Source organism: Duganella phyllosphaerae, from assembly GCF_001758785.1.
In the GTDB taxonomy this organism is placed as follows: domain Bacteria; phylum Pseudomonadota; class Gammaproteobacteria; order Burkholderiales; family Burkholderiaceae_D; genus Rugamonas; species Rugamonas phyllosphaerae.
In genome coordinates this window covers 1-57,671 of record NZ_LROM01000082.1, presented here as the reverse complement: position 1 = coordinate 57,671, position 57,671 = coordinate 1, and the positions used below count along the sequence as shown (strand labels likewise).

Sequence of the window (57,671 nt, the reverse complement as noted above, 5' to 3'; positions counted from 1 at the left end):
CAAGCTCGACTTCTTCATCGAATTCAACCATCCGGCGGTCGATGGCACGCAGCAGCGCGCAGTGGTCGATTTCGGCGACGTTTCGTACGTGCACGACGTGGCGCGCGCGCGCACTTTCGGCTTCATGCAGGACGTGGAAATGTTGCGCGGCATCGGCCTGGCGCGCGGCGGTTCGCTGGAAAACGCCATCGTGATGGACGAGTACCGCATCCTCAATTCCGACGGGCTGCGCTACGACGACGAATTCGTCCGTCACAAGATTCTCGATGCCATTGGCGACCTGTACCTGGTGGGTCACCCGCTGATCGCCGGTTACGAGGCGCACAAGTCGGGCCATGCATTGAACAACCAGCTGCTGCTGGAGTTGCTCAAGCATCCCGATGCTTACGAGATCGTCACGTTTGACAAGGTCGAGTCCGCACCGCAGTCATACGCCCGGCAAATGGCCAGCGAGTGGGCGCAGACCTAATTAAATTTCACGCCGCCGTGCCACCATCGCCTTCAGGGCAGCAATCAGGGTGGCATTCTGCGGCGACTGTTCGAGGTTGTTGCCGAGGTCGTCGAAGGCGGTCACTGCCGCGTCCGACAGCGACAGCGAACGCATCTGCTCCTTGATTTCGGCCGCCTTGGTCATCTGCACCTTCAGGCGGGTGGCGCTCACTTGCCAGCCGCGCTTGGCCAGGGTTTCCTGTAATTTCGGGATTTGCTGCTTGAGCTTGGCTGCCAGCGCGGCGTTCGGCACCGACAGGGTCAGCTGGCCGTCTTCGAAAGCGAGGATGTCGCAGTAGCGGAACATGGCCGGCAGCGCGGTGGCGCAGTCTTTTTGCAGCGCGGCCATGCGTTCGATGGCGGGCAGCATGGCGGCCATCTTGTCGTCGCGGCGCAGGAAGTCGGTGGCGACCACGGCGGTGCGGCGCTTGATTGTCAGGTTGGAGGAATTGAATCGCATGGCGCGAACATATCACAACGGCGCCCCGCGCGTCATCCACCGGCCACGCTGTCACCACCGGGTAAAATAGGTTGATTGGGTGACATTGTTCACACCTCGGCCATTGTTATCCAGACCATAGACCCAATGTACGACCCGACGCGTGATAAAATCACCGTCTTTTGCCATAGTCGAACTCCGTGCGGTCGGCCCGTCCCCCTACCGAGCTTCACCTACAGAGCTTTTTTAACGGCGTTTTTTCAAGAATTCAAGCATGTCATTACTGACCAAGATTTTTGGCAGCCGCAACCAGCGACTGCTCAAGCAATACCAAAAAACGGTACGCGAGATCAATGCCCTCGAGCCGGCCCTGGAAAAACTGTCGGATGCCGAGCTGCAAGCCAAGACGCCCGAGTTCAAGGACCGGTTCGCCAAAGGCGAGTCGCTGGACGCCCTGTTGCCTGAAGCGTTCGCGGTCTGCCGCGAGGCCAGCAAGCGCGTATTCAAGATGCGTCACTTCGACGTGCAGATGCTCGGCGGTATGGTTCTGCACCATGGCAAGATCGCGGAAATGGGCACCGGCGAGGGTAAAACCCTGACCGGCACCCTGCCTGCCTACCTGAATGCGCTGTCCGGCAAGGGCGTGCACATCGTCACCGTCAACGATTACCTGGCCCAGCGCGATGCCGAGACCATGGCCAAGCTATACAGCTGGCTCGGCCTCACCACCGGCATCAACCTGTCGCAGATGGACCACGGCACCAAGCAGCTGGCTTACCGTTCGGACATCACCTACGGCACCAACAACGAGTTCGGTTTCGACTACCTGCGCGACAACATGGTGTTCGACGCCAAGGACCGCGTCCAGCGCGAACTGAACTTCGGCATCGTCGATGAAGTTGACTCGATCCTGATCGATGAAGCGCGTACTCCTTTGATCATCTCGGGCCAGGCTGAAAATCACACCGACCTGTACTACAAGATCAACGAAGTGCCGCAGCACCTGACCCTGCAAGTGGGCGAGGAGACCTCGGACGGCAAGGGCAAGATCGAAGTGCCGGGCGACTACACCAAGGACGAGAAATCGCACCAGGTGCTGCTCACCGAAGCCGGCCACGAGAAGGCCGAAGCCATCCTCACGCAAATGGGCCTGCTGGCCGAAGGCGCGTCGCTGTACGACTCCGCCAACATCACGCTGGTGCACCACCTGTACGCCGCGCTGCGCGCGCACGCGCTGTACCACAAGGACCAGCAGTACGTGGTGCAGAACGACGAAGTCGTCATCGTCGATGAATTCACCGGCCGCCTGATGACCGGTCGCCGCTGGTCCGACGGCCTGCACCAGGCGGTGGAAGCGAAAGAAGGCGTCAAGATCCAGAACGAGAACCAGACCCTGGCCTCGATCACGTTCCAGAACTACTTCCGCATGTACGCCAAGCTGTCCGGCATGACCGGCACGGCCGACACCGAAGCCTACGAATTCCAGGAAATCTACGGTCTCGAAACCGTCGTGGTGCCACCGAACCGTCCATCGGCCCGCAAGGACCGCCAGGACCAGGTGTACAAGTCGGCGCAGGAAAAGTACAACGCCATGATGCTGGAAATCCGCGAGTGCTACGACCGCGGCCAACCGGTGCTGGTCGGTACCACCTCGATCGAGAACTCCGAACTGCTGTCGAGCATCCTGACCAAGGCCGGCCTGCCGCACAACGTCCTGAACGCCAAGCAGCACGCCCGCGAAGCGGAAATCATTGCCCAGGCCGGTAGCCCGCGGGCGATTACCATCGCCACCAACATGGCCGGTCGCGGTACCGACATCGTGTTGGGCGGTAACGTGGAAAAGCAGATCCAGTTCATCGAAGCCAATCCCGACCTGTCCGACGCCGACAAGGCCAAGCAGGCCCAGGCACTGCGCGACGGCTGGCAAGCACTGCACGAAGAAGTGGTGGCCGCTGGCGGCCTGCACATCGTCGGCACCGAGCGCCACGAATCGCGCCGCGTCGACAACCAGTTGCGCGGCCGTGCGGCACGCCAGGGCGATCCCGGCATGTCGCGCTTCTTCCTGTCGCTCGACGATCCGCTGCTGCGCATCTTTGCCGGCGACCGCATGCGCGCCGTAATGGACCGCCTGAAAATGCCGGAAGGCGAACCGATCGAAGCGGGCATCGTTTCGCGCTCGATCGAATCGGCCCAGCGCAAGGTCGAGGCACGCAACTTCGACATCCGCAAGCAATTGCTGGAGTACGACGACGTTGCCAACGACCAGCGCAAGGTGATCTACCAGCAGCGTAACGAGCTGCTCGAAGCGACCGACACCAAGGAACTGATCGACTCGCTGCGCCACGGCGCCTTCACCGACCTGGTACGCGAATACGTGCCGGCCGAATCGGTGGAAGAGCAGTGGAATATCGCCGGCCTGGAAGCGACGCTGGCGTCCGAGTGGCAAATCGACCTGCCGCTCACGAAGATGCTCGAGACCGAGAAAGACATCAACGACGACGACGTGCTCGAACGCGTGCTCGCTGCCGCCGATGCGCAGTACGAAGCGAAGATCGCCATCGTTGGCCGCGAATCGTTTGCCGGCTTCGAGCGTAACGTCATGCTGCAAAGCGTGGACAGCCACTGGCGCGAGCATTTGGCCGCGCTCGACCACCTGCGCCAGGGTATCCACCTGCGCGGCTACGCGCAAAAGAATCCGAAACAGGAATACAAGCGCGAAGCGTTCGAGCTGTTCGGCCAGATGCTGGACATGATCAAGAACGAAGTGGTCAAGCTGATCATGACGGTGCGCATCCAGTCGCGCGACGAGATCGAACAGGCCGAAGCCGAGATGCAGAAGTCGCACGTGGAAAACGTCAGCTACCAGCACGCCGACTTCGACCCGAACGCGGCGCCGGAAGACCTGCTGGCGCCCGCACCGGCCTCGGCATCGGGCAACAACTACGCCGGCCTGCCACCGGAACTGCAAAACCTCACGGGCGAGCAGCTGATGGAAATGGGCCTGAAAGTGGGCCGCAACGACCCTTGCCCATGCGGCAGCGGCAAGAAATACAAGGCTTGCCACGGCAAGCTGGCGTAAGTCGGTTCGATTGAAAAAGCCACCATTGTCGCTCGCGCGGCAATGGTGGCTTTTTTACGACCGTCGGTACGGCGTCAAAATGCCGCATGGCGTCAATTTGTCACCGGGCGTCTGTCTTATGCCATATTTTGCGTGAAATACGCCTGTTCAGACCAACTACCGAAGGTATTCCGATGAGCGCAATAATCGAGACAGAACGCGAGACAGAACGCGAGAAAGCACGTGGCCACCGGACCCACAGTGGCCGCCACTACTTCATCTTACGGCAGCGTCAAAATCACCTTCACTGACTCATCGACGGCCGACTTCTCGATGTAGCCGATCGCCTTCGGATCGGCTGCCACCGCCTTTTTCACTTCGGCGGCGCTGGCGTATTCTTTCGGTGCGGTGGCCTTGCCGGTAAATACCAGCTTCGACCACAGCGCCTTGACTTGCGCCGTGTCCTTGTCAGCCACTTTCTTGTAGAACTCGGCGCGCACGGCCGAGCTTTCCGGCAGGTCCACCGGGGTGAACAGGTTGGATTTGCCGAGGAAGAACTGCGACGCCTGTTCCGAGAACATGCGGGTAGCGGGGTTTTTCGGGCTGACGATGACGACTACTTCGGCCGAGGCCGGCAATGCCAGGGCGCCCAGCGCCGCCATCAGTGCTGCAGCAATAATATTTTTGTTCATAGGTGCTCCCGGATCAGAATACGAAGTCGAGGCCGACTGCGACCACGTTGATGTCTTTGGTGGTGCCGGCGGCCGGCGCGTGGATCAGGTAGCCGGACTTGGCTTTTGGCTTCACGTGGTCCAGTTGTACCTTCAGCGCCATCGATTTGGCGAAGTCCCAGCGCACGCCGACCAGGCTGGTGCTTTGTTCCTGGGCGCCCATCAGGCCGGTGACGGCGCCGCGCAAGGCTGCCGGCGCGGCCGCGAAGGCGGCAGGCACGGTCACCGACTTGCCGTGGCCTTCCACGGTGGCGTGGGCAACGTAAGGCACGAATTTGCCGATGCGGTAGCCGGCCATCGCATACCAGGCATTGGTGTCGGCCAGGTACACCGGCTCCTTGGCGCGGCGCTGCGCGTATTCGGTTTGCAGCACGATGTTGTTCCAGTCCATGGTCATGCCGACCGAGGTGAACGCAATCTTCTTGCCATCCTTGAAGTTCAGATCGGAGGCCAGTTTGCCGAAACCGACGGCCGTCAAGGTGCTGCTCAAGGTGTTGAGCGAACCGATGTCGTTGATTTCCATGTCGGCGCGGGCGTGCGCGGCGCGCACCACGAACGGGCCGTATTCGCCGCTGATGCTGATGCCGGCGTCCGGCGCGCGGTAGGTGGCGACCGAGCCGCTGCCCGACGACACGTAAATCTTGCCGCGCGAAACACCGACAAAGGCCTGCGCCGTGAAGGTGAGGTCGCCAAAGTTGGTCTGGTAATTGATATCGGCGCCGTCCGAGTTTTCAATCGGGTTCTGCGCGTACAGTTCGACCGGCGGGCGCATCATAGTGTTGGCGTAACCGACGTTCTGGTAATCCGAGATCAAAAACGTCGGCACGACCACGCGGCCCACGCGCACGCTCACTTCATCGTTGATCTTCGCTTTCAGGAAGCCCCAGGTCACCTCGGTGCCGAAGTTGCCTTCCGGGCCTTTGCGGGTCAGCACTTGCACCGTGCCCGACAGCCAGTCGTTCATCTTGTAGGTCGCTTGCAGGCCGAGGTTGGTGTCGAGGCTGATGCGCGGGCTGTCGCCGACGCCCTTGGCCTGGTTGTAACGGGCGAACTCGGCGACGTCCGAATTACTTTTGGCAACGCCAACGGTGCCGAAACCGCTGATGCTGAGGTTGCCGTCGTCGAGGGCGCCGGCATGGGCCTGCATGGTGGCCATGGCGGCCAGAATCGCTGCTGCTAACAGTTGCTTTTTCATGGGATGCTTATCCTTGCGGTAATTGGTCTGCTGTTGTGTTCGGTACTGCGGGGTATGGGGCAATGCGGGGATGGGGCATTCGTTGGCAACATTAAACTAAATTGCCGTAGAGCATGAGAATTTATGCAAATAAGTGGACGAACGTACTATATTTCGTCGTTTTTACGCAAAATCCCTGCGGAATCAACAAGTTGTACGACATCGTGTCAGTAATCAGGCAGGCATGTTTAACCTTTTTGCCACGCTTGAACGTCGTGGTCCGCGCACTGCGCTGTTTTGCCGGTCAGGCATTACAATATCGGCTTCCCTGCCACCCACGAGATCACTGAATATGGCCGTCAATTCCCCCCTGCCTGTCGCCGCCGACCTGAAACCTGTTGCCGGTATCGAGATCGGCTTTGCCCAAGCCGGCATCAAGAAACCCAACCGCAAGGACGTGCTGGTGATGAAGCTGGCGCCCACCGCGACTGTTGCCGGCGTGTTCACCCTCAACCGCTTCTGCGCCGCGCCGGTGCAGATCGCCAAGGCGCACCTGGCCGCCGCCAAGGAAACCGGCAAGCCGGTGGTCGCACTACTGGTCAACACCGGCAACGCCAACGCCGGTACCGGCGAACTGGGCCTGTCGCTGGCCAACGAAACCTGCGCCGCCCTGGCCAGCCAGCTCGGCTGCGAACCGTCGCAGATCCTGCCGTTCTCCACCGGCGTGATCCTGGAACCGCTGCCGGCGGCCAAGGTGATTGCCGGCCTGCCGCAAGCGGTAGCCGGCCTGCAAGCCGATAACTGGTTCAACGCGGCCGAAGCCATCATGACCACCGACACCCAGCCCAAGGCCGGCTCGCGCACGGTCACCATCGGCGGCCACACGGTGACCATGAGCGGCATCTCCAAGGGCGCCGGCATGATCAAGCCCAACATGGCGACCATGCTCGGCTACCTGGCGCTGGACGCCAAGGTGGCGCAACCGGTGCTCGACGTGCTGGTCAAGCAGGTGGCCGACCAGACCTTCAACTGCATCACCATCGACGGCGACACCTCGACCAACGATTCCTTCATGCTGATCGCCACCGGCGCCGGCAGCCTGGAGATCACCTCGGTCGAGTCGCCCGAATACCGCGAACTGGCCGCCGCCGTTACCGAACTGTCGCTGTTCCTGGCGCAAGCGATCGTGCGCGACGGCGAGGGCGCCACCAAGTTCATCACCATTACCGTGGAAGACGCCGCCAGCGTGGCCGAAGCGCGCAAGATCGCCTATTCGATCGGCCACTCGCCGCTGGTCAAGACCGCGTTCTTCGCGTCCGATCCGAACCTGGGCCGTATCCTGGCCGCGATCGGCTATGCCGGCGTCGACGACCTTGATGTCAGCAAGCTCAACCTGTACCTCGACGACGTCTGGGTGGCCAAGAACGGCGGCCGCAATCCCGACTACCAGGAAGCCGATGGCCAGCGCGTGATGCAGCAAAGCGAGATCCTGGTGCGCGTCAAGCTCGCCCGCGGCGACCAGGCTGCCACCGTGTACACCTGCGACCTGTCGCACGACTACGTGAGCATCAACGCCGACTACCGTTCGTGATGCCAGCGATGACCACGCTGGAACAATTTCTGGCCAGGGCCGAGGCGGTGCTGGCGCGGGTGGAGGCGGTGCTGCCGCCTGCGCCGCCGGCGCCGGACTGGGCCAACGGCTACGCCTTCCGCTGGCGCAAGCGCAGCGGCGGTGGCTTCGGTGGCGCCAGCTACCTGCAGGCAGTGGCGCACGTGTCCGATATCGCGCTCGATGATTTGCAGCACATCGGCCCGCAAAAGCAGCAGATCGAACAGAACACGCGCCAGTTCGTTGCCGGCCGCCCGGCCAACAACGTGCTGCTCACCGGCGCCCGTGGCACCGGCAAGTCGTCGCTGATCAAGGCCTGCCTGAACCAGTTCGCCCGGGATGGCCTGCGCCTGATCGAGGTGGACAAGGCCGACCTGGCCGAGCTGCCCGACATCGTCGACCAGGTAGCCGGCCGGCCCGAGCGCTTCATCATCTTCTGCGACGACCTGTCGTTCGAAGAGGGCGAAAGCGGCTACAAGGCGCTGAAGGTGGCGCTCGACGGCAGCATCTCGGCCCAGTCCGATAACGTGCTGATCTACGCCACGTCCAACCGCCGCCACCTGCTGCCCGAGCGCATGTCCGACAACATGAGCTACCAGCACGGCGACGACGGCGACCTGCACCCGGGCGAGACGGTCGAAGAAAAGATTTCGCTGTCCGAACGTTTCGGCCTGTGGCTGACGTTCTACCCGTTCAAGCAGGACGACTACCTGGAAATCGTCAACCACTGGCTGGCGTCGCTCGGGTGCAGCGCGCAGCAGATAACCGATGCGCGCGGCGACGCCTTGCGCTGGGCCTTGCAGCGCGGCTCGCGCTCGGGCCGGGTGGCGTGGCAGTTCGCCAAGGATTACGCGGGACGGCTGGCATGAGCGATGTGAACAACAAGCCGATCGACGTCGCGGTCGGCATCCTGATGCAGCCGAACGGCGACGTCCTGCTGGGCCAGCGACCGGCCGGCAAGCCGTACGACGGTTACTGGGAATTCCCGGGCGGGAAGGTCGATCCCGGCGAAACCATACTCGAAGCGCTGAAACGCGAGTTCGTCGAGGAGCTGGGCCTGACGATCAACAGCGCCGAAGAGTGGTGCGGCGTCGAGCACGTGTATCCGCACGCGCACGTGCGGCTGCACTTCTTCATCAGCCGCGACTGGCACGGCGAGCCGCAAAGCCTGGAAGGGCAAGCGTTCGCGTGGCAGGGTACGGTGGGCGTGGAGCCGCTGCTGCCGGCCACGATCCCGCTGATCGAGTGGCTCGACCAGCTGCGGTTCGGTCGCTAAACTCAGTCAATAAATTCGCTCGCTGAAAAAATATTTGCAAGCCACTGCATCCAAACGCTGTGCTGGCGGGTAGTACAGGTATCGGCGCAATGCTCACAACGCAGCGCCGCTACTTACAACTACTTCAGGAGTCCGCCATGCAAAAACTTTCCATCGCCACCGCCGTTGCTGCTGCCGTCATGCTCTCCGCTTGCGCCAGCACGCCCAGCTTCAATCAACAAGCGTTGCCAGCGACCGTGCAGGTACCGGCCGGCCACAAGGTTGCCATGGAAACCGTGGGCGCCGGCGACATCACCTATGAATGCAAGCTCAAGAAGGACAGCGCCGACCAGTTCGAATGGACCTTCATCGGCCCGGATGCCCAGCTCACCGACCGTGGCGGCATGAACGTCGGCAAATACTTCGGCCCACCGGCCACCTGGCAGAGCAACGACGGCTCCAAAGTCACCGCCACCCAGCTGGCGGTGGCACCGGCCGGCGCCGGCAATATCCCGTCGCAACTGGTCAAGGCCAACCCGGCCATGGGCAACGGCGCCATGACGGGCGTGACCTATATCCAGCGCGTGGCCACCAAGGGGGGCGTGGCCCCGGCCGGCATGTGCGGCGCGGCCAATGCCGGCGCCAAACAGACGGTCAAGTACCAGGCCGACTACATCTTCTGGAAAGCCGCCTGATCGTCATGCAGGGATGCAAGCGGACGCGCCGCGCTCGGCTATAATCAGCCGCAGCAGCGCTCCGCCCACCCCACGACAGAAATGCCGATGCCACCAACCGCCGACGGATTCGACTACGACGCTGCGCTGCACGCCTGTGCACTGGGCGACCAGCAGGCGCTGCAACGCCTGTACCAGCAGGACAGCCGCCACTTGCTGGGCGTGGCGCTGCGCATCGTGCGCCGGCGCGACCTGGCCGAAGACGTGTTGCACGACGCCTTTGTCAGCATCTGGCAAAAGGCGGCCAGCTTCGACGCCGGCCGTGGTGCGGGGCGGGGCTGGATCTTCAGCGTGGTGCGACACCAGGCGCTCAATGCGCTGCGCTCGCGCGAGCGCGACGTCTATACCGGCGACAACGACGCACTCGACGCCTTGCAGCAGGCTCAGGATGGGCAGGACGGCCAGGGCGCGCATGGCAACCCCGTATCCGAACAGTTCGAGCTGCAAGCGAACATGGGACGCCTGAACGACTGCCTCGGCAACCTCGACAGCGCCAAGCGCAACAGCATCGTCTGCGCCTATGTCGATGGGTGCAGCCACAGTGAAATCGCGGCGCGGCTCAATGCGCCGCTCGGCACGGTCAAAGCCTGGCTCAAGCGCGGCCTGGCCGCTTTGCGGGAGTGCATGGGATGACGCAATCTATCGAACAACAGCAGGAGGAAATGCGCGAGCTGGCCGGCGAGTACGTGCTGGGCACCTTGGCGCTGGCCGCGCGCCAGGACGTCGAACGCCGCCTGGCGGTCGAGCCGCTGCTGCGCGCCGAAGTCGCCGCGTGGGAACAGCGCCTGCTGCCGCTGACCGCGCTGGCAGAGCCGGCCGAGCCGTCGCCGGGCCTGTGGCCCAAGATTAGCAACAGCCTCAGCAGCAGCTTGGCCGGTAGCAGTGCCGCCAGCCGCGCTGCCAACCTGGCCACCAACCTCGCCGGCAATCTGACCCCGCAAGCGGTCACGGCTGCCGGTGGCTGGCGCCGCTGGTGGGACGACTTGCGCCTGTGGCGCGCGCTGAGCGGCGGCGCCGTGTTTGCCACGCTGGTGCTGGCCGTGCTGCTCACGCGCCAGCCGGCAACGGAAGCGCTGCAACCGGCCTACATGGTGGTGCTGGTGGCGCCGCAGGAGCGCACGGCCGGCTACGTGGTGCAGGCCAGCCTGAACCGCAAACTGACCCTGACGCCGCTGCAAGGCGTGGCCGTACCGGGCAACAAGGCGCTGCAATTCTGGACCAAGGGGACGGACTGGCAGGCGCCGGTATCGCTGGGGCTGGTACAACCGAATCAGTCGGTCAAGCTGACCCTGGACCAGCTGCCGCAAGTGCAGCAGGACCAGTTATTTGAAATTACGCTGGAACCGCAAGCCGGTTCGCCGACCGGCAAACCGACCGGGCCGGTGCTCTACATCGGCAAGGCGGTCAGGGTAGCGATGTAACGGCAAGCCGCCAGGAGCGGCTGGCCTGGCAGTCGCTCTTACTCTTCTTCGTGCGGGTCTTTGGGCGGCGCGGCGGGGATTGCGTACTTTTCCTCGGCCCAGGCGCCGAGGTCGATCTGTTTGCAGCGTTCCGAGCAAAACGGGCGATACTTGTTTTCAGGCTTCCATTCCACTTTGGCGGAACAGGTGGGGCACGACACTACGGTAACCATAATATTTGATCAGAAGTTGCAGAGGGTAAGCTCGAATGGTACCTGATCTTCCAGCGGCTTGGGTTTCAGGTCGCCGCCCTGGGTTGTGAACCGTACCCACAACATGTACTTGTTGGCCGAGATTTCGGGGATGGCGCCCGAGGTTTCGTCGAGCGTCAGGCGCAGCATCTGGTACACCTTGCCTTGCAACATTTGCTGGTAGCTGCCGGCCACCGCAATCATTTTTACCGGCGCTCCCGAGTCGCGCAGCAGGCGCAGCACCAGGCCCAGCGCGTCGAACAGCGGCACCAGCGGCGTAAACCAGGTGACGATGTCGTTGTAGCGCTGGTCTGCCGGCCGCTGTTGCCAGGCATAGTACGACGGCATGTCGAAATCGCAGGCGCCGCCGGGAATGATGGTGCGGCCGCGGATGCTCATCAGCCACTCGTTATCGCGCACGTTCTGGCCGGTCTTGCCCTGGGCGGCCACCAGCGCGCTGCTGACGGAATCGACTTCGGCCAGGATGGCGTCGAGCATCTCGGGCTGGACGTTGGGATTGAGGCGGTAGCCGAGCAGGGTCTGGCGCTGGCGTTCGAGCTCTTGCAGCAGGTCGGATTTGAGGTCGGCGCGGCCGGCCACTTCGAGCATGTCGAAAATGGTGGACAGGGCGACATGGTGTTGCATCGGGTCGGGCTGATGCGCAAAGAACTGGAATTTCTCGTACAGATCCTCCAAGCGCAACAAGGTGCGGATGCGTTCGTTGAAAGGATATTCGTAGACGATCAAAATAACATCCCTCTATAGGTGGACCTGCAAACAATGCACGTGATTTTGAAGCAAGCCAAGCAAAATTACAAACATTGAGAGGGCATAGTGCGCGATCCGGTCGAAATTAATCGCGCATTTTCAGATATTGGGCGTGCAGGCGGTCGATTTGCGGCGCCAGCGCGTCCAGGCCGTCGTTATTGTCGATTACATCGTCCGCTGCCGCCAGCCGTTCGGCGCGGCTGGCCTGGGCCGCCATGATGGCGCGCACCTGCGCTTCGGTGAGATTGTTGCGGGCCATCACGCGGGCAATCTGCACCTCTTCGCGACAGTCTACCGCGAGTACGCGCGACACCCTGTCACGCCAGGTGCCCGACTCCACCAGCAGCGGCACCGCATACATGACGTAGTCGCCGGTCGCGGCTTCGGCAGCGGCCAGCGCGCCGGCGCGGATGCGCGGGTGCAGGATCGCTTCGAGCGCGGCTTTCGCTTTGCCATCGGAGAACACCAGCGCGCGCATGCGGGCGCGGTCGAGCGCGCCGCTGGCGTCGGCAAATTGTGCACCGAACGCATCGACGATGGCTGGCATGGCTGCGCCGCCAGGCGCGGTGAGGCTGTGGGCGATGACGTCGGTGTCGACGATGCTGGCGCCGCGCGCGGCAAACAGGTCGGCCACCGTGCTCTTGCCGCTGCCGATGCCGCCGGTCAGGCCGATCGCAAACGGGACCGTCATCGCAGCACCGGATAGAAAATCGCGCTGACCTCGGCCAGCGGCGCGCGGTACAGGAAGCAGATCAGGCCGGAAGCGGCCAGGTAGGGGCCGAACGGGATCTGGTAGTCGAGCCCGCGCCGGTTGAGCACCATCAGCGCGATGCCCACGACCGAGCCCACCAGCGAGGCCATCAGCACGATGGCCGGCAACATGGTCCAGCCGAGCCAGGCGCCGAGGGCGGCCAGCAGCTTGAAGTCGCCGTAACCCATGCCCTCGCGCTTGCGCAGCAATTTATAGGCCCAGTAAATCGACCACAGCACCAGGTAGCCGGCCGCTGCGCCGATCACCGCGCTCTCGAGCGGGACATAGGTGGTGTTGAGATTGAGCAGCAAACCGGCCCACAGCAGCGGATAGGTGAGGTCGTCGGGCAGCAGCTGGGTGTCGAAGTCGATGAAGGTAAGCGCGACCAGCATGTACAGCAGCAGCAAGCCGCCCAGCCCTTGCCAGCCACTGCCGAACTGCCACACCACCAGCGCCGACAGCGCGGCGGTCAGCAATTCCACCAGCGGGTAGCGCGGTGAGATCGGCGCCTTGCACTGGCTGCACTTGCCGCGCAGCGCCAGCCAGCTGAGCACCGGGATGTTTTCCAGCGCCGTGATCTGGTGGCCGCAATGGGGACAGGCCGAGCGCGGCGCTACCAGGCTGTACTGGGTGGTGTGGCGCGGCGGCTTGCCGGCTTCCACATCGCAATAATTGTCCGACTCGCGCTGCATCATCTGCGGCAGGCGGTGAATCACGACGTTGAGGAAACTGCCGATCAGCAGGCCGAACAGCCCCGCGATCAGGCTGATGGCGAGTTCGCCGGCGGGTGCGAACAGCAGGGACGATTGCATAGTTTGAGTGGTTTGGTGAGTCGCAGTGCATATTAAAGCATGGGGACCATGCGGTCAGTCAAATTTGCCCTGTATTGGGGCAATTTCTCCCCCGTACGAGATATGGGCGTAACCAAAAGTTAATGGCAAGGTGACGGAACTGACCTGCTGGAGTTTCGATTGCCGACTTTTTTACCCCCCTGGTTGTGGCTGACCGGTGGCCTGTTGCTGGGACTGTCCCTGTGCCTGGTGCTGGGTTTGCTGTGCCACGACCGCTGGTGCCAAGCCATGTGCCGCCGCCGTGCGTTATTGGCCCAGCTGGCGCAACTGGCCGAGCGCGAGCGCCTGGCCAGCGACGTCCACGATGCGCTGCTGCAAGGCATGCAAGGCATCCTGCTCAGCTTTCAAAGCGTCGGCCAGCGTTTTCCAGCCGGCAGCGCCGAGCGCGCGGCCATCGAGCACCTGCTCGACCAGGGCGACGCCGCCCTGGCCGACGGCCGCCAGCGCCTGCTGGCCTTGCGTTCCGCTACGAAAAAAACAGACTAACTTGCTTACACCACCGAGCCCAGCTTGAAGATCGGCAAGTACATGGCAATCACCAGCCCGCCGATCAGCACGCCCAGGATGACCATGATCGCCGGCTCCATCAGGCTCGACAGCGAGGCCACGGCCTCGTCCACTTCTTCCTCGTAAAAGTCGGCCACCTTGCCCAGCATGGCGTCGAGCGCGCCCGATTCCTCGCCGATCGACACCATCTGCGTGACCATGTTCGGGAACACGTCGGCGTTCTGCATCGCGGCCGTGAGGCTGGTTCCCGTGCTCACCTCGTTCTGGATGCGGCGGGTGGCGTCGGCATACACGGCGTTGCCGGCCGCGCCACCGACCGAATCGAGCGACTCGACCAGCGGCACGCCGGCGGCAAACATGGTGGACAGGGTGCGGGTCCAGCGGGCGATGGTGGCCTTGCGCACCACGTCGCCAAACACCGGTACCTTGAGGATCAGCCGATCCATGGTGCGCTGCATCTTGACCGAGCGTTTCCAGGTGCGGAAGAACAACCAGATGCCCAGTCCAAGACTACCAAAAATCACATACCACCAGTTAACGAAGAACGCCGAGAGCGCCATCACGAACAGCGTGGGGGTGGGCAGGTTGGCGCCGAAACTGGCAAACACTTCCTTGAAAGCGGGCACCACCCAGATCATGATCACGGCCGTGACGATGAAGGCTACCGCCAGGATCGAGATCGGGTACATCAGCGCCGACCGGATCTTGGCCTTCATGGCCAGCGTCTTTTCCTTGTAGATGGCCAGCCGGGTGAGCAGGTCTTCCAGGATGCCGGCCTGTTCGCCGGCGGCGACCAGGTTGCAGAACAGGGCGTCGAAGTACAGCGGGAACTTGCGGAACGCCTGGTTGAGGCTGGTGCCGGTTTCGATATCGGCACGCAAGTCCATCACCAGTTTCGACACCGACGGATTGGAATGGCCCTTGCCCACGATGTCGAACGCCTGCAGCAAGGGCACGCCGGCCTTCATCATGGTCGCGAGCTGGCGGGTGAACAGCGAGATGTCCTTTTCCTTGACGCGCTTGCCGCTGCGGTAAGTCTTCTTGCGCACCTTGGTGACCATGATGCCCTGGCGCCGCAAGGTGACGTTGACTACCGCCTCGCCGCCGGCGCGCAACTCGCCGCGCACGGTTTTGCCGCTCTTGTCCTTGCCTTCCCACGCGAAGATGGTTTCCTTGACCTGGTTGCCGGGGTTTGCCATGGGTCGCGGTCCTATTCGTTGGTGCAGCCGAGTACTTCTTCGAGACTGGTCATGCCCTGCCGCACCTTGAGCAAGCCCGACTGCCGCAGCGATTTCACGCCCTCCGATTGGGTCTGGGCAGCGATCTGCATGGCGTTGCCGTGGGCCAGGATCAGCGCCTCGATGGCTGGCGTGATCGGCATGATCTGGTAGATGCCCACGCGGCCCTTGTAGCCGCCGCCGTTGCAGCGCTCGCAGCCGACCGGGCCGTATGGTTTCCAGCTGCCATCGAGATCCTCGTGCCGGAAGCCGGCCTTGAGCAACAGGTCAGCCGAGATGTCTACCGGCTGCTTGCAACTGCACAGCCGCCGCGCCAGGCGCTGGGCCGTGATCAAGGTCACCGACGAGGCGATGTTGAATGGCGCCACGCCCATGTTCATCAGGCGCGTGAGGGTCGATGGCGCATCGTTGGTGTGCAGCGTGGAAAACACCAGGTGGCCGGTTTGCGCGGCTTTGACGGCGATGTCGGCCGTTTCCAGGTCGCGGATCTCGCCGACCATGATGATGTCCGGGTCCTGGCGCAGGAAAGACTTCAACGCTACCGGAAAGGTCAGTCCGGCCTTGTCGTTGACGTTGACCTGGTTGACGCCCGGCAGGTTGATCTCGGCCGGGTCTTCGGCGGTGGAGATATTGATGCCGGGCTTGTTGATCACGTTCAGGCAGGTGTACAGCGACACCGTCTTGCCCGAACCGGTGGGCCCGGTGACCAGCACCATGCCGTAGGGGCGATGGATGGCGTCCATCAACAGCGCTTTCTGTTCGGGCTCGTAACCGAGCGCGTCGATGCCCAGCTGCGCCTGGCTGCCGTCCAGGATGCGCATCACGGTCTTTTCGCCGAACAGCGTGGGTAGCGTCGAGACGCGCAGGTCGATGGTGCGGGTGGGCGAGGCCACCAGGCGCATGCGGCCGTCCTGCGGCACCCGCTTTTCGGAAATATCGAGCTTGGCCAGCACCTTGATGCGCGAGACCAGCTTGTCCTTGATCGACACCGGCGGCTGGGCGTGTTCGATCAGCACGCCATCGACGCGAAAGCGCACGCGGTAGAATTTTTCGAACGGCTCGAAGTGCAGGTCGGACGCCCCCATGGTCACGGCGTCGAGCAGCATCTTGTTGAGGAACCGTACCACCGGCGCATCTTCCACTTCGTTGGCGGCGGCGGTGTCGGCCGCGCTGGCCGGCGCTTCCTCTTCTTCGGCGAACTGGAACTCGGTTTCCGGGCCGGCCAGGTCGGCGATGCTCTGCTCGGCGCTGCGGCCAAAACGCGCCAGCAGCTGCAGCAAGGCGTCATGCGGCACGATCACCGGCTCCACCGTCGATTCAGTCTGGAACTTGACCTGGTCGAGCGCCTGGGTGTTGGTGGGGTCGGAAATGGCGACGGCCATCTTGTTGCCGCGCTTGGCCAATGCCACCACGCGCTGGCCCTGCATCAGCTTGGCGTCAATGGCCTTGGCCGGCAGCGCTTCCATGTCGAGCATCGAGACGTCGAGCAAGGGGTAGGCGAAGGTCTCGGCGCAAAAGGTGGCCAGCGCGCGCGCATCGATGGCGCCGCTGGCGAGCAGCACGTCGATGAACGGCTGCTTTTCGTGGTGAGCTTTCTTGTGCAGCGCCTCGGCCTGCGGCGGCGACAGGCGGCCGGCCTGCATCAGGGCGCGCGCCAGGCCCGGCATCGGAACGGTATTCGGTAAGACTGCGGCCATGGCTGCTTCCAACGGATGGTGGAGGGCGAACCAGTTGCCCTTCTGAATCATGCCCTCAGGCACATCCTTTGTAAAGCGTGCAGACCGCTGGTCGAGCCGATTGTACCTCTGCTGTTGCGCGCAGCCACCGGCGCACGATTCAATGGCCGCGTTTGCCGTCCGAAGTGTGCAAGGTACGTAATAATTTGATCACCTTGATGGCTTGATCACAATTGTCGGCACTGCCCCCGAAGTCAGGTTTTGCGCAGCAGCAGGGTGTGGGCGGTGATCGGGGCGCCGTTTTCCTGGCGGGCGGCCAAGTTGCCGGTGGCCAGGACGGTGAAGCCGGTGGCGGCTGCCAGCCGGTGCAGGTAGGGCAGGGTGTGGGCGTAGCGGTTGGACGGTTGCAAAACGTAGTCGGCGCCGTTTTCCACCCCGGCTTCGACCGAGAAGCAGAAGCGGCCGTCCGCGCGCAAGGCCTGGTGTACGGCTTCGAAGACGGGCGCCAGGTCGCCGATGTAGACGAATACGTCGGCAGCCACAGCCAGGTCCCATGCCTGGTCGCGGCCAGCCAGATACGTCACCAGGTCGCAGCAGGCGAGCTCGCCGTACAGCGCGCGTTCGGCCGCCTTGTCCAGCATGTGCTGCGACAGGTCCACGCCGTCGAGTCGGCGTGCGTACGCGTGCAGGTAAGGGCCGCACAGGCCGGTGCCGCAGCCCAGGTCGACGATGTCGAGGTCATCATGGTGACCATTGCCGCGTATCAGTTCGTCGAGCGCGGCCGGGGTGCGGTAGCCGAGCACTTCGGTCAGGTGCTGGTCGAAGTGGTTGGCGTACTGGTCGAACAGCGTGCGCACATACTCGCCCGGCAGCGTGGCCGGGGTCTCGCCCGCACCCACCGAGGCCAGCGCAAAGGCGATGGTTTGCGGATCGTCGCCGTGGGCCAGCGCGGCGCGGTAGGCGGCAACCGCCTGCTCGATCCTGCCCAGCGAGCGCAAGGTGTTGCCGCGATGGTAGTGCGCCAGCGCGTGGCCCGGTTTCAGTGCCAGGGCGTGGTCGTAGGCGGCCAGCGCGGCGCCGAAGTCGCCCAGCCGCTGCAGGCTGGCGCCCAGCGCGCTGTGCGCTTCGACCCACGCGGGACGCAGCGCGATGGCGCGCTCGAAACTGTCGATCGCTTCTGTGAGCGCGCGCAAGCCGTGCAGCGCATTGCCGCGTGCGAACCAGGCGTCGGCGTAGCGCTCGCGCAGGTCGAGCGCATCCTCGGACGCGCCCAGCGCCTCGGCGTAGCGGCCCATTTCCTGCAGCACGATGGCGCGGTTGCAATGCGCTTCCGGGTAGTTGGGCTGCAGCGTCAAAGCGCGCTGGTAGCTGTGCAGCGCCTCGCCATGGCGCTGCAGCTGGCGCAGCGCGTTGCCGCGATTGCTCCAGGCCATGGCGTAGTCGGCTTGCAGCGCGATGGCGCGCTCGTGGCTGTCGAGCGCGTCCTGCACGCGGCCGGCGTCCATCAGCGCCACGCCCAGGTTGGCGTGGGCCCTGGCTTGCCCGCCATCGACCGCGATCGCCCGCGAGATCAGGTCGATGGCGGCGACTGCGTCACCTTGCTGGCGTGCGATCACGCCCAGCAGGTGCAGTGCGTCGAACTGTTGCGGCTCGAGCGCCAGTACCTGCCGGTACAGCGCCTGCGCGGGCGCCAGTTGGCCTTGCTGTTGCAGTTGCACGGCCTGGCGCAGCAGGGAGGCGATCAACGCCGGGTGGGATGTGGTCATGGTGCCCGCATCTTAGCTTAGCTACCCCGGTAAGTGGAATACGCCCACGGCGACACCACCAGCGGCACATGGTAGTTCTGCCCGGCGTCGGCCACGCCGAAGGCGATGGTTACTTCATCGACGAAACGCGGCTCGGGCACTTGCACGCCCTGCTCGGCGAAATAGTCGCCGGCGGCGAACACCAGTTCGTACTTGCCCGCCTTGAGCTGCTCGCCCGCCAGCAGCGGCGCGGCGCAGCGGCCGTCGGCGTTGGTGACGTCGGTGGTGAGCAGGGTGCGGCCCTCCGCGTTGACCGCGTACAGCGCCAGCTTGACGCCGGCGCCGGGCTTGCCCTGGGTGATATCGAGTACGTGCGTGCTGAGTTTGCCCATGGCGGTGGTGTCCTGTATCGGTCTATATCGGTGAATGACAAGCGGCTATCGTGTAAATCATATACCGGCGCACGCCGACGCCTATATGATTAAGGATATATTCCCCAATATTTTCCTCAACACACCGGCCCGCGTCTTTGAGACCTGAATGAGCACCCGCATGAGCACATACGACAACTACCCGCGCGACCTGGTCGGCTACGGCCGCACCCCGCCCCACGCCCGCTGGCCCGGCGGCGCGCGGGTGGCGCTGCAATTCGTGCTCAATTACGAGGAGGGCGGCGAGAACAGCGTGCTGCACGGCGACGCCGGTTCCGAGACCTTCCTGTCCGAGATCATCGGCGCGGCGTCCTTCCCAGACCGCCACATGAGCATGGAGTCGCTGTACGAATACGGTTCGCGCGCGGGCCTGTGGCGCGTGCTGCGCCTGTTCGAAGACCGCCAGCTGCCGCTCACCGTGTTCGGCGTGGCGATGGCGCTCAAGCGCCACCCGGAGGCCGTCGCCGCCTTCCAGTCGCTCGGCCACGAGATCGCCTGCCACGGCCTGCGCTGGATCAGCTACCAGAATATGGACGAAGCCACCGAGCGCGCTCACATGAAAGAAGCCGTGGACATCATCCGCGAACTCACCGGCAGCGCGCCGCAGGGCTGGTACACAGGGCGCGACTCGCCCAATACGCGCCGGCTGGTGATGGAACACGGCGGCTTTGCCTACGACGCCGACCATTACGGCGACGACCTGCCGTTCTGGCAGCAGGTGGCTTACACGGGCGCAGACGGCCAGCCCGCCACGGCGCCGCAGCTGATCGTGCCGTACACGCTCGACACCAACGACATGCGCTTTGCCGCCGCCCAGGGTTTTAATTCGGGCACGCAGTTCTTCGACTATCTGAAGGACGCTTTTGATGTGCTGTACGCCGAAGGCGACCCGGCCGGGTTGAACGCGCCCAAGATGCTGTCGGTCGGCCTGCACTGCCGCATCGTCGGCCGGCCTGCACGGCTGGCTGCGCTGGCGCGCTTCCTCGACTATGTGCAGTCGCACGAGCAGGTATGGATCACGCGCCGCATCGATATCGCCGACCACTGGCGCACCACCCATCCATTTTCTGCGTGAGGCCCTGATGTCCGAACCGATCCGCTTTTACTTCCGTGGCGCCGTGCAGGAATTTACGGGTGGCGCGCCCACCCGCACCGTGCTCCAGCACCTGCGCGAAGACCTGCACTGCACCGGCACCAAGGAAGGCTGCGCCGAAGGCGATTGCGGCGCCTGCACCGTGGTTGTCGGCAGCCTCAATCCGGCCGGCCAGCTCGAGATGAAGGCGGTCAATTCCTGCATCCAGTTCGCGCCTACGCTCGACGGCAAGGCGCTGTTTACCGTGGAAGACTTGCAGCAGCCGGACGGCGCGCTGCACCCGGTACAGCAGGCCATGGTGGAGTGCCACGGCTCCCAGTGCGGCTTCTGTACCCCCGGTTTCGTCATGTCCTTGTGGGGCATGTACCTCGATAAAGAAGGCCAGCCCGCGCAGCGCCGCGAGATTGACGACTGCCTGTCCGGCAACCTGTGCCGCTGCACCGGCTACCGCCCCATCATCGACGCCGCCCATCGCATGACCGCACTGCCGGCCGTCGCGTTCGACCGCGCCGCGCTGACCGCCCAGCTGCAAGCGTTGCAGCGCGAGGCGGGCAGCAGCTACACCGCCCATGGCCGCACCTTTTACGCGCCGCGCACCATCGAAGAACTGGTGGCCCTGCGCGCCGCCCACCCGCAAGCGACCCTGCTGGCCGGCTCCACCGACATCGGCCTGTGGGTGACCAAGCAGCTGCGCGAACTGGGCGACATCATCTACCTGGGCCACGTGACCGCGCTGCAAACTGTGGTGGAGCAGGGCGACATGCTGGAAATCGGCGCCGGGGTGTCGCTGGAAGACGCCTACAACGCATTGTGCCAACTGTATCCGAGCCAGCTGGGAGAACTGCGCCAGCGCTTCGCATCGCTGCCGATCCGCAATGCCGGCACCCTGGGCGGCAACGTCGCCAACGGCTCGCCGATCGGCGACTCGATGCCCTGGCTGATCGCGGTGGGCAGCGAGGTGGTGCTGCAAGGCGCCAATGGTCAGCGCGTGCTGCCGCTCGAAGCGTTCTACCTCGACTACCAGAAAAAGGATTTGCAGCCTGACGAAATCGTCGCTGCCGTGCGGGTGCCGCTGCCGCGCGAGAACGTCCAGTTCCGCACCTATAAACTGGCCAAGCGCTTCGACCAGGATATTTCGGCCGTGTGCGCGGCATTCGCGTTTACGCTCGATGGTGACCATATCGTCGACGCCCGCATCGCCTATGGCGGCATGGCCGCCACGCCGCGCCGCGCGCCACGGGCAGAGAGTTCGCTGACCGGTTTGCGCTGGAACGAAGCCAACTTGCGCGTGGCGATGGATATGCTGACGCAGGACTTCGCGCCGCTGTCCGACATGCGTGCATCAGGCACCTATCGCATGCAGACCGCGCAAAACCTGCTGCGCCGGTTCTGGTTCGAAACCCGGCTCGAGGCGCCCCTGGCCAATGAAGAAGTCAATGCCTTTGCCTTTAAAAACGCGAGGGAGTCCGCATGAACCAGCCCACTGCCCCGAACAGCGTGCGTGACGCCGCCAGCTGGCAAGCCGTCGGCATCGCGCGCCAGCACGAATCGGCCGAGCTGCACGTGCTGGGCCAAGCCACCTACACCGACGACATCCCGGAACTGCAAGGCACCTTGCATGCGGCGCTGGGCTTGTCGGCCAAGGCGCACGCCAACATCAAGCGCATCGACCTGGCGCCCGTGCGCGCCTCGAACGGCGTGGTGGCGGTGTACACGGCCGCCGACATCGTCGGCACCAACGACTGCGGCCCGATCATCCACGACGACCCGATCCTGTCCGCCGGCGAAGTGCTGTACGTGGGCCAGCCGATCTTCATCGTGGTGGCCGACACCCACGACAACGCCCGCCGCGCCGCGCGCCGCGCCGTGATCGATTACGAGGAACTGCCGACCATTCTCACCCCGCAGGAGGCGAAAGCAGCGCAATCGTACGTACTGCCGCCGATGCAACTGAAACGCGGCGATTTCCAGACCGCGTTCGACCTGGCGCCGCGCGTGGTCAAAGGCAAGCTGTTCGTCGGTGGCCAGGAGCAGTTTTACCTGGAAGGCCAGATCGCCTACGCTATCCCCAAGGAAGACCAGGGCATGCTGGTGCAATGCTCGACCCAGCATCCGAGCGAAATGCAGCACGTGGTGGCCCACGCGCTGGGCGTGCACTCGCACAAGGTGCAAGTGGAGTGCCGGCGCATGGGCGGTGGTTTCGGCGGCAAGGAGTCGCAGTCGGCGCTGTGGGCGGCTGCCGCCGGCATCGCAGCAGCCCGGCTGAAACGCCCGGTCAAACTGCGCGCCGACCGCGACGACGACATGCTGGTCACCGGCAAGCGCCACTGCTTCTATTACGAGTACGAAGTCGGTTACGACGACAATGGCAAGATCCTCGCCGCCAAGGTGGACATGACGCTGCGCGCCGGCTACTCGGCCGACTTGTCCGGCCCCGTGGCCACGCGCGCGGTCTGCCACTTCGACAACACCTATTATTTGTCGGACGTGGAAATCCTGGCCGGCTGCGGCAAGACCAACACTCAATCGAATACCGCGTTCCGCGGCTTTGGCGGCCCGCAAGGCGCGATTGCGATCGAATACATCATCGACGATATCGCCCGCAACCTCGGCCGCGATGCGCTCGATATCCGCCGGGTCAATTTCTATGGCACTACATCCCGCAATATCACGCCGTATGGCCAGGAGATCGTCGACAACGTGATCGGGGCGTTGACCGCCGACCTGGAACGCAGCAGCGAATACCGCACCCGCCGCGCGGCCATCGATGCCTTCAATCAAACCAGCCCGGTGCTGAAAAAAGGCCTGGCGCTCACCCCTGTAAAATTCGGTATCGCCTTCAACGTCACCCACCTGAACCAGGCCGGCGCGCTGGTGCACGTGTACGTCGATGGCTCGGTGCTGGTCAACCACGGCGGCACCGAGATGGGGCAGGGCATCAACACCAAGGTGATGCAGGTGGTGGCGCACGAACTGGGCGTGTCGATGGAAAACCTGCGCGTGACTGCCACCGATACCAGCAAGGTATCGAATACGTCGGCCACCGCCGCCTCCACCGGCGCGGACCTGAATGGCAAGGCGGCGCAAGACGCCGCGCGCCAGATCCGCGAGCGTCTCACCGCCCATGCCATCAAACTGTACGGCGCCGACGACGGCCAGCCGGTGCGCTTCCAGGACAACGCGGTGCACGTCAACGGTCACGTGGTGCCGTTCCCGGAACTGGTGCAAAAAGCTTACCTGGCGCGCGTGCAGCTATGGTCCGACGGCTTCTACGCCACGCCTGGCCTGCACTGGGATCCGAAAACCATGAGCGGCCACCCGTTCTCGTACTATGCCTATGGCGCGGCCGTCTCCGAGGTGGTGGTCGATACGCTGACCGGCGAATGGAAGCTGCTGCGCGCCGATGCCCTGTACGACGCCGGCCGCTCGCTCAACCCGGCTATCGATATCGGCCAGGTGGAGGGCGCTTTTATCCAGGGCATGGGCTGGCTCACCACCGAGCAGTTGTGGTGGAACGGCGCCGGCAAGCTGATGACGCATGCGCCATCGACATACAAGATCCCCGGCATCTCGGACTGCCCGGAAGACTTGCGCGTCACGTTGTACCGGAACGACAACGTCGAAGACAGCATCCACCGGTCCAAGGCCGTGGGCGAGCCGCCGTTGCTGCTGCCGTTCTCGGTGTTCTTTGCGATTCGCGATGCGATATCGAGCGTGGGCGGCCACCGGGTCAACCCGCCGCTCAACGCGCCGGCCACCAGCGAGGAAATCCTGCGCGCGGTGTCCATCGTCGAGCTCGGTGTCTGAAATGAATGCGTGGCTGACCAATGTGGCGCAACCGGCGGTGCTGGTGACGGTGGCCATCGTCGAGGGTTCCGGCCCACGCGAAACCGGCGCCAGGATGCTGGTCACGCGCACCGGCCAGTTCGACACCATCGGCGGCGGCCACCTGGAGCTGTGCGCGGTGGACCTGGCGCGCGCCATGCTCGACGACCCCACCGCTGCTACCAGCCGGCTGGAGCGTTATGCCCTGGGCCCCACGCTCGGCCAGTGCTGCGGCGGCGTGGTGCACCTGGCGTTCGAGGTGGTCGATGAAGCACTGCGCGCGGTGCTGGCCGCCTTGCGCTTACGTACGCGTGAAGATACCTGGCGCGTGAGCGCCATCGACGGCCCGCCGGCAGCACTGCTGCTCGATGCCGACGGGATGACCATTGCCGGGCAGGGCGCCGTACCGGCCTTGGCCGCAGGCACCCTGATCGGCATGAGCGACGCCAAGCCAGGCGCACGTATACCTGGCGCGGTCATGGCCGGCGGCGCCGACACTTCCGCAACTTGCAGCACATCCAACGTGTTCCGCGACCCCGCCGGCCGCCGCTGGCTGCTCGACGCCTGCCCGGCTCCGCGCGCCCACCTGCTGCTGTTCGGCGCCGGCCACGTGGGCGCGGCCATCGTTCGCACACTGGGCGACTTGCCGTGCACCGTCACCTGGATCGACGAACGCGAAGACATGTTCCCCGCCACCGTGCCGGCCAACGTCACCGTGGAAGCGACCGACACGCCCGAAGCGCTGGTGGCGTGCGCACCGGATGGCGCCAGCTACCTGGTGCTCACCCACAGCCACGCGCTCGACCAGCGCCTGTCGCAGGCCATCCTGGCCCGTCCGCACGTGGGCTGGTTCGGCCTGATCGGATCCGACACGAAACGGGTACAATTCGAACGGCGCCTGGCCGCGCGCGGCATCGCGCAGGACCGTATCGGCGCCATGGTCTGCCCGATCGGGCTGCCCGGCATTACCAGCAAGCTCCCCGCCGCTATCGCCGCCTCCGTGTGCGCGCAATTGCTGATGGTCTGGGAGCAGCACCAACAACACCAGCAGCAGCATCAACATCGCAGCGCCGTTACCACCTGATTTCAGAAAGCCCCCTATGTCCACCACCGACCTGCAAGCCTATCGAGGCAGCTTGCTGCACTTTCTCGCCGATCCGGCCTTCAGCGACAACGCGCACGCCTGGCATGAAGACGGGCTGCTGATCGTCGCGGACGGCAAGGTGCGGGCGGCCGGCGACTACGCCACCTTGCACGCCACGCTGCCTGCTGGAACCATGGTGCACGATTACAGCGGCAAGCTGCTCATGCCCGGCTTTATCGACACCCACATCCACTACCCGCAAACCGATATCATCGCCTCGCCATCGGCAGGACTGCTGCCGTGGCTGGAGACCTATACGTTCCCGGCCGAGCGCAGTTTCGAGCACCCCGAACACGCGGCTGGCGTAGCCGAGTTCTTCCTCGACGAACTGCTGCGCTGCGGCACCACCACCGCCATGGTGTACTGCACCGTGCACCCGCAATCGGTGGACGCGTTCTTCACCGCCAGCGAAGCGCGCGGCCTGCGCATGGTGGCCGGCAAGGTGCTGATGGACCGCAATTGCCCGGAGTTTTTGCGCGACACGGCCGAAAGCGGCGCGCGCGATACCGAAGCCCTGATCAACCGATGGCACAACCACGGCCGCTCGCAGTACGCGATCACGCCGCGCTTTGCACCCACGTCCACCCCCGAGCAGCTGCACCTGGCCGGCGAGCTGGCGCGCGCGTACCCGGACACCTATATCCAGACCCACGTGTCGGAAAATGAAGCTGAATGCGCGTGGGTGCGCGAACTGTTCCCGCAGTCGCGCAGCTATATCGACGTGTATGACAGCTACGGCATGCTGCGTCCGCGCGCCATGTACGGCCACTGCATCTGGCTCGACGACGCCGATCGCCGGCGCATGGCGGAAACCGGCGCCGCAGCGGCGATCTGCCCGACGTCCAACCTGTTCCTGGGCAGCGGCCTGTTCGACTTCGAGCGCGCCGACCAGGCGGGTATGCTGGTCGCGCTGGCGACCGACGTGGGCGGCGGCACCTCGTTCTCGATGTTGCAAACCATGAATGAAGCCTATAAAGTAGCGCGCTTGAAGGGCAGCCATTTGCCGGCCTTGCGAATGTTTTACCTGGCCACGCTGGGCGCGGCGCGCGCCATGCAGCTCGAGGGCACGATCGGCAATTTCGCCCCGGGCGCGGAGGCCGATTTCATCGTCGTCGATCCACAGGCCACGCCGCTGTTGCAGCGCCGCTCGCGCAGCGTCGCCAGCCTGGAAGAGCAGCTGTTTGCGCTGGCGCTGCTGGGCGACGACCGGGCGATTGCCGCCACCTATTCGGGCGGTCGCCAGGTCCACGTCCGCACTTAATATCACCTCACATCGGGAAGAACCATGCATAAACACTTCGTCAGCTTCAACGCCCTGGCCATTCCACTGGCGGCAGCCATGTTGTGCGCAGCACCGTTAGCAGCGCAGGCCGCGACCAATGAAGCGGTCACCAGCAACGTGTTCGCGTCCATGGTGGCCGGCAAGGAGCCCAGGCTGGCCGAGTTGACCATGTTCTTCACGCTGATGCCCAAGGGCGGCGACCTGCACCACCATTACTCGGGCGCGCTGTACGCCGAGCAGTACCTGCGCTGGGTGGACAAGCAGGGCTTCTGCATCAACAAGGCCGGCTACACCATCAACGTCGACCAGGCAGTGGCCAAGGCAGAACGCGCCCGGCCGCTGGCGGAACGCGCCTGCCTGTCGGGTGAAGACACCATGCTGGACAACACTTTCCTGTCCAACCTGCTGCAGCGCTGGTCCGACAAGGACTACCACAACCACGGCGCCATCCAGAACCCGCCCGACCGCCAGTTCTTCGACACCTTCGCCTATTTCAATTCGGTAGCCTCCACCAATACCGCCGAGGGCCTGCAGACGCTCAAGCGCCGCGCCATCGACGAAAACCTCAGCTACATCGAGACCATCTTCGAGATCGCGCCGATCGCCCAGGATGCCGGTTTCGACGACAAGGCCCGCGCCGGCACCGTCACCGACGCCGACCTGGCCGCGTACATGACCAAGCTCGAAGGCGACCAGGCCTTCAACGGCTGGATCGCCGCCTACCTCGACAACGTGAAAAAATCGGGCGCCGGCATCGACGACGAGAACTTCACGCTGCGCTACCAGCCGTTTGCGCTGCGCTTCCTCACGCCGTCGCAGGTTTTTTCACAAATGGTATCGAGCTTCAAGCTGGCCACGGCCAGTCCGATGATCGTCGGCGTCAACATCGTCGGCCAGGAAAGCACCCACGTGTCGATGCGCGACTATGCGCTGCACATGAAAATGTACGGCTTCCTGAAAGCCAGGTACCCATCCGTGAAACTGGCGCTGCACGCCGGTGAGCTGTCGCTGGGCATGGTGGAACCGGAAGGTTTGAAATTCCACATCAAGGATGCGCTCGACGTAGCGGGCGCCAGCCGCATCGGCCATGGCATGGACATCGCCCACGAGCACGATCCGCTCGGCATCATGAAAAAAATGCGTGATCGGAATATTCCGGTCGAGGTCAATTTGAGCAGTAACGACTTTATTTTGGGCATCAAGGACCAGGAACACCCGGTCACGCTGTTCCGCAAATACGGCGTGCCGTTCGTGCTCAGCACCGACGACGCTGGCGTGTCGCGCAACAACCTGTCCGGTGAGTACGTGCTGTTCGCGTCGCGTTACCAGCCGACGTACGGCGAAGTGAAGAAGCTGTCGTACGACAGCATCCGTTATTCCTTCCTGGCTGACGCAGATAAACAACGGTTGTTGAAAGCTTTAGACGGCAAGTTCGACAAATTTGAAGCCGATATTGCGAAGGCACAACCAAAGCAAAAACGCTGAGTACGCTTTAAGACCGCCGGGTGTGTGGCGCAACGTCCACATCCGCGGCCACTTTGTCGCAAATATTTTCTCCCGCACGACAGCGTCCGCCTGTTGTCGCCCCTACCTCTATTTCCTCCAACTGGACAGTTGTTTTTTGCCAAGTGTGGCCGGCAAGCTACAGAATTCGGCGTAGCAAGCGTGGCTTGATGCTTGTTTGGCAATGAATGGATTTCACGTGGTAATCGCTGACTTATAATTTCGCCTGTTTTTGACGGGGCAGTCCCGGCAGCCAGAATTGCAGCGATTTTTTTCGCGCATTTATAGTTTTTCGATCTGAATAATTAAAGTAAAACGTATTTGTCAGCGATTTTTGGTTAATGCATAGTCGGATTTAATGAGGCAAAAAGGCAAGTTTTTTCCTTGCCTGGAGCTTATCCCCGTCACAGCCCTGACATATTTCACCGCTACACTCACCCGCTGCACGTTTGTGCCGGGAGACTTGGACGGTCTGACCAGTTGCAGCAAACGTAAGAGGGAGATTCCTGCCACCAGCGGGTTTCGACAATAACTATTAGTCTTTTTTGGGGTTATACAATGATCAATCACAAACGGCTCAAGCTGACGCAAATCGCGTTCAGCCTGTCTATCGCGCTTGCGACAGTCCCGGCCATGGCTCAGAACACGACGTCGGCAATCGGCGGTCGTATCCAGGCTGCCGACGGCAAGCCGGCGGCAGGTGCCGTGGTGTCTATCGCCCACACCGAATCCGGTTCCGTTACCAACGTGGTGACCGATGCGGAAGGCCGTTATGTTCAGCGCGGCCTGCGTACCGGTGGTCCGTACACGATTACCATCACCAAAGACGGCGTCTCGGAAAAGCGTGAGAACGTCTTCATCCAGCTGGCCGAAACTGCCAACGTGGACGCCACCCTCGGCGCCGCCATGCAGACCGTGACCATTGCCGGCGCTGCCGGCCGCTCGGACAAGTTCTCGCGTACCGCGATGGGCGCCGGCACCAGCATCTCCGCCACCGACCTGGCCGTGCAGGGTTCGATCAACCGTAACCTGCAAGACTATGCCCGCGCTGACCCACGCGTGTCGCAGACCGACAAGGAACGCGGCGAAATGTCCGTGGCCGGCCAGAATTCGCGCTACAACTCGTTGACCATCGACGGCGTGTCGGTCAACGACACCTTCGGCCTGGAAGCGAGCGGTTCGCCTACGGCAAAGCAGCCGATCTCGATCGACGCCATTCAGTCGGTACAGATCAACGTCGCCAACTACGACGTGACGCAGAAGGGCTACACCGGCGGTAACATCAATGCGGTTACCAAGTCCGGTACCAACACCGTCAAGGGCAGCGTTTACTACGTCTTCCGTAACGACAAGCTCGCCGGCGACCGTTACAACGCCACCAACGACACCTACAATCCACCGGCCAAGTTCAAGGAAACCACCAAGGGTGGCACCATCGGCCTGCCGCTGATCCAGGACAAGCTGTTCCTGTTCGCGAACTGGGAAAAGCTGGAATCGACCCGCGCCGCGCCATCGTTCGGCCCACTGGGTAGTTCGCTGACCAACGTCGGCATCACCCCGTCGGCGATCGCGTCGGCCCAGGCAATCGCCCAGAGCGCCTACGGCATGGACATCGGCAATTCGAACGTGCCATCGGGCACCGCGCTGAACGTGACCGACAAGCTGGTCAAGGTCGACTGGAATATCAACGACAATCACCGCGCCATGTTCCGCTGGTCGAAGACCGACCAGACTGAACCATTCTTTACCGGCATCTCGAGCACCGGCCTGTCGTTCAACTCCGAGTGGTACGAACAGGCCAAGACCATCGAGACCAAGGTGGCACAGTTGCTGTCGGACTGGACCCCAACCTTCTCGACCGAGCTGAAATTCTCGGTCCGTGACTACGACTCGGCGCCGAAGCTGAACGCGCAACTGCCATTGGTCGGCTTGCGTTTCTCTGGCGCGCTGCCGGCCGGCACCCCATCGTCCGTTTCGTCGGCTGACCGCTTCCTGAACTTCGGCACCGACAACAGCCGTCAACGTAACGTGCTGGGCACCAAGACCGACGACGTTTACGCTGGCGCCAACTGGACGCTGGGCGACCACGAAGTCAAGTTCGGCGGCGACTACAGCAAGAACAAGATCTACAACGCGTTCCTGCAAAACGTCTGGGGTAACTACACCTTCGCCTGCTCGAACAACATTTCGTACGAATTCCTGGGCAACCAGCAGATCACCAACTGCGCCACCGCCACCAACGCCCAGGTAGAGGCAGCTGTGCTGGAGAACTTCCGCCGCGGCCGTCCAAGCTCGTACCAGGTGCAGGTCGCCAATCCGGGCCTGACCCTGGACGACGCCGTCTCGCAGTTCACCATGAAGAATACCGGGATATTCCTGCAGGACGTCTGGACTGTCAACTCGCAACTGACCGTGAGCTACGGTCTGCGCATGGACAGCGCCAAGGTTGGTGGCCGTCCTCTGCGTAACGCCACCGTGGCAACGGCTGCGGTACCGGGCACCTCGAACGCCAGCGCCAGCAGCATCGTGCGTGCCAGCGGTGGTTTCGGCCTGGACAATACCAACACCTTCGACGGCCAAGATCTGGTGCAGCCACGCGTTGGTTTCAACTTCACGCCTGACACCGCACGCCGCACCCAGGTGCGCGGCGGCGCCGGCCTGTTCCAGGGTTCGGCCCTGTCGGTATGGCTGTCGAACCCGTTCTCGAACACCGGCGTGCAAACCCGTACGGTCGGTTGCGGCATTGCTGGTTATGCAGCTTGCCCAGCCAGCGGCGGCCTTTTCAGTCCAGACATCAACAATCAGGTCACCAGCTTCACCGGCTCGACGCCAGCGGCCAATGTCGACGTGCTGGCCAATGGCCTGAAACAGCCATCGGTATGGAAATCGAACATCGCGGTTGAACACGAGCTGCCATGGTACAACTTGGTGCTGGGCGTGGAATACCTGAACACCCGCGTCAAGGATGCGATCTACTACCAGAACGCCAACCTGGGTGTAGCAACCCGTATCGGCCCTGACGGCCGTCCGTTGTACTACAACGACAAAGGCTACAACCCGGCGTGCTGGTCGGCCACTGGCGCCTCGATCACCAACGGCACCACCTGCACGGGCTTCAGCGCCAAGGCAGCGAGCAACTCCGCGTTCAACAACGTACTGGTCGCCACCAAGACCGACAAGGGCGGCAGCAACGTCGCTACCGTGTCGCTGTCGCGTCCGATGATCAACGGCTGGAACTGGTCGCTGGCTTACACCTACACCGATGCCAAGGAAGTTTCGCCGCTGACGTCGTCGACCTCGTCGTCGAACTACGCCTCGCGCGCCACCTTCGATCCTAACGAGAACGTCAAGGCCAACTCGAACTACATGGTCAAGGACCGCATCAGTGCGCTGCTGAACTTCCGCAAGCGCCTGTTCGGCGCCTACAACACCACCTTCGGTATCTTCTACGAAGGCCGCACTGGCAAACCGTACAGCTGGACCGTCAACAACGACTTGAACGGTGACGGCCTGGCCGGTAACGACCAGATGTACATCCCGTCGTCGTTTGGTTCGGGTCAGGTACTGTTCTACGGCGACACAGCCGGAAGCCGCGCCAACGAGCAGAAATTCTGGGACATCGTCAACAGTAATTCCGTGCTCAAGAAAGCAGCCGGCGGCGTGGTCGGTCGTAACACCGATTTCGCCCCATGGACCAATAGCTTCGACCTGCGTATTTCGCAAGAAATCCCAGGCTTCTTCCAGGGTAACAAGGGCGTGCTGTCGATTGACCTGTTCAACGTAGGTAACCTGTTGAACAAGAAATGGGGCCGTATCAATGAAGTCGGCTTCCAGACCAATGGTGGTAACGCGCGTTCGTTCGTGGATTACATGGGTATGCAAGATGGTAAATACATGTACCGCGTACGTGATGTGGAAGCCGTTGAAATCCGCCAGGTCAAGGGCGAATCGCAATGGGCTGTTCAAGCCACTGTGAAATACGAATTCTAAGTTCGTAACGCGCACTTGAAACACAGAACGGCCGGTGGCGACACCGGCCGTTTTTTATGGTGCGAACAGCTTTGTAACGTAATATTCCAGCGGCTGCTTGCGCTGTTCCCTGCGTGCTTTTGCGCTGTACAATAATCGATTCCGACACGCCTGGACTGCAATGAAATTACCTCTTCGTCGTGTAGCCGCGCTCGCGCTGGCCGCTTCCCTGGTGTCCGCGCTGCCAGCCTGTACCACGCGCCTGCCCGCTGCCGCCGACAACACCGCCGCCACCTCTACCACAGCACCCGCGCACCTGGTGCAGGTCGAACTGGTCACGCTCAACGATTTCCACGGCAACCTCGAGCCGAGCAAGTACGTGTGGGACAGCGTCAATGGCGGCGGTGCGCGCACCATCGAAGCGGGCGGCATCGACACCATCGGCGCCGCGCTGCAAGCCTGGCGCCGCGACGATCCGCAACTGCTGCTGGTTGGCGCCGGCGACCTGGTGGGCGCCAGTCCCGCGATCTCGTCGATGTGGGCCGACGAACCCACCATCGGCGCCATGAATTTGCTGGGGCTGCGCGCCAGCTCGGTGGGCAACCACGAATTCGACGCCGGCCGGGTGGAGTTGCTGCGCCAGCAGGGAGGCGGCTGCAAGTCGCCGCGCGCCGACAAGGCCTGCAAATATGAAGCCAGCTTCGGCGGCGCCAAATTCTCGTACCTGGCCGCCAACGTGATCGACACCGCCACCCGCAAGCCGGTGCTGCCGGCCTACAAAATAGAGACCGCGCACGGCGTCAAGATCGCCTTCATCGGCACCGTGCTGCAAGGCACGGCCGAGTCGGCGCTGGCCTCCGGTATCGCCGGCCTCGAATTCATCGACGAGGCCGACGCCATCAACCGCCAGTTGCCCGAGCTGCGCCGGCAGGGCGTGGGCGTGTTCGTGGCGCTGGTACACCAGGGCGGCACCACGGTGGAAAAATTCGACCAGCCCGATTGCAGCAAGCTCACCGGCCCGGTCACCGACATCGTCAAGCGTCTCGATCCGGCCGTGCGGCTGGTGGTCAGCGGCCACTCGCACAAGGGTTATACGTGCCAGGTCGATGGCCGCACCGTTACGCAATCGGATATGGGCGGCCACGTGCTGGGCCGCATCGCGCTCACGGTCGATACCACCACCAATACACTGAAGGACATCCGCGCGCGCCAGGAGGTGATGGTGCCCGGTAAATGGCCGAAGGATCCGCAACTGGCGGCCTACCTGGAGACCGCGCGTGCACGCAGCGCGGCGTTGCTGGCGCAGCCGGTGGCGCGCCTGGCGGTGGCCAGCGTGGTGCGCACGCGTAACGACAGCGGCGAGTCCGCGCTGGGCGACCTGGTGGCCGATTCGGTCTTGCAGGCCGGCCGGCCGTTCGGCGTGCAGATCGGCTTCATGAACAACGGCGGCATGCGCCAGGACCTCGACACCGACAACGATCGCGCCAGCGTTGGCCAGACCCGCATGGTGCTGCCGTTCGGTAATACACTGGTGGTGATGAACCTCAAGGGCTGGCAAATCCTCGACCTGCTCGAAGAACAGTGGAGCGGCGGGCGCGAAGAAACACGCGGCTTGCTGCAGGTATCCGATGGTTTTACTTATCGATGGGACGCGCGCCGTGGCGATGGCAGCAAGGTGGTGCCGGGCAGCGCCAGGCTCAATGGCAAACCGATCGAGCGCGAAACGACGTACCGCGTGATGGTCAATAACTTCCTGGCCGAGGGTGGCGACGGCTTCCCGACGTTTGCCAATGGCCGCAATCGCTCCAACACCGGCATCCGCGACATCGATGCCTTCAACGATTACCTGGTCAAGCGCGAACAGTCCGGCAAACCCGCCGGCGCCGCGCAACCACAACAGCGCTACCAGCGCCTGCAATAGCCATAGGAGTTACCGATGCGCCCACTTTTATTGTCCATCCTCGTGCCGGCGCTGTTCGCTGTCAGCTCCACCGCCCACGCTGAATTTTCCATCCCCGGCTTCGAGCTGGTGCAAACCTCGCCGGCCGAAACGGTGCTGCGCAATCCCGACCTGCGCGACCCGGTCACGGTGTGGAGCGAGATGTTCGACAGCGCCCAGAAGGAGATCGTGATCGGCCAGTTCTACGCCGTTACCAAGCCCGGCACGGCGTTTGAAAAAGTGGTGGAACGGCTGGCTGCCGCCGGCGCGCGCGGCGTCAAGATCCGCTTCCTGATCGACCAGAAGGGCGTGGGCCTGTCCGAAGCATCCACGCTGGAGCGCCTGAAAGCGATTCCCAACCTGGAACTGCGGGTGATGGACTTCAGCAAGCTGACCGGCAGCGGCATCATCCACGCCAAGTACCTGGTGGTCGATGGCAAGCAAGCCTTTATCGGCAGCCAGAACTTCGACTGGCGCTCGTTCGAACATATCCACGAAACCGGGCTGCGCATCACCGATACGAAGATGGTCAGCGAAGTGCTGGCCGTGTTCAACCAGGACTGGCGCGCCCAGGGCCTGCTGGCCAAGGGCGGCAAGGTACCGGAGGTGAACAAGAAGGTGGTGGCGGCCGACTACCGCCAGGACGCCTACCTGCTGGCCAGCCCCAACAAGTACAACACCCGTGGAGTGGGCGACTCGGAGAGCGGCCTGCCGGCGCTGCTGGCCAACGCCAAGACCGAAGTGCGGGTGCAACTGCTCGACTACGCGCCGATCAGCTATGGCCCCAACGGCACCCGTCCGTACTACGCGGTGATCGACAACGCCGTGCGAGCCGCCGCCAACCGTGGCGTCAAGGTCAAGCTGATGGTCTCGAACTGGAACCTGGAAATGCCGGCGCAGGCGTACCTGAAAAGCCTGGCGGTGCTGCCCAACGTCGAGATCCGCGTGGTGACCCTGCCGATGTCCTCGAGCGGCTTCATTCCGTTCGCGCGCGTCATCCACAGCAAGACCATGGTGATCGACAACCAGGTGGCCTGGGTGGGCACCAGCAACTGGTCCGGTGGGTACATGGACGCCTCGCGCAATTTCGAGGTGGTGATGCGCAACGAGAAAATGGCCGAACGCCTGGCCGCCACGCAAGAGCAGATCTGGACGTCGCCGTACGCGCAGCCGCTCAACATCAGCAAGCAGTATCCGAAACCGGTCAAGGGCAAAGCAGAATGAAGCGATTTACGACAAAACAGGTTTCGATGATCGTGGCGCTCGCTGGTGCTTTTGCCACCTTCAACGCCCACGCCTGGGGCAACGACGGCCACCGCGCGGTGGGCGCCATCGCCGACCAGCTGCTCAAGGGCAGCAACGCGCAGCAGCATGTGCAGGCGCTGCTGCTGCCGGGCGAGAGCCTGGAGAAAATCTCCACCTGGGCCGACTGCGTGAAGGGCACGTATTGTGGCCCGCAAAGCGACGAGATGAAATCGTACGTGGCGGCCAATCCCAAGCACAGCGAATACCACTACACCGACGTGCCGTTCCAGCTGCCGGCGTACCACGACCATGGCGTGGGCACGGCCGACGACGACATCGTGCAGACCGCCAAGCAGTGCATCGCGGTCCTGCAGGGCAAGGCCGATGCCGCCACCAACCCGCACCACTTCACGCCGCGCCAGGCGCTGCTGATCCTCACCCACCTGGCCGGCGACATCGCCCAGCCGCTGCACGTGGGCGCCGGTTTTGTCAGCAAGGATGGCCGGTTCGTGGCGCCCACCCAGGCGCAGCTGGACGCCGGCGAAGTCTTCGACGCGCGCGGCGGCAACAACCTGCTGCTTGACGACGTCAAGCTGACCGCCACCAGCGACCAGCTGATTCCGGCGGCGCCGGTGGAAGAGGGCAAGCCTGCCGGTGCTGCCGGTGCCGGTGCTCCAGCGCGCGCGCCGCAAACCACGCGCCCGTTCCACTCGTACTGGGACACCACGGTGGTCAACTACGCGTTCCGCCGCATCGGCGCGCGCACGCCCGAGCAGTTCGCCAAGCTGGTCATCGCCGGCAATCCCACCGTGGTGTCGGCCAGGGGGGACCTGGCCACCTGGCCGTACCAGTGGGCCGACCAGTCGCTGGCCATTTCCAAGGTGGCCTATGCCGACGTGACGGTGGGCGCGGCGTCGCAGCAGACCAGCAAGAGCACGGGCGAAACCTACACCGTGTGGGCGCTGGCGATGCCGGACAACTACCCGGTCCCCAGCTCGGCCATCGCCAAAGCGCAGCTCACGCAGGGCGGCTACCAGCTGGCGGCAGTGCTCAAGGCGATCTGGCCGTAGCGCGCAACCCGGCCGACGACCATGAAAAAAATCCTGCTGCCGCTGCTGCTGTCAGCCCTGGCCAGCGCCCCTGCCCAGGCCGCTGGCAAGATCGGCAACGCCAGGGCTGGCGAAGCCGCGTTCCTGAAATGCGCGTCGTGCCACCAGGTGGGCAAGTACGCGCAACCGGCCTACGGCCCGCAGCTGAACGCCATCGTCGGCCGCAAGGCCGGCACGTCGGCCGGCTATAAATATTCGGAAGCGATGAAGCGCTCGGGTCTGGTCTGGACCGAAGCCAACCTGGCCGCCTTCCTGCGCGCCCCGCACGACGTGGTGCCCGGCACCAGCATGCGCTTCTGGGGCATCGGCGACGAACAGCAGGTGGCCGATTTGCTGGCGTATATGCGCGGCTTGCGCTGAGGGGCGAGTATGATAAGTGGACCAAGCGTTACCAGCAGGGAAAGGTCCGGCAATGAATACTTTGGCAGACGATATCGACGCTCACGCGCTCGAGGCTGCGTGGGGCGAGCTCGACAGGGTTGCGCGGTTGCGGCCGATTCACGATGAGGCCAGCTACGATCATGCGGTAGCATTGATGAATCGCGTGCTTGATGTGATGGGAGATAACGAGCAGCATCCGTTGGCCGGGTTGCTCGAGTTGCTGGCCACGCTGGTCGGCAACTATGAACAGAAGCATTACGCCCTTGGCGATATCTGACGGCGCGGCAGTCCAGCAAGCCGCGCCGTCAACCAGCGCCTGATTAACGCGACTTGACGAACGGCGTCCCCAGCGCCTTCGGCGCCACCGACTTGGCCATCAGCCCGGCCAGCACGATCACCGTCACCACGTACGGCACCATCTGGATCAAGGAGCCCGGCAGGCGGCCGACCACCGGCAGGTCCACGCCTTCGATCTGGATTTGCACGGCGGCGAAGAAGCCGAACATCAGGCAGCCCAGGAATGTGTACAGCGGGCGCCAGTTACCGAATACCATGGCGGTCAGGGCCAGGTAGCCGGCGCCAGCCGACATGTCGCGCAGGAAGAAGCCGCTCTGCACGATCGACAGGTAGGCGCCCGAGAACGAGCACAGTACACCGGCCACGATCATCGTCGTGTAGCGCTGGCGGGCGACGTTGACGCCGGCCGCGTCGGCTGCGTGCGGGTTCTCGCCGCAGGCGCGCAGGCGCAGGCCGAAGCGGGTGTGGTACAGCAGCCAGTGCACCAGCGGCACCAGCGCGAACGCCAGGTACACCAGCACCGAGTGGCCGCCGATCAGGTGTGCATACACCCAGCCGATGAAGGGCACGTCGCGGATCGCGGCAGTCCCCGGCAGGACCACGTCGAACAGGCGCGCGGAGCCGATGTCGGGCGTGCGGCCGCCTTGCTGGAAGATGTACTGGGCGACCACGAAGGTCAGGCCGCTCATGGCGATGTTGATCGCGATGCCGGCGACGAGCTGGTTGCCCTTCTGGGTGATCGCCACGTACGCTTGCAGGGTGGCCAGCAGGACGGAGACCAGCATGCCGGCGGCGATGCCGCTCCACGGATTTTGCGTGAGGTAGGCCACGGCAGCCGAGACAAAGGCGCTGGCGAGGATCTTGCCTTCCAGGCCGATGTCGATCACGCCCGAACGTTCGGCGAACAGGCCGGCCATGCCGGCGAAAATCAGGACCGGCGCGTTGCGCACGGTCGATACCAGGATGCTGCCAAGATGGAGGTCGTCAAAAGTCATGTCGTTAGCTCGGTTGTTACTTCTTCAGGTTCAGCATCTTGGCGATGACCGGCGCATACAGGTTTTCCATGGCGCCGCAGAACAGGATGATCAGGCCCTGGATCAGGATCACGGTTTCGGGCGGGATGTTCTGCTTTTCCAGCGACAGGTCGAAACCGCCCTGGGTCAGGGCGCCGAACAGCACCGCCGACAGGAAGATGCCCACCGGGTGCTGGCGGCCCATCAGCGCAATCGCGATACCGATAAAGCCCGCGCCACCGACGAAGTTGAGCGACAGGTAGTGGGTGGAGCCCATGACGGAATTGACCGCACCGAGGCCGGCCAGGGCGCCCGAGATCAGCATGACCACGATGATCATCTTGCTGATGCGGATGCCGGCGTAGTGAGCGGCGTGCTTGTTCAGGCCCGTCGCGCGCACCTTGAAGCCCCACGACGAACGGGTGGTCATCACGCCGTACACGGCCAGCGCAATGATGGCCAGGAAGAAGCTGATGTTGAGCGGGGTCTCACCCAGGATCGGGAACCACTGGTTCAGGCGCGGCAGCTCGGCGGCAGCGGTAAACAGGCGGCTGGCGGGATTCTGTTCGCCGTCCGGGATCATGTATTTGACGATCACGAAGTTCATCAGCGAGGCGGCGATGAAGTTGAACATGATGGTGGTGACCACCACGTGGCTGCCGCGTTTCGCCTGCAGGTAGCCGGGCAGGAACGCCCACAGGCCACCGAACAGCGCCGCGCCCAGCACCCCGACCGGGATCAGCGCCCACGCCGGCAGCGAGCTGTCGAAGGCCAGCATCGCCAAGGTGAGGCCCAGGCCGCCCAGGTACATCTGGCCTTCGGCGCCGATGTTGAACAGGCCCGCCTGCATGGCGATCGATACTGCCAGGCCGGTGAAGATGAAAGTGGACGCGTAGAACAGCGTGTAGCTCAGGCCTTCCGGATTGACGACCGCGCTGTTGACCAGGATGGCCAGCGATTCGGTCGGGCTTTCGCCCAGCATGTGGATCACCAGCGCGGTCACCAGCAGGGCCGACAGCAGGTTCAGGAGGGGCATGACAAAGGCTGTGGCCCAGCGTGGCAGGTCTTGGTTGTTCATGATTTGTGCATCCCGCCCATCAGCAAGCCAATGCGGGTGGTATCGAATTCTTCAATTTTCAGTTCGCCGGTAATGCGGCCGCCGCACATGACGAGGATGCGGTCGGCCAGCGCCCTCACTTCTTCCAGCTCGACCGACACCAGCAGGATCGCCACGCCGGCGTCGCGCAGCGCCAGCAACTGGCGGTGGATGCTCTCGATGGTGCCGATGTCGACGCCACGGGTGGGCTGGCCCACCAGCATCAGCGTCGGCTGCGCCAGCACTTCGCGCGCGATCACCACCTTCTGCTGGTTGCCGCCCGAGAGCAGGCCGATACGCAGGTCGTGGTTGTTGGGACGTACGTCGAAGTCCTGCATCAGCGCCGCGCAGCGCGCCGCAATCGCCTTGAAGTCGAACAGGCCCCAGCGACCTTTTAGTTTGTCCTGGTAGCCGAGGATGGTGTTGTGCATGACCGAGAAGTTCTTCACCACGCCGTCGCGCAGGCGGTCTTCCGGAATGTGGGCGATACCGAGATCGCGGATGGTGCGCGGCAAGCCGTCGGCGTCGGACCGGCCGGCAAACGGCAGCGCCTTGCCCTGGAAGTCCACCTGGCCCGACGACGGCAGGCGCATGCCCGACAGGATTTCCATCAATTCGCTCTGGCCGTTGCCGGACACGCCCGCAATGGCGACGATCTCGCCGGCGCGCAGCGTAAAGCCGATATCGGCGAGCAGTTTCACGCCCTGGTCGTCCTGCAGTTGCAGGTTCTGCACGTGCAGCACCGGCGCGCCCGGATTGTAGGGGGCGCGGGGCAGGTTGTTGATGATCTGGCGCCCAACCATCATGTTGGCCAGGTCTTCCTTGGTGGTGGAGACCGTGGGCACGGCGCCGATCACGCGGCCGCCGCGCATCACGGTGACGGTGTCGGTGATGTCGAGGATTTCCTGCAGCTTGTGGGTGATCAGGATGATGGTTTTGCCCTGTTCCTTGAACAGGCGCAGGATCTCGAACAGCGACGCGGTTTCCTGCGCGGTGAGCACGGCGGTCGGTTCATCCAGAATCAGGATGTTGGCGCTGCGGTAGATCTGCTTGAGGATTTCCACGCGCTGCTGCGCACCGACCGACAGGTCGTGGATCACGGCCAGCGGATCGACGTCGAGGCGATAGCGGGTGCAGATCTCGCGCAGCTTCGCTTCCACGGCCGCGCGCTTGGGCTTGAGCTGGAAACCGCCTTCGCTGCCAAGCATGACGTTATCGAGCACGGTCATGTTCTCTACCAGCATGAAGTGCTGGTGCACCATGCCGATGCCCATCGCGATCGCCTCCTGGCTGGTGCGGATCTGGCGCGCCTGGCCATCGAGCAGGATCTCCCCGCCATCGGCGCGGTAGTATCCGTACAGGATGCTCATCAGGGTCGATTTGCCGGCGCCGTTTTCGCCCACCAGGCCATGGATCGATCCCTTGGCGATGGCGAAGCTGACGTCGGTGTTCGCCTTGACAGCCCCAAAGTGCTTGGAGATGCCGCGAAATTCTACTGCTGGCTGCATAGTCGTAGTCGGTGCGGAGTAATGTGGGAAAAACCAAACGCGCCGCCGGGGATGCTCCCCGGCGGCGCGCTCTGAAGTCAAACAGGGATCAGACCGGGCAGGCAGCGCCCGAACGGATGTCGATCACCTTGATCTTGCCGTCGATGATGTCCTTGCGGGCGCCAAGTACGCGCTTTTCGATCTCCGGGGTGATCAGCTTGCGGTTGCTGGCGTCCAGTGCCCAATCGACGCCGCCTTCCTTGATGCCCTTGGCGGTGACGCCGGCTTTCCAGGTACCGTTCTTCACTTGGGTGAACGAGTCATACACGGCGTTGTCCACCCGCTTGACCATCGAGGTGAGGATAGCGCCAGGGTACAGCGCGTTCTGGTTCGAATCGACGCCGATCGCCAGCTTGCCTTTTTCCTTGGCCGTTTGCAGCGTGCCCATGCCCGAACCACCGGCCACGGCGAAGACCACGTCCACGCCACGGTCGAACTGCGAGCGCGCCAGTTCGCCGCCCTTGGCCGGATCGTTCCAGGCGGCGGCGGTGGTGCCGACCATGTTGGAGAATACTTCAACCTTCGGGTTGACCGCCTTGGCGCCCTGGGTATAACCGCAGGCGAAGGTGCGGATCAAGGGAATGTCGATGCCGCCGATGAAGCCGAGCTTTTTCGATTTGGACGCCATGGCGCCTGCCACGCCGACCAGGTACGAGCCTTCTTCTTCCTTGAAGGTGATCGAGTTGACGTTGGTGCCTTGCGCCACGCCGTCGATCAGTACGAAGCGCACTTTCGGGAATTCCTTGGCGACCTTTTGCACGGCGGCCTGCTGGGCGAAGCCGATCGATGCGATCAGGTCCAGGTTCTTGCGGGCCAGGCCACGCAGCACCTGCTCGGCCTGGGTGTCGCTGGAGGCTTGCACCTCGATGAAATTGATACCGGTTTCCTGCTTGAAGCGCGAGGCGCCCTCGAATGCGGACTGGTTGAACGATTTGTCGAACTTGCCGCCGGCGTCATACACGACGGCCAGTTTTGGGGCCGCTGCGGACGCGCTGGCAGCGACCAACACGGCTGCAACCGTCAAACTAAGTTGTTTAAGTTTCATGAATAGGCTCCTGGAAGAACGATATTGTATATTTTTATTGGACGAATGATGTACTTTGGCCGCGTTTTCCTTAAACCATGATAAGTACGCATGTGTCGCACCGCAGCAACGTTGCAAACCAAATAAAATATTTTTTGTCTGTTGCGTTTTCATGCACTCTGGCCGCGAACCTTGCGCGGACTGGCGCTGCTTGTCTTTTTCCTTACTGCTCCCGCCAACGCGTTTTCACTCTGCAACGCAGCAAATAGGCCGTTCGCGACTATTTTTTAAGCAGCCTACAACTATGCATCACGGTCGATATGTACGACAAATTCGTTTTTGCTTGGCTATTTAGTCGAATTAGCTATTAATCAAGTGGGCAAAAATGCCAGTTTGCGGCGATTTTGCCCCGTGCTAGCATCGCATCCAGCGTTTTCAACATAACCATATAAACAATATCCGGGAGCAGTATCCATGAGCACACATCGTTCCGTCTTGCGGTCCGCCGTACCGTCACTGATCGCACTGGCTGTCGCCAGCGCCTTCCCGCTGTCATCGGCATTCGCTGCCGAAGCGGCGGCAGTCGCTGAAGCTGCGGCGGAGCAGGCGGCAGAGCAGGGTGCCGGCGCAGGGGCTTCGGCAACGGTTGCGCCGGCAGGGCGCAACCAGCTCGAAACCGTGATCGTCACCGCCCAGCGCCGTGCCGAAAACATCCGCGACGTGCCGATGTCGATCGCCACCGTCAAGGGCGACAAGCTCGATGTGCTCACCTCCGGCGCCGCCGACATCCGCTTCCTGTCCGGCCGCACGCCGTCGGTCAGCATCGAATCGGACTATGGCCGCACCTTCCCGCGCTTTTACATCCGTGGCCTCGGTAACACCGACTTCGACCTGAACGCTTCGCAGCCGGTCGGCCTGGTGATGGACGATATCGTCATGGAAAACGCCATGCTCAAGGGCTTCCCGGTGTTCGACGTGGACCAGGTGGAAGTGCTGCGCGGTCCGCAGGGCACCCTGTTCGGCCGCAACTCGCCGGCCGGCGTGATCAAGTTCGACTCGGCCAAGCCGGTCTTCAAGACCGAAGGCTATCTGCAACTGGGCCTCGGTAACTACTCGACCAAAACCGCCGAAGGCATGTTCAATATGCCGGTCAGCGACACCGTGGCGCTGCGCTTCTCGGGCACCAGTCAGCACCGCGGCAACCGCGTGCACAACACCAACCCTACCGCAGGCAAGGGCACTCAGGACTTCGAAGGCTACGGCGACCAGGCGTTCCGCCTGCAGGCGCTGGTACAGCCGAACAAGGACTTCTCGGCCCTCTTCAACGTCCACGCCCGTAACTACCACGGCAACGCCGCGCTGTTCCGCGCCAATATCATCAAGAAGGGCACCAACGACCTGGTGGACGGCTTCGACTACGGTTCGTACGCCAGCGACGGCATCAACCAGCAGGACCTGGAAACCAAGGGCGGCAGCATTCGCCTGAAGTACAACGCCGGCGACATCACGCTGCACTCGATCACCGGCTACGAAAAGCTCAAGTTCTACAGCCGCGCCGACGTCGATGGCGGTTACGGCGCCGTGTTCGCGCCGCCGTCGGGTCCAGGCTTCATCCCGTTCCCGGTGGAGACGGCCGACGTGCTGCCGAACCACCGCCAGTTCTCGCAGGAGTTCCGCGCCGAGTCGAATTACAGCGGTCCGCTGCAATGGATCGGCGGCTTGTACTACTTCGACGAGAGCATCCAGATCGACAGTATCAATTTCAACACCTTCGCACCAGGCAATCCGCAAAATGCACAGTACGCGGTGCAGAACCAGAAGAACAAGTCGTGGGCCGGTTTTGGCTCGCTCAATTACACCGTGTCGGACAAGCTGAAAGTGCGCGGCGGCCTGCGCTACACCAGCGACAAGAAGGACTTCACGGCGATGCGCGTGGAGCCGCCCCTTTCCTCGGGTCCGCTGGCAGTGAACAAGGATTCGCACAACGTCAGCTGGGATTTGAGCGGCACCTATGAGTTGAGCAAGACCACCAACCTGTTTGCCCGCGTGGCGACCGGTTACCGCGCGCCGTCGATCCAGGGTCGCCTCAACGGCCTGGCTGACAAGCCGTCGTCGGCCGATGCCGAACGCGCACTGTCGTACGAAGCGGGCGTCAAGCAGGACCTGTTCGACCGCCGCGCGCGCCTGAGCGCCTCCGTGTTCCAGTACCGCATGAAGGACAAGCAGCTCACCGCCGGCAGCGGCGCGGTCAACATGAACCAGTTGATCAACGCCGACAAGGTCACCGGGCAGGGCGTGGAACTGGACTTCCAGGCCAACCTCAGCGACGAGTTCAGCACGACCATCGGTTACAGCTACAACGACACCGAGATCAAGGACAAGAACCTGTTCGTTCAATACTGCGGTAACGTCTTGAACAACGCCGCCAGCGGCTGCACCCCGACCAACCGGCAAGGCCCGTTCGTGGGCACGTCCTACATCGACGGCAACCCGCTGCCACGCGCGCCGAAGCACCAGCTGAATTTCACCCTCAAGTACAGCACCGAAATCGGCAACGGCGAGTTCTACGCCATGACCGACTGGGCCTACCGCACCAGCTACAACTTCTTCCTGTACGAAGCACCGGAGTACAAGGCCAAGAAGCTGACCGAAGGCGGCGTGCGTGCAGCGTACAAGTGGGGCAATGGCAAATACGAAGTGGCAGCGTTCGGCCGCAACATCACCGACCGCCAGGTAATACTGGGTGCGATCGACTTCGACAACCTGACCGGCATCCTGAACGAACCGCGCACCTGGGGCGGGACCTTCAAGGTTAATTTTTAACATGCTGTAAATTCAAGGCCCCGCGCACTGCAAAGTGCGCGGGGCTTTTTACTTTGAGGGAGACACGTCGTTGAATCACACCGTCAATCTGTGGCCGCTGCTGGGCGTGGCCGTGATCATCGCGGGCTTTGCCCTGCGCGCGCACCCGGTGCTGGTGGTGGTCGCCGCCTGTTTCGTGACCGGCTTTGCCGCCGCCATGGACGTGCCGACCCTGCTGGCCACCCTCGGTGCGGCGTTCATCAAGACCCGCAACCTGCCATTGATCCTGCTGCTGCCGCTGGCCGCCATCGGCCTGCTCGAGCGCTATGGCTTGCGCGAGCACGCGCAGGCGTCGATCGCCCGCATCAAGTCGGCCACTACCGGGCGCATCCTGATCGTCTACCTGGCCATCCGCGAGATAAGCGCGGCTTTTGGCTTGACCAGCATCGGCGGCCACCCGAACATGGTGCGCCCGCTGATCGCGCCGATGGCCGAGGGCGCGGCCGAGTTGCGCTATCCGAAGCTGCCAGACACCGTGCGCCACCGCATCCGCGCCATGTCGGCCGCCACCGACAACGTCGGCCTGTTCTTCGGCGAGGACGTCTTTGTCGCTTTCGGCGCCATCGTCCTGATGCAGACCTTCCTGCGCGGCGAGGGGCTGGAAGTCGATCCGCTGCACATCGCGCTGTGGGGCATCCCGACGGCGGTCACCGCCTTCATCATCCACGCGTGGCGCCTGCACCGCTTCGACGCCCACATCGCGCGCACCATGAAGCGGATGGCGCCATGATCATCCAGATCGATTATTTTTACTACGTGCTGGGCGCCATGCTGCTGGCGATTGCCGTCATGACGCTGCGCGACCGCCACAATCCCAAACGTTATTCGAGCGCGCTGTTCTGGGGGCTGTACGCGGTGGTGTACCTGGCCGGCGAAGCACTGGCGCCCATCGTTGCCGGCGCCTTGATGGTGGTGATGGCGCTGATCGCCGGCTTCGGCGGCGTGGCGCTGGGCCGCCACGGCGAGCGTACGCCGCAGGAGCGGCAAAGCAGCGCCGCGCGCCTCGGCCACAAGCTGCTGCTGCCGGCGCTGGCGATCCCGGTCGTCACCGTGATCGGCTCCACCTTGTTGAAGGATGTGCAATTCGACGGCAGCTTCCTGCTCGACCAGAAGAATCTCACGCTGGCGAGCCTCGGTTGCGGTTCGCTGATCGCCGTGGCGATTGCCTGTGCGGTCACGCGCGCCACGCCGCTGCAGGCGCTGCGCGAATCGCGCCGGCTGGTCGATCACCTGGGCTGGGCGGTGGTGCTGCCGCACATGCTGGCGGTTCTGGGCCTGCTGTTCTCCGAGGTTGGCATGGGCAAGGCGGTGGCGCACGTGGTCACGTCCACGATCGACATGGACATGAAGCTGGTGGCGGTGGCCGTGTACTGCCTGGGCATGGCGCTGTTTACCATCATCATGGGCAATGGCTTCGCGGCGTTTCCGGTAATCGCCGGCGGCATCGGTGTGCCGGTGCTGGTCGGCGTGTACGATGCCAATCCGGCGGTGATGGCGGCCATCGGCATGTTCAGCGCCTACTGCGGCACGCTCATGACGCCGATGGCGGCCAACTTCAATATCGTGCCGGCCGCACTGCTCGAACTGCCGGACAAGCATGCCGTCATCAAGGCGCAACTGGCTACCGCAGTGCCGGTATTGTTGGCCAATATCGCATTGCTCTACTTTTTGATGAATTTGTAACGGCTATGCCAGGCTATGACAATTGGGGTAGAGTAGCGTCCTGGTAGGAGGTAACCAATATGCCAATGCGAAAAATCATTCTGTTGACGGGCTTCGAGCCGTTCAACCAGGAGACCATCAACCCCTCGTGGGAAGCCGTGCGGGCCTTGCAGGGCTGGAGCGAGGGCGACTTCATCGTCCATGCCCGCCAGCTGCCGTGCGTGTTCGGCCAGGCCAACAAGGTGCTGCACCATGCGGTGGAAGAGCTGCAGCCATGCATGGTGATCGCAGTGGGGCAGGCCGGCGGCCGCCCCGATATCTCGGTCGAACGCATCGCCATCAACATCGACGACGCACCGATTGCCGACAATGTACAGCGCTTGATCGTCGACCAGCCAGTGGTCTACGGCGCACCGGCCGCGTATTTTTCAACCTTGCCGATCAAGGCCATCGTCCAGGCACTGCGCGAGGCGGGGCTGCCGGCGTCGGTGTCGCAAAGCGCCGGCACCTTCGTGTGCAACCACGTGTTCTATGGCCTGATGCACCAGGCGCGCGATTGGGGCACCACCATGCGCGCCGGCTTTATCCACATCCCGTATCTGCCGCAGCAGGCCGCCGCGCATCCGGGCAGCGCCAGCATGCGGCTCGACGACATGGTGGAAGGTTTGCGCATTGCCATCCGCACCACGCTCGCGCACACGGTTGATGTGCGCGAGTCGGGTGGCGTCACGCACTAAGCGCGCACCAAGCCCGGATTAATTGGCTTTGGGTGGATTGAGGATGTTCAGGAAGGCGCGCACCACGGGCGCGTCGTCCAGCGCGGTATAGGTGATGTACAGGTTGGCCGACGGCGGATTGGTGCGGATCGGCACGAACACCACGCCGGGCCAGCCGATCCGGCTGGTGGTCTCCGGCAGCAGCGTGACGCCCAGTCCCGCGCCCACCATGGCCAGCAGGGTTTGCGGCTCGGTCGCTTCCTGGAAAATGGTCGGCTGAAAGCCGGCGTCCACGCAGCACTGGATCAAATAGCGCGGGAACGACGACTTGTCGAGCGCCAGCGTGAGCATCGGTTCGTTGGCGATGTCGATCAACTCGATGGCGTCGGCCTTGGCCAGCGGGTGGTGCTCGTTGATCGCCACGCACACGTCTTCCTTGAAGCACAGCTCCTGGCGCAGGTTATCCTGGCGCAGCAAATCCTCGTCGATGCGCGGCTCGCGCCAGAATCCCACGTCCACCTGCTTGGCCCGCAGCGCTTCGTATTGCAGCGTGGGGCCCAGCTCGTGGATGGTCCAGGTCACGCGCGGAAAATTGGTCTGGAATTGCTCGAGCAGGCTGGGGATCGGTCCCCACATGGCCGAGCCGACAATGCCCACGCGCAGGCGACCGACTTCGCCGCGGTCGATCTGGCGGATGGTGTCGATGGTCATGCGCATGCGACCCAGCAGGTCGGAGGCCTCGCTCATGAGCGCCTTGCCGGCCACGGTGAGCTCGAACGTGCGCGTGGTGCGAGCGAACAGCTTCACACCGAGTTCGCTCTCGAGCTTCATGATCTGCTGGCTGAGCGGCGGCTGCGAAATGTGCAGCCGTTCGGCAGCCCGGCTGAAGCTCTTTTCTTCTGCGACGGCGAGGAAGTACTTCAGTTGTTTCAGATCGATGGACATGGGCTATTCTAACAAAGGCAAGGCAAAGCTGAACTCGCGGACGGCTTATCCGTCCTCCCCGCATTCGCGAGGATGACGGAATCAATGCTGGCGGTGTTCTTTACGCCCCCAGCATCGCCACCGCCAGCGCGGCGCCGCAGCGCGCATTGTTTTTCACCAGCGCGATATTGGTCACCAGGCTGCGGCCTTCGGTCAGCGCCTTGATGCGCGAGAGCAGGAACGGCGTGACGTTCTTGCCGGTGACGCCCTGGGCATCGGCTTCGCCCAGCGCCTGCAAGGTGATGGCGTCGATCTCGTCTTTCGGCATCGCTTCCGCTGCCGGCACCGGGTTGCTGACCACGATGCCGCCTTTCAGGCCCAGCGCCCACTTGGTGCGGATGAAGGCTGCCTGCTCGCTTGGCGTGTCGAGCTGGAAGTCGGCATTGAAGCCGCTCTCGCGGGTGAAGAACGCCGGGAAGCCGCGCTGGCCCACGCTCACCACCGGCACGCCGTGGGTTTCCAGGTATTCGAGGGTGAGGCCAATGTCGAGGATCGATTTCACGCCCGCGCACACCACGGCCACCGACGTCTGGGCCAGTTCCTGCAAGTCGGCCGAGATGTCGAAACTGGTCTCGGCGCCACGGTGCACGCCGCCGATGCCGCCGGTGACGAATACGGAAATGCCGGCCAGCTCGGCGCAGATCATGGTCGCTGCCACCGTGGTCGCGCCAAGCCTGGACTGGGACAGCACGAACGGCAGGTCGCGGCGGCTGACCTTCATGGCATCAGGCGAAGTGCCCAACAGTTCCAGTTGTTCTTCCGAGAGACCGATGCAGATCTTGCCGCCGATGATGGCGATGGTGGCCGGCACGGCGCCGCCGTCGCGGATGATCTGTTCCACTTCACGCGCCATCTGGACGTTTTGCGGGTAAGGCATGCCGTGCGAGATGATGGTCGATTCCAGTGCGACGATGGCTTTGCCGGCAGCGCGGGCGGCGGCGACTTCAGGGGAAAATAGCAGGTACTGGTGCATGGTGAATCCTTGATCAGTTGGTTGTGTAAAGCGGCGCGGCATGGCCAGGGTCATGCGCCGCATCGGTATTGGAGATTGCCTCGAGCAGGCCGGCCTCCAGCGCTGGCGCCACGGTGCTGGCGCTTTGCACGGTGACGGCGGCCAGCGCCAGTCCACGGCGGCAGGCCAGGGTGAGGTCGGCGCTATCGTCAGCGTTTTGCACCAGCGACCAGCACACGGCGGCGGAAAACGCGTCACCGGCGCCGGTCACGTCCACCACCTTCACCTGGTGTGCGGCCAGCCACACCAGCTGGCTGTCGCAGGTGTGGAACACGCCCTGGCTGCCGCAGGTGACGATGACGTCGCGCGCGCCGCGCTGCTGCACGCCGGCGCACGCCAGCCGCACGTCGGCTTCGGTGGGCAGCGGGCGGCCGGCCACGGTTTCGAGTTCGGCGCGGTTGAGGATCAGCAGGCGCACGCCGTGCAGGTCGTGCGGCAGGCGCGCCATCTTGGGTTGCGAGACGGCGACGATGACCAATGGCGCGTGATCGGCGCGGGCGCTGTCGATCAGTGCCGCCACGGTCTCAAGCGGCAGGTTCAGGTCCGCGACCGTGAGCGCGGCGGCGGCGCGTTGCGGCGCGCGGCTGGCTAAAAACTCGGGCGTGAGCTGGTCGTACAGCGCCATGTCGGCCAGGGCCACGTGCAGCTCGCCCTCGGCGTCGAGAATGGCGGTATAGGTGCCGCTGGCGGTATCGGCCAGCGCCAGGCTGCCGCGCGTGTCGATGCCAGCTGCCTGCGCGTGGTCTTGCAGTGCGCGCCCGGCGCCGTCGTCGCCGAGGGCGGTCAGCAGCGCTACAGGGGTGTGCAGGCGCGCCAGGTTTTCGGCGATATTGCGCGCCACGCCGCCGTAGGTCTCGGACGCAGTGGCGGGATTCGAAGTACTTGCCTGCAGGGTGGCGATGGTGCGCAGCTTGCGGTCCACGTTGGCCGCGCCGATGCACACGACCGGGCGCTGGCCGCGCGGCGCCGGCAGCACGTAGGCACGGCCGAGCAGGCGCCGCTCGCGGATCAGGCTGGCAATATGCCCGGCCACGGCCGAGCGCGACAGGCCCAGGTCTGCTGCCAGGTCCTGCTGCGAGATGAAGGGGTTGGCATGGATCAGCTGGTACAGCTGTTCCTTCTTGGAGGGTTCGGTCACGGGTTGTGCGCCTGTTTAAACATTTGTCTTTAATAGTAAACAAATGTCTGTCAATGGTCAACTGCCATGGTTAGCTTGCGTCAGCGAAGTTTCCATTGATTTATAATGTACGCCTATTTATATGCATGAGCTATAAATCGGCAAGAAAAATGGTATTTGCCATACATAATGGGGATGAGGCATCATGTCGCATCTCCATGCTAGTCCAACGGCCAAGTATCGTCTCTACCCGAGCGGCCCATCCCAAGAACAACAGAGGAAAACCATGTCCAGCAACTCCCCATTCCAGGCCGCAGAAATCGTCCGCGCCCGCATTCCAGCAGACTTCAAGCCACGCGTGGCCATGATCCTCGGCTCCGGCCTGGGCGTGCTGGCCGAGCAGATGACCGACGCGGTCACCATCAGCTTCAACGAACTGCCGGGCTTCCCGATCAGCACCGTGCACGGCCACGCCGGCGAACTGGTGGTGGGTACCCTGGCGGGCGTGCCGGTGGTGTGCATGAAGGGCCGCGGCCACGTCTACGAAGGCTATGGCCTGGGCGTGATGACCAGCGCCGTGCGCACCATGAAGCTGCTGGGTTGCGAGATGCTGTTCGTGACCAATGCGGCCGGTTCGCTGCGCACCGAAGTCGATGCGGGCTCGCTGGTGGCGCTCACTGACCATATCAACTACCTGCCGGGCACCCCGATGATGGGCCCGAACGACGAGCGTTTCGGTCCGCGCTTCTTCAGCATGGCCAACGCCTACGACGCCGACCTGCGTGCACTGCTGCACGCGTCGGCCAAGGAAAAGAACGTGCCGCTGCACGAAGGCGTGTACATCGCCTACGCCGGTCCGAACTTCGAAACGCCAGCCGAAATCCGCGCCTTCAAAACCCTGGGCGCCGATGTCGTCGGCATGTCGGTGGTGCCGGAAGTGGTGTCGGCCCGTCATTGCGGCCTGAAAGTGGTGGGCGTGTCGGCGATTACCAACCTGGCCGAAGGCCTGTCGCCGTTCCCGCTGTCGCACGAGCAGACCCTGAAATACGCAGCCGTTGCCGCCACGTCGCTGATCGAAGTGATTCTGGCCTTCCTGGCCAACGTGGGCAAAACCCCGCAGGCTTGAAGTTGAAAGGCGGCTCCACGCCACGTTGTTGGTCCTGGAGCCGTTGTTAGCTGTCGAGCCGTCATTCCCGCGCACGCGGGAATCCATGGAACGGCTGATGTGCAAGCTCGGTATGGATTCCCGCTTTCGCGGGAATGACGGTTTTGAGGTTGGCGATAACTGCTGACGGTCCGTCGCATTTACATCCTCATTTGCACCTATCTGCACCTTAAGGAGCACACCATGAAACGCGCATTTATCCTCCTGCTTGATTCCTTCGGCCTCGGCGCCACGCCCGACGCCGACAAGTACAACGATGTCGGCGTCAACACCTTCGGCCACATCGCCGACTGGGCCGCCAAGGCCGGCACGCCGATGCAACTGCCGGTGATGGAAAAACTGGGCCTGGCCGCTGCCGCCCATGCCGCCAGCGGCCAATGGGCGCAGGGCTTTCACCAGCGCGACGGCTTTACCGCCGCCTGGGGCGCCGCGCGCGAGCGTTCCACCGGCAAGGACACCCAGTCCGGCCACTGGGAGATCGCCGGCGTGCCGGTGGAATTCGACTGGGGATATTTTCCGAAAACGGTGCCGTCGTTCCCGGCGGAGCTCACCCAAAAGCTGCAGGAACTGACCGGCGTGCCGGGCTTCCTCGGCGACTGCCATGCCTCGGGCACGGAAATCATCAACAAGCATGGCGATGAACACGTCGCCACCGGCAAACCGATCATCTACACCTCGGCCGACTCGGTGCTGCAGATCGCCGCGCATGAAGATTCGTTCGGCCTCGAGCGCCTGTACGAAGTGTGCGAGATCGCCTTCAAGCTGGTGGAACCGTACAACATCGGCCGCGTGATCGCGCGTCCGTTCACCGGCGCCAACGGCAACTACACCCGCACCACCAACCGCCACGACTACGCGGTCGCGCCACCGGCGCCCACCTTGCTCGACCACGTGAAGAACGACGGCGGCGAAGTGATCGCGCTCGGTAAAATCAGCGACATCTTTGCCACGCAAGGCGTCTCGCGCGTGGTCAAGGGCAAGGATAATATGGCCTTGTTCGACGCGCTGCTCAAAGTGCAGGACGAAGCGGGCGACAAGTCGCTCACGTTCGTCAATTTCGTGGACTTCGACCAGGCCTTCGGCCACCGCCGCGACGTTACCGGCTACGCGAACGCGCTGCACGAAATGGATGCGCGCCTGCCCGAGTTCATATCGCGCATGCAGGAGGGCGACGTGGCCGTGATCACCGCCGACCACGGCTGCGATCCGACCTGGCCCGGCTCGGACCACACGCGCGAACACATTCCGATGATCTTCTTCGGCCCCGGTGTCGCACCGCAGCAGTTGCCCATTTCGGAATCGTTCTCCGACATCGGCCAGACCCTGGCGCACCACCTGGGCGTGCCACCACTTTCCAACGGAAACAACCTGTTATGAGCCAAGACTTGCACCTCGCCGATTTCAAGCGTAACGAAGCCGTCCCGCTGGACCTGGGCTGGATCAACCACATCCACATCAACAAGAGCGCAGCCGACCGCCGCGCCGCCAGCCTGGCCAACCGCCGCACGGTCAAGAAGGAATACCAGGCCGCGTGGCTGGTCAAGGCCATCGGCCTGATCGACCTCACCACCCTGTCCGGCGACGACACCCCGGGCCGCGTGGAGCGCCTGTGCCGCAAGGCCATGCGGCCGCTGCGCGCCGACCTGGTCGAGGCGCTGGGCCTGTCCGACCATCCACTGACCACCGGCGCCGTCTGCGTGTACCACGAGATGATCAAGCCGGCCGGCGAGGTGCTGCAAGGCCGCCTGCCGATCGCTGCGGTCTCCACCGGCTTCCCGGCAGGTCTCACCAGCATGGAAACCAAGGTGCGCGAGATCGAACTGTCGGTTGCCGCGGGCGCTTCCGAAATCGATATCGTCATCACCCGCCAGCACGTGTTGACCGGTAACTGGCAGGCGCTGTACGACGAAATGCTGGCCTATCGCCAGGCGTGCGGCGACGCCCACGTCAAGGCGATTCTCGCCACTGGCGAGCTGGTCACGCTGGAAAACGTCGCCAAGGCTTCGTGGGTGTGCATGATGGCCGGCGCGGACTTCATCAAGACGTCCACCGGCAAAGAGCCGGTCAACGCCACCATTCCCGTGTCGCTGACGATGGTGCGCGCGATTCGCGACTACCACGAGCAGACCGGTTTCAAGATCGGCTACAAGCCTGCGGGCGGCGTGGGCACGGCCAAGGCGGCCCTGCAATACCTGACCCTGATGAAGGAAGAACTGGGCAACGAGTGGCTCGAGCCGCACTTGTTCCGCATCGGCGCTTCGAGCCTGCTGACCGACATCGAACGCCAGCTCGAGCACTACGTGACCGGCAGCTATTCTGCTGCTCATCGCCACGCCCAACCCTAACGCAGTTTCAAAGCACGGACACGTCATGCCATCAATTAAAGAGATACTCAATACCATGGAATACGGCCCAGCACCCGAGAGCCAGAAAGAAGCGCAAGCGTGGCTCGAGCAGCATGGCCGCACCTTCGGCCTGTTCATCGACAACGCCTGGACCGACGCCGGCGAACTGTTCGCCTCCACCAATCCGGCCGACGCCTCCAAACTGGCAGACCTGACGCAAGCGACCGCCGACGACGTCGACCGCGCCGTGGCAGCAGCGCGCCGCGCGCAGCCGGGCTGGCAGGCACTGGGAGGCCATGGCCGCGCCAAGGTGCTGTACGCGATTGCACGCCTGCTGCAAAAGCATGCGCGCCTGTTCGCCGTACTGGAAACCCTGGACAACGGCAAGACCATTCGCGAAACGCGCGACGTCGACCTGCCGCTGGCCGCGCGCCACTTCTACTACCACGCCGGCTGGGCGCAGCTGCAGGCCGAAGAATTCGCCGACTACCGCGCCGTGGGCGTGGTGGGGCAGATCGTGCCATGGAATTTCCCGCTCTTGATGCTGTCGTGGAAAATCGCCCCGGCGCTGGCCGCCGGTAACACGGTGGTGTTCAAACCGGCCGAGTTCACGTCGCTGACCGCCATGCTGTTTGCCGAGATCTGCGTGCAGGCCGGCGTGCCGGCGGGTGTGGTCAACATCGTCACCGGCGACGGCGCCGTGGGCGAGGCCATCGTCAACCACGCGGGCATCGACAAGCTGGCCTTCACCGGTTCGACCGAAGTGGGTCGCCAGATCCGCATCGCCACCGCCGGCAGCGGCAAGAAGCTCTCCCTGGAGCTGGGCGGCAAGTCACCGTTCATCGTGTTCGAAGACGCCGACCTCGATGCAGCGGTCGAAGGCCTGGTCGATTCGATCTGGTTCAACCAGGGGCAGGTCTGCTGCGCCGGTTCGCGCCTGCTGGTGCAGGAGTCGGTGGAAACTAAATTCCTCGCCAAGCTGCGCGCGCGCATGGACAAGCTCACCCTCGGTGCGCCGCTGGAAAAGTCGATCGACGTGGGCGCCCTGGTCGATCCGATCCAGCAGCAGCGCATCGCCGAGCTGGTGGAATCGGCCCGCGCCGAAGGCTGCACCGTGTACCAGCCGGCCTGCGAAATGCCGGCTGCCGGCGCCTGGTTCCCGCCAACCTTGATCACCGGCGCTTCCACTTCGGCCGCCGTGGCGCAGGCCGAGATCTTCGGTCCGGTGCTGGTCGCCATGAGCTTCCGTACTCCGCCCGAAGCGGTACAACTGGCCAACAACACCGTGTATGGCCTGGCCGCGTGCGTGTGGACCGAGAACATCTCGCTGGCGCTCGACGTCGCGCCGCAGATCAAGGCAGGCGTGGTGTGGATTAACACCGCCAACCAGTTCGACGCCGCCTGCGGCTTCGGTGGCTACCGCGAATCGGGCTTCGGCCGCGAAGGCGGCCGCGAAGGCATGTACGAGTACATGACCGCGCTGTCGGAAGATGCACGCCCGGCTGCACCGGTCCTTTCCGCTCCGGCCAAGTCCAAGGCCGCCGCACCAGTGGCTGCCGGTGGCGCGTTTGCCATCGACCGCACCGCCAAGATGTACATCGGCGGCAAGCAGGCCCGCCCTGACGGCGCCTACAGCCGCGCAGTGCATGGCTTTGATGGCGCGTTCATCGCCGAAGTGGGCGAGGGCAGCCGCAAGGACATCCGCAACGCGGTGGAAGCGGCCCACAAAGCCGGCGGCTGGTCGAAAGCGACCGCCCACAACCGCGCGCAGGTGCTGTACTACATCGCTGAAAACCTGGCCGCGCGCGGCGAGGAATTTGCCGCGCGCATCAGCGCCATGACCGGCGCCTCGACTGCCAATGCGGAGAAGGAAGTGCAGGCCTCGATCGAGCGCCTGTTCTACTACGCTGCCTATGCAGACAAGTACGACGGCCTGGCGCACCAGCCGCCGATGCACGGCGTGACCGTGGCGCTGAACGAACCGGTCGGCGTGATCGGCATCGTGTGCCCGAACGAGGCGCCGCTGCTCGGTCTCATTTCGCTGGTGGCTCCGGCCATCGCGCTGGGCAACCGCGTGGTGGTGGTGCCGTCCGAGGCGCATCCGCTGTCGGCCACCGATTTGTACCAGGTATTCGATACGTCGGACCTGCCGGGCGGCGTGGTCAACATCGTCACCGGCAGCGCCGACGAACTGGCGCGCACGCTGGCCACCCACGGCGACATTGACGCCGTGTGGCGCCACGATGGTTCCGCAGCCGGTTGCGCGGAAGTGGAGCGCCTGTCGGCCGCCTCGCTCAAGCGCACCTGGGTGGGCGGGGCCAAGGGCCGCGACTGGTACAGCACGGCGCAAGCGGGCGGCCGCGCGGTGCTGGCGCATGCGTCGCAGGTCAAGAACGTGTGGATTCCTTACGGCGTTTGATGATGTGACGTCCGAATGACTCGCAGCGTTTAATCCGTCGTCCTCGCGAACGCGGGGCCCCATAGAGCGCGTGAATACACGCTCAGTATGGGCCCCCGCTTGCGCGAGGGCGACGGGGTTTCAGGGCCGGCGCTCTTCTTGGAGCCGTCGGCCCGTATCGCTTTTACCCCATATTATCGAGCGGAGAATCGCATGTTTTTACCTCAAGAGATCATACGCAAGAAGCGCGACGGCGGCATCCTGTCGGCCGCAGAGATCCAGTTCTTCGTCGGCGGCATCACCACCAAGAGCATCACCGAAGGCCAGATCGCCGCACTGGCGATGGCTGTCTATTTCAAGGACATGAACATGGACGAACGGGTGGCGTTCACCCTGGCCATGCGCGACTCCGGCGAAGTGCTGGACTGGCGCTCGCTCGACCTGCCAGGCCCCGTGGTGGACAAACATTCCACCGGCGGCGTGGGCGACGTGGTGTCGCTGCTGCTGGGGCCCATGATTGCTGCGTGCGGCGGTTTCGTGCCGATGATCTCGGGCCGTGGCCTGGGCCACACCGGTGGCACGCTCGATAAATTCGATTCGATTCCCGGCTACTCCACCGTGCCGGACAACGCCTTGTTCCGCAAGGTGGTCAAGGAAGTGGGCGTGGCCATCATTGGCCAGACGTCGTCGCTGGCGCCATCCGACAAGATTTTTTACGGCGTGCGCGACGTCACCGCCACCGTGGAATCGGTGGCCATGATCACCGGCTCGATCCTGTCAAAAAAGCTGTCGGCCGGCCTCGATGCCCTGGTGATGGACGTGAAAGCCGGCACCGGCGCCTTCATGCCGACGTACGAAAAATCGGTGGAACTGGCAGAGAGCATCGTCCAGGTGGGTAATGGTGCGGGCATGATGACGTCGGCCATCCTGACCGACATGAACGAATCGCTGGCGCCGTACGCCGGCAACGCGGTCGAGGTGCGCGGCGCGATCGACTACCTGACCGGCAAGTCGCGTCCCGCGCGCCTGCACGAGGTGACCATGGCGCTGTGCGCCGAGATGCTGGTGCTGGGCAAACTGGCCGCCACCGACGCGGAAGCGCGCGCCAAGCTGCAGGCGTCGCTCGACAGCGGCGAGGCGGCCGAACGCTTCGCGCGCATGGTCACGGCCCTGGGCGGCCCGGCCGACCTGATGGACAATCCGGACAAGTACCTGGAACGCGCGCCGATCATCGTGCCGGCGCCGGCGCTGGTCTCCGGTTACGCAGCGACCACCAACTGCCGCGAGATCGGCCTGGCCGTGGTCTCGCTGGGCGGTGGCCGCCGCCGCGCAGCCGACCCGATCGACTTCGCGGTCGGCCTGACCGGCCTGGTGGGACTGGGCGAGAAGATCGACGCCGGCCAGCCGCTGGCGATGGTACACGCCCGCACGCAGGAAGCGGCCGACCAGGCCATCCGCGAGATCCAGGCCGCGTACGTAATCGGCGAAACCGCTGCTGTTGCCAATCCGGTGGTGTACCGCACCATCCGCCCATAAGCTCAACGCCAACGCCAACGCCAACGACAACGACAACGACAACTTCAACCGCCAACGCCAACGACAACCCTTAACCGCCAATCCGTCATTCCCGCGAAGGCGGGAATCCATAGACCACATGCTTCGTGGTAAAACATGGCGAAGCTGACGCGACTCACAGGTTCTATGGATTCCCGCCTACGCGGGAATGACGGAATACAGGATAACTTACGAATTCCCGCCTACGCGGGAATGACGGAATACAGGATAACTTACGAATTCCCGCCTGCGCGGCAATGACGGAATACAGGATAACTTACG

Annotated in this window: 48 protein-coding genes (1 of these 48 running past the window's edge); 30 read left to right on the top strand and 18 right to left on the bottom strand. The window is 63.6% G+C overall.

Annotated features, from left to right (window positions below):
* A protein-coding gene (lpxC, locus tag DUPY_RS11575) for a UDP-3-O-acyl-N-acetylglucosamine deacetylase (protein ID WP_070248166.1) crosses the window boundary here: on the top strand, positions 1-469 show its 3' portion. 467 nt of this gene lie to the left of the window's left edge; only the last 469 of its 936 coding nucleotides appear in the window; the start codon falls outside the window, past its left edge; it ends in the stop codon at positions 467-469.
* Here lpxC and DUPY_RS11570 read toward each other — a convergent pair whose 3' ends face one another.
* Positions 470-949 (bottom strand): DciA family protein, encoded by a 480-nt coding sequence (locus DUPY_RS11570; RefSeq protein WP_070248163.1) that lies wholly within the window; start codon positions 947-949, stop codon positions 470-472. It lies immediately after the preceding gene.
* Positions 950-1,202: 253 nt separating this feature from the next.
* On the opposite strand from DUPY_RS11570, the gene secA reads away from it, so the two are divergent.
* Positions 1,203-4,007 (top strand): preprotein translocase subunit SecA, encoded by a 2,805-nt coding sequence (secA, locus tag DUPY_RS11565; protein ID WP_070248161.1) that lies wholly within the window; start codon positions 1,203-1,205, stop codon positions 4,005-4,007.
* Between the two features lie 260 nt (positions 4,008-4,267).
* On the opposite strand, the gene DUPY_RS11560 is transcribed toward secA, so the two are convergent.
* Together DUPY_RS11560 and DUPY_RS11555 are read right to left on the bottom strand one after the other, a co-directional pair.
* Positions 4,268-4,678, bottom strand: a complete 411-nt coding sequence (locus DUPY_RS11560; RefSeq protein ID WP_070248159.1) for a hypothetical protein — start codon at positions 4,676-4,678, stop codon at positions 4,268-4,270.
* Positions 4,679-4,691: 13 nt separating this feature from the next.
* Entirely contained in the window at positions 4,692-5,912 is a 1,221-nt protein-coding gene (locus tag DUPY_RS11555; RefSeq protein WP_070248157.1) for a porin, read from the bottom strand.
* 331 nt (positions 5,913-6,243) lie between these two features.
* On the opposite strand from DUPY_RS11555, the gene argJ reads away from it, so the two are divergent.
* From argJ to DUPY_RS11525, 6 genes are all read left to right on the top strand, one after another.
* Positions 6,244-7,482 carry a bifunctional glutamate N-acetyltransferase/amino-acid acetyltransferase ArgJ gene (argJ, locus tag DUPY_RS11550; RefSeq protein ID WP_070248155.1) on the top strand — a complete coding sequence of 413 codons (1,239 nt, stop codon included), beginning with the start codon at positions 6,244-6,246 and terminating at the stop codon, positions 7,480-7,482.
* A gap of 8 nt (positions 7,483-7,490) precedes the next feature.
* Positions 7,491-8,369 carry an ATP-binding protein gene (locus DUPY_RS11545; protein WP_070248153.1) on the top strand — a complete coding sequence of 293 codons (879 nt, stop codon included), beginning with the start codon at positions 7,491-7,493 and terminating at the stop codon, positions 8,367-8,369.
* The gene (locus DUPY_RS11540; protein ID WP_070248151.1) at positions 8,366-8,776 is read left to right on the top strand and encodes an NUDIX domain-containing protein; all 411 of its coding nucleotides are present in this window, start codon (positions 8,366-8,368) and stop codon (positions 8,774-8,776) included. The genes DUPY_RS11545 and DUPY_RS11540 overlap by 4 nt, the downstream gene beginning before the upstream one ends.
* A gap of 137 nt (positions 8,777-8,913) precedes the next feature.
* Positions 8,914-9,450, top strand: coding sequence for a DUF3455 domain-containing protein (locus tag DUPY_RS11535; RefSeq protein ID WP_070248149.1), 537 nt, complete (start codon positions 8,914-8,916; stop codon positions 9,448-9,450).
* Between the two features lie 87 nt (positions 9,451-9,537).
* Positions 9,538-10,122, top strand: coding sequence for a sigma-70 family RNA polymerase sigma factor (locus DUPY_RS11530; protein ID WP_070248360.1), 585 nt, complete (start codon positions 9,538-9,540; stop codon positions 10,120-10,122).
* Positions 10,119-10,910 (top strand): anti-sigma factor, encoded by a 792-nt coding sequence (locus DUPY_RS11525; protein WP_070248147.1) that lies wholly within the window; start codon positions 10,119-10,121, stop codon positions 10,908-10,910. The genes DUPY_RS11530 and DUPY_RS11525 overlap by 4 nt, the downstream gene beginning before the upstream one ends.
* Positions 10,911-10,948: 38 nt before the next feature.
* Here the strand turns inward: DUPY_RS11525 and DUPY_RS11520 are convergent, their stop codons facing one another.
* The 4 genes from DUPY_RS11520 to DUPY_RS11505 all read right to left on the bottom strand — a co-directional run bounded on the left by DUPY_RS11520 (position 10,949) and on the right by DUPY_RS11505 (position 13,471).
* Positions 10,949-11,122 carry a DNA gyrase inhibitor YacG gene (locus DUPY_RS11520; RefSeq protein WP_019921459.1) on the bottom strand — a complete coding sequence of 58 codons (174 nt, stop codon included), beginning with the start codon at positions 11,120-11,122 and terminating at the stop codon, positions 10,949-10,951.
* A 9-nt stretch (positions 11,123-11,131) separates the two neighbouring features.
* On the bottom strand, positions 11,132-11,887 hold the full coding sequence (gene zapD / locus DUPY_RS11515) for a cell division protein ZapD (RefSeq protein ID WP_070248144.1): 756 nt from the start codon (positions 11,885-11,887) through the stop codon (positions 11,132-11,134).
* A gap of 106 nt (positions 11,888-11,993) precedes the next feature.
* Positions 11,994-12,599, bottom strand: coding sequence for a dephospho-CoA kinase (gene coaE / locus DUPY_RS11510; RefSeq protein ID WP_070248142.1), 606 nt, complete (start codon positions 12,597-12,599; stop codon positions 11,994-11,996).
* Positions 12,596-13,471: a prepilin peptidase gene (locus tag DUPY_RS11505; protein WP_070248140.1), complete on the bottom strand. Its 876-nt coding sequence runs from the start codon at positions 13,469-13,471 to the stop codon at positions 12,596-12,598. The genes coaE and DUPY_RS11505 overlap by 4 nt, the downstream gene beginning before the upstream one ends.
* A 159-nt stretch (positions 13,472-13,630) precedes the next feature.
* Between DUPY_RS11505 and DUPY_RS11500 the strand changes: the two genes are divergently transcribed.
* Positions 13,631-13,996 (top strand): histidine kinase, encoded by a 366-nt coding sequence (locus tag DUPY_RS11500; RefSeq protein ID WP_141749514.1) that lies wholly within the window; start codon positions 13,631-13,633, stop codon positions 13,994-13,996.
* Between the two features lie 5 nt (positions 13,997-14,001).
* On the opposite strand, the gene DUPY_RS11495 is transcribed toward DUPY_RS11500, so the two are convergent.
* From DUPY_RS11495 to uraH, 4 genes are all read right to left on the bottom strand, one after another.
* On the bottom strand, positions 14,002-15,216 hold the full coding sequence (locus tag DUPY_RS11495) for a type II secretion system F family protein (protein WP_070248136.1): 1,215 nt from the start codon (positions 15,214-15,216) through the stop codon (positions 14,002-14,004).
* An 11-nt stretch (positions 15,217-15,227) separates the two neighbouring features.
* Positions 15,228-16,952 (bottom strand): type IV-A pilus assembly ATPase PilB, encoded by a 1,725-nt coding sequence (gene pilB / locus DUPY_RS11490; RefSeq protein ID WP_070248358.1) that lies wholly within the window; start codon positions 16,950-16,952, stop codon positions 15,228-15,230.
* A gap of 233 nt (positions 16,953-17,185) precedes the next feature.
* Positions 17,186-18,697: a tetratricopeptide repeat protein gene (locus DUPY_RS11485; protein ID WP_070248134.1), complete on the bottom strand. Its 1,512-nt coding sequence runs from the start codon at positions 18,695-18,697 to the stop codon at positions 17,186-17,188.
* Positions 18,698-18,714: 17 nt separating this feature from the next.
* Positions 18,715-19,068, bottom strand: coding sequence for a hydroxyisourate hydrolase (gene uraH / locus DUPY_RS11480; RefSeq protein ID WP_070248131.1), 354 nt, complete (start codon positions 19,066-19,068; stop codon positions 18,715-18,717).
* Positions 19,069-19,228: 160 nt separating this feature from the next.
* On the opposite strand from uraH, the gene puuE reads away from it, so the two are divergent.
* From puuE to DUPY_RS11420, 12 genes are all read left to right on the top strand, one after another.
* Entirely contained in the window at positions 19,229-20,182 is a 954-nt protein-coding gene (gene puuE, locus DUPY_RS11475) for an allantoinase PuuE (RefSeq protein WP_070248355.1), read from the top strand.
* A 7-nt stretch (positions 20,183-20,189) separates the two neighbouring features.
* Positions 20,190-21,674 (top strand): xanthine dehydrogenase small subunit, encoded by a 1,485-nt coding sequence (gene xdhA, locus DUPY_RS11470; protein WP_070248129.1) that lies wholly within the window; start codon positions 20,190-20,192, stop codon positions 21,672-21,674.
* Positions 21,671-24,007, top strand: a complete 2,337-nt coding sequence (gene xdhB / locus DUPY_RS11465; protein WP_070248127.1) for a xanthine dehydrogenase molybdopterin binding subunit — start codon at positions 21,671-21,673, stop codon at positions 24,005-24,007. The genes xdhA and xdhB overlap by 4 nt, the downstream gene beginning before the upstream one ends.
* A 1-nt stretch (position 24,008) precedes the next feature.
* Positions 24,009-25,109: a xanthine dehydrogenase accessory protein XdhC gene (xdhC, locus tag DUPY_RS11460; RefSeq protein WP_070248125.1), complete on the top strand. Its 1,101-nt coding sequence runs from the start codon at positions 24,009-24,011 to the stop codon at positions 25,107-25,109.
* A gap of 16 nt (positions 25,110-25,125) precedes the next feature.
* Positions 25,126-26,430: a guanine deaminase gene (guaD, locus tag DUPY_RS11455; protein ID WP_070248123.1), complete on the top strand. Its 1,305-nt coding sequence runs from the start codon at positions 25,126-25,128 to the stop codon at positions 26,428-26,430.
* Between the two features lie 24 nt (positions 26,431-26,454).
* On the top strand, positions 26,455-27,936 hold the full coding sequence (locus DUPY_RS11450; protein WP_070248121.1) for an amidohydrolase family protein: 1,482 nt from the start codon (positions 26,455-26,457) through the stop codon (positions 27,934-27,936).
* 576 nt (positions 27,937-28,512) lie between these two features.
* A complete protein-coding gene (locus DUPY_RS11445) occupies positions 28,513-31,944 on the top strand; it encodes a TonB-dependent receptor (protein ID WP_070248119.1) in 3,432 nt (1,143 codons plus the stop codon).
* A 160-nt stretch (positions 31,945-32,104) separates the two neighbouring features.
* Positions 32,105-33,844: a bifunctional metallophosphatase/5'-nucleotidase gene (locus DUPY_RS11440; RefSeq protein WP_070248117.1), complete on the top strand. Its 1,740-nt coding sequence runs from the start codon at positions 32,105-32,107 to the stop codon at positions 33,842-33,844.
* A 15-nt stretch (positions 33,845-33,859) separates the two neighbouring features.
* The gene (locus tag DUPY_RS11435) at positions 33,860-35,086 is read left to right on the top strand and encodes a phospholipase D-like domain-containing protein (RefSeq protein WP_070248115.1); all 1,227 of its coding nucleotides are present in this window, start codon (positions 33,860-33,862) and stop codon (positions 35,084-35,086) included.
* Positions 35,083-36,177, top strand: coding sequence for a S1/P1 nuclease (locus tag DUPY_RS11430; protein WP_070248113.1), 1,095 nt, complete (start codon positions 35,083-35,085; stop codon positions 36,175-36,177). The genes DUPY_RS11435 and DUPY_RS11430 overlap by 4 nt, the downstream gene beginning before the upstream one ends.
* A 21-nt stretch (positions 36,178-36,198) precedes the next feature.
* Complete coding sequence (locus tag DUPY_RS11425) at positions 36,199-36,576, top strand: c-type cytochrome (RefSeq protein WP_070248111.1); 378 nt, start codon at positions 36,199-36,201, stop codon at positions 36,574-36,576.
* 52 nt (positions 36,577-36,628) lie between these two features.
* A complete protein-coding gene (locus DUPY_RS11420; RefSeq protein WP_070248109.1) occupies positions 36,629-36,874 on the top strand; it encodes a hypothetical protein in 246 nt (81 codons plus the stop codon).
* Between the two features lie 43 nt (positions 36,875-36,917).
* Here DUPY_RS11420 and DUPY_RS11415 read toward each other — a convergent pair whose 3' ends face one another.
* The 4 genes from DUPY_RS11415 to DUPY_RS11400 form a co-directional block, all read right to left on the bottom strand.
* Positions 36,918-37,889, bottom strand: a complete 972-nt coding sequence (locus DUPY_RS11415) for an ABC transporter permease (RefSeq protein ID WP_070248107.1) — start codon at positions 37,887-37,889, stop codon at positions 36,918-36,920.
* 16 nt (positions 37,890-37,905) lie between these two features.
* Positions 37,906-38,985, bottom strand: coding sequence for an ABC transporter permease (locus tag DUPY_RS11410; protein WP_070248105.1), 1,080 nt, complete (start codon positions 38,983-38,985; stop codon positions 37,906-37,908).
* Positions 38,982-40,511, bottom strand: a complete 1,530-nt coding sequence (locus DUPY_RS11405; RefSeq protein WP_070248103.1) for an ABC transporter ATP-binding protein — start codon at positions 40,509-40,511, stop codon at positions 38,982-38,984. The genes DUPY_RS11410 and DUPY_RS11405 overlap by 4 nt, the downstream gene beginning before the upstream one ends.
* An 88-nt stretch (positions 40,512-40,599) precedes the next feature.
* Complete coding sequence (locus tag DUPY_RS11400) at positions 40,600-41,595, bottom strand: BMP family lipoprotein (RefSeq protein WP_070248101.1); 996 nt, start codon at positions 41,593-41,595, stop codon at positions 40,600-40,602.
* Positions 41,596-42,048: 453 nt separating this feature from the next.
* Between DUPY_RS11400 and DUPY_RS11395 the strand changes: the two genes are divergently transcribed.
* The 4 genes from DUPY_RS11395 to pcp all read left to right on the top strand — a co-directional run bounded on the left by DUPY_RS11395 (position 42,049) and on the right by pcp (position 46,835).
* Positions 42,049-44,397 carry a TonB-dependent receptor gene (locus DUPY_RS11395; protein ID WP_070248100.1) on the top strand — a complete coding sequence of 783 codons (2,349 nt, stop codon included), beginning with the start codon at positions 42,049-42,051 and terminating at the stop codon, positions 44,395-44,397.
* Positions 44,398-44,467: 70 nt separating this feature from the next.
* On the top strand, positions 44,468-45,166 hold the full coding sequence (locus tag DUPY_RS11390; protein WP_070248098.1) for a DUF969 domain-containing protein: 699 nt from the start codon (positions 44,468-44,470) through the stop codon (positions 45,164-45,166).
* Positions 45,163-46,119 carry a DUF979 domain-containing protein gene (locus DUPY_RS11385; RefSeq protein ID WP_070248097.1) on the top strand — a complete coding sequence of 319 codons (957 nt, stop codon included), beginning with the start codon at positions 45,163-45,165 and terminating at the stop codon, positions 46,117-46,119. Before DUPY_RS11390 ends, DUPY_RS11385 begins: the two co-directional genes overlap by 4 nt.
* Before the next feature lie 65 nt (positions 46,120-46,184).
* Positions 46,185-46,835 carry a pyroglutamyl-peptidase I gene (gene pcp / locus DUPY_RS11380; RefSeq protein ID WP_141749519.1) on the top strand — a complete coding sequence of 217 codons (651 nt, stop codon included), beginning with the start codon at positions 46,185-46,187 and terminating at the stop codon, positions 46,833-46,835.
* 18 nt (positions 46,836-46,853) lie between these two features.
* Here the strand turns inward: pcp and DUPY_RS11375 are convergent, their stop codons facing one another.
* The 3 genes from DUPY_RS11375 to DUPY_RS11365 form a co-directional block, all read right to left on the bottom strand.
* Positions 46,854-47,759, bottom strand: coding sequence for a LysR family transcriptional regulator (locus DUPY_RS11375; RefSeq protein WP_070248093.1), 906 nt, complete (start codon positions 47,757-47,759; stop codon positions 46,854-46,856).
* Between the two features lie 100 nt (positions 47,760-47,859).
* Positions 47,860-48,771 carry a pseudouridine-5'-phosphate glycosidase gene (locus DUPY_RS11370; protein ID WP_070248353.1) on the bottom strand — a complete coding sequence of 304 codons (912 nt, stop codon included), beginning with the start codon at positions 48,769-48,771 and terminating at the stop codon, positions 47,860-47,862.
* Between the two features lie 13 nt (positions 48,772-48,784).
* On the bottom strand, positions 48,785-49,948 hold the full coding sequence (locus DUPY_RS11365; protein WP_070248091.1) for a carbohydrate kinase: 1,164 nt from the start codon (positions 49,946-49,948) through the stop codon (positions 48,785-48,787).
* A gap of 265 nt (positions 49,949-50,213) precedes the next feature.
* Between DUPY_RS11365 and xapA the strand changes: the two genes are divergently transcribed.
* The 5 genes from xapA (at position 50,214) to deoA (ending at position 57,371) form a co-directional block, all read left to right on the top strand.
* Entirely contained in the window at positions 50,214-51,053 is an 840-nt protein-coding gene (gene xapA / locus DUPY_RS11360; protein ID WP_070248090.1) for a xanthosine phosphorylase, read from the top strand.
* 222 nt (positions 51,054-51,275) lie between these two features.
* The gene (locus DUPY_RS11355; RefSeq protein WP_070248089.1) at positions 51,276-52,469 is read left to right on the top strand and encodes a phosphopentomutase; all 1,194 of its coding nucleotides are present in this window, start codon (positions 51,276-51,278) and stop codon (positions 52,467-52,469) included.
* Positions 52,466-53,437: a deoxyribose-phosphate aldolase gene (gene deoC / locus DUPY_RS11350; protein WP_070248087.1), complete on the top strand. Its 972-nt coding sequence runs from the start codon at positions 52,466-52,468 to the stop codon at positions 53,435-53,437. The genes DUPY_RS11355 and deoC overlap by 4 nt, the downstream gene beginning before the upstream one ends.
* A 25-nt stretch (positions 53,438-53,462) precedes the next feature.
* On the top strand, positions 53,463-55,856 hold the full coding sequence (locus DUPY_RS11345) for an aldehyde dehydrogenase family protein (protein WP_371851782.1): 2,394 nt from the start codon (positions 53,463-53,465) through the stop codon (positions 55,854-55,856).
* Positions 55,857-56,048: 192 nt separating this feature from the next.
* A complete protein-coding gene (gene deoA, locus DUPY_RS11340) occupies positions 56,049-57,371 on the top strand; it encodes a thymidine phosphorylase (RefSeq protein WP_070248084.1) in 1,323 nt (440 codons plus the stop codon).
* Positions 57,372-57,671 lie beyond the last annotated feature (300 nt).

Excerpts from the sequence above, each read along its gene's own strand:
- DUPY_RS11570 (WP_070248163.1), bottom strand. The coding sequence starts at position 949 with ATGCGATTCAATTCCTCCAACCTGACAATCAAGCGCCGCACCGCCGTG.
- secA (WP_070248161.1), top strand. The coding sequence starts at position 1,203 with ATGTCATTACTGACCAAGATTTTTGGCAGCCGCAACCAGCGACTGCTC.
- DUPY_RS11560 (WP_070248159.1), bottom strand. The coding sequence starts at position 4,678 with ATGAACAAAAATATTATTGCTGCAGCACTGATGGCGGCGCTGGGCGCC.
- DUPY_RS11555 (WP_070248157.1), bottom strand. The coding sequence starts at position 5,912 with ATGAAAAAGCAACTGTTAGCAGCAGCGATTCTGGCCGCCATGGCCACC.
- argJ (WP_070248155.1), top strand. The coding sequence starts at position 6,244 with ATGGCCGTCAATTCCCCCCTGCCTGTCGCCGCCGACCTGAAACCTGTT.
- DUPY_RS11545 (WP_070248153.1), top strand. The coding sequence starts at position 7,491 with ATGACCACGCTGGAACAATTTCTGGCCAGGGCCGAGGCGGTGCTGGCG.
- DUPY_RS11540 (WP_070248151.1), top strand. The coding sequence starts at position 8,366 with ATGAGCGATGTGAACAACAAGCCGATCGACGTCGCGGTCGGCATCCTG.
- DUPY_RS11535 (WP_070248149.1), top strand. The coding sequence starts at position 8,914 with ATGCAAAAACTTTCCATCGCCACCGCCGTTGCTGCTGCCGTCATGCTC.
- DUPY_RS11530 (WP_070248360.1), top strand. The coding sequence starts at position 9,538 with ATGCCACCAACCGCCGACGGATTCGACTACGACGCTGCGCTGCACGCC.
- DUPY_RS11525 (WP_070248147.1), top strand. The coding sequence starts at position 10,119 with ATGACGCAATCTATCGAACAACAGCAGGAGGAAATGCGCGAGCTGGCC.
- DUPY_RS11520 (WP_019921459.1), bottom strand. The coding sequence starts at position 11,122 with ATGGTTACCGTAGTGTCGTGCCCCACCTGTTCCGCCAAAGTGGAATGG.
- coaE (WP_070248142.1), bottom strand. The coding sequence starts at position 12,599 with ATGACGGTCCCGTTTGCGATCGGCCTGACCGGCGGCATCGGCAGCGGC.
- DUPY_RS11505 (WP_070248140.1), bottom strand. The coding sequence starts at position 13,471 with ATGCAATCGTCCCTGCTGTTCGCACCCGCCGGCGAACTCGCCATCAGC.
- DUPY_RS11495 (WP_070248136.1), bottom strand. The coding sequence starts at position 15,216 with ATGGCAAACCCCGGCAACCAGGTCAAGGAAACCATCTTCGCGTGGGAA.
- pilB (WP_070248358.1), bottom strand. The coding sequence starts at position 16,952 with ATGGCCGCAGTCTTACCGAATACCGTTCCGATGCCGGGCCTGGCGCGC.
- DUPY_RS11485 (WP_070248134.1), bottom strand. The coding sequence starts at position 18,697 with ATGACCACATCCCACCCGGCGTTGATCGCCTCCCTGCTGCGCCAGGCC.
- uraH (WP_070248131.1), bottom strand. The coding sequence starts at position 19,068 with ATGGGCAAACTCAGCACGCACGTACTCGATATCACCCAGGGCAAGCCC.
- puuE (WP_070248355.1), top strand. The coding sequence starts at position 19,229 with ATGAGCACATACGACAACTACCCGCGCGACCTGGTCGGCTACGGCCGC.
- xdhA (WP_070248129.1), top strand. The coding sequence starts at position 20,190 with ATGTCCGAACCGATCCGCTTTTACTTCCGTGGCGCCGTGCAGGAATTT.
- xdhB (WP_070248127.1), top strand. The coding sequence starts at position 21,671 with ATGAACCAGCCCACTGCCCCGAACAGCGTGCGTGACGCCGCCAGCTGG.
- xdhC (WP_070248125.1), top strand. The coding sequence starts at position 24,009 with ATGAATGCGTGGCTGACCAATGTGGCGCAACCGGCGGTGCTGGTGACG.
- guaD (WP_070248123.1), top strand. The coding sequence starts at position 25,126 with ATGTCCACCACCGACCTGCAAGCCTATCGAGGCAGCTTGCTGCACTTT.
- DUPY_RS11450 (WP_070248121.1), top strand. The coding sequence starts at position 26,455 with ATGCATAAACACTTCGTCAGCTTCAACGCCCTGGCCATTCCACTGGCG.
- DUPY_RS11445 (WP_070248119.1), top strand. The coding sequence starts at position 28,513 with ATGATCAATCACAAACGGCTCAAGCTGACGCAAATCGCGTTCAGCCTG.
- DUPY_RS11440 (WP_070248117.1), top strand. The coding sequence starts at position 32,105 with ATGAAATTACCTCTTCGTCGTGTAGCCGCGCTCGCGCTGGCCGCTTCC.
- DUPY_RS11435 (WP_070248115.1), top strand. The coding sequence starts at position 33,860 with ATGCGCCCACTTTTATTGTCCATCCTCGTGCCGGCGCTGTTCGCTGTC.
- DUPY_RS11430 (WP_070248113.1), top strand. The coding sequence starts at position 35,083 with ATGAAGCGATTTACGACAAAACAGGTTTCGATGATCGTGGCGCTCGCT.
- DUPY_RS11425 (WP_070248111.1), top strand. The coding sequence starts at position 36,199 with ATGAAAAAAATCCTGCTGCCGCTGCTGCTGTCAGCCCTGGCCAGCGCC.
- DUPY_RS11420 (WP_070248109.1), top strand. The coding sequence starts at position 36,629 with ATGAATACTTTGGCAGACGATATCGACGCTCACGCGCTCGAGGCTGCG.
- DUPY_RS11415 (WP_070248107.1), bottom strand. The coding sequence starts at position 37,889 with ATGACTTTTGACGACCTCCATCTTGGCAGCATCCTGGTATCGACCGTG.
- DUPY_RS11410 (WP_070248105.1), bottom strand. The coding sequence starts at position 38,985 with ATGAACAACCAAGACCTGCCACGCTGGGCCACAGCCTTTGTCATGCCC.
- DUPY_RS11405 (WP_070248103.1), bottom strand. The coding sequence starts at position 40,511 with ATGCAGCCAGCAGTAGAATTTCGCGGCATCTCCAAGCACTTTGGGGCT.
- DUPY_RS11400 (WP_070248101.1), bottom strand. The coding sequence starts at position 41,595 with ATGAAACTTAAACAACTTAGTTTGACGGTTGCAGCCGTGTTGGTCGCT.
- DUPY_RS11395 (WP_070248100.1), top strand. The coding sequence starts at position 42,049 with ATGAGCACACATCGTTCCGTCTTGCGGTCCGCCGTACCGTCACTGATC.
- DUPY_RS11385 (WP_070248097.1), top strand. The coding sequence starts at position 45,163 with ATGATCATCCAGATCGATTATTTTTACTACGTGCTGGGCGCCATGCTG.
- pcp (WP_141749519.1), top strand. The coding sequence starts at position 46,185 with ATGCGAAAAATCATTCTGTTGACGGGCTTCGAGCCGTTCAACCAGGAG.
- DUPY_RS11375 (WP_070248093.1), bottom strand. The coding sequence starts at position 47,759 with ATGTCCATCGATCTGAAACAACTGAAGTACTTCCTCGCCGTCGCAGAA.
- DUPY_RS11370 (WP_070248353.1), bottom strand. The coding sequence starts at position 48,771 with ATGCACCAGTACCTGCTATTTTCCCCTGAAGTCGCCGCCGCCCGCGCT.
- xapA (WP_070248090.1), top strand. The coding sequence starts at position 50,214 with ATGTCCAGCAACTCCCCATTCCAGGCCGCAGAAATCGTCCGCGCCCGC.
- DUPY_RS11355 (WP_070248089.1), top strand. The coding sequence starts at position 51,276 with ATGAAACGCGCATTTATCCTCCTGCTTGATTCCTTCGGCCTCGGCGCC.
- deoC (WP_070248087.1), top strand. The coding sequence starts at position 52,466 with ATGAGCCAAGACTTGCACCTCGCCGATTTCAAGCGTAACGAAGCCGTC.
- DUPY_RS11345 (WP_371851782.1), top strand. The coding sequence starts at position 53,463 with ATGCCATCAATTAAAGAGATACTCAATACCATGGAATACGGCCCAGCA.
- deoA (WP_070248084.1), top strand. The coding sequence starts at position 56,049 with ATGTTTTTACCTCAAGAGATCATACGCAAGAAGCGCGACGGCGGCATC.